This window comes from Novosphingobium sp. (genome assembly GCF_025351285.1).
Taxonomy (GTDB): domain Bacteria; phylum Pseudomonadota; class Alphaproteobacteria; order Sphingomonadales; family Sphingomonadaceae; genus Novosphingobium.
Genome location: NZ_JANXWG010000041.1, coordinates 1 through 49,930, shown reverse-complemented (window position 1 = coordinate 49,930; position 49,930 = coordinate 1). Strand labels below are relative to the sequence as shown.

Here is a 49,930-nt window from a genome sequence, read left to right as displayed (position 1 = left end):
CGTGTCGAGCGAAGTCGAGACACGCTGGCCTGGCGCTGACGTGTCTCGACTTCGCTCGACACGAACGGGGATGGAGGCCATTCGGGTCGCATGGTCGGGGTTTGGGGAAAGTCGTGAAGCCGAAATTGCTGACTACCCTGCCCGGCTACACATTCGGCCAGTTCACGTCTGACGCCTTGGCGGGCCTGACCGTGGCGATGGTGGCTTTGCCGCTGAGCATTGCCATCGCGATCGCTTCGGGGGCCGATCCGGCCAATGGGCTGATCACCGCGATCGTCGGCGGGTTTCTGATTTCGCTGTTGGGCGGCAGCCGAGTGCAGATCGGCGGGCCGACGGGAGCGTTTATCGTCGTGGTTTACGGCGTGATCGCGCGGCATGGATATGACGGGCTGGTGCTGGCGACGCTGATGGCGGGGGTGATCCTGGTGATCGCGGGGTTGCTACGCGCGGGCAACCTGGTGGCTTATGTGCCCGAGGCGGTGGTCAACGGCTTTACCATCGGCATTGCGGTGATCATCGGGTCGAGCCAGCTCAAGGACTTGTTCGGGCTGCATGTGGCGGTGCTGCCGGCGGAATTTCTCGCCAAGATGGGTGCGCTGTGGGCAGCGCGGGCGAGTGCGAGCTTGGTGGTGCTGGGGTGCGGGTTGCTGGCGATGGCGCTGATCGTGGCGTTGCGGCGGGCATTTCCGCGCTTTCCGGGCTTGATCGTCGCGGTCGGTGCGGTTTCGGCGATTGCGCTGCTGGCGCACCTATCGGTTGATACGATCGGATCGCGGTACGGGGCCCTGCCGAGCCATCTTCCTTGGCCTGCCCTTCCCGCAGTCAGCATAGCCCGGGTCACCGAACTGCTGCCCTCCGCCTTTGTCATCGCATTCCTCGCCGCGATCGAATCGCTGCTTTCGGCGATGGTGGCGGATCGGCTGATCGGGGGAAGCCACCGCCCCAATGCCGAAGTCATGGCGCAAGGCTGGGCCAATATCGCCTCCGCGCTGTTCGGCGGCTTGCCCGCGACCGGCGCAATCGCGCGCACCGCCACCAATGTGGGTGCGGGCGGGCGGACGCCGGTTGCGGGGCTGGTCCATGCACTGGTGATCCTGCTGGCGATGCTGCTGGCCGCGCCGTTGGCTGGCTATCTGGCGATGCCAGCGCTGGCGGCGGTCCTGCTGTTGACCGCCTGGAACATGAGCGAGCCGCACAAATGGCGTGTCTATTGGCGCGAACCGTTGGCGGACCGGGTGTTGTTGCTGGTCACGCTCGTGCTGACGGTGCTGGCCGATCTGACCGTGGCGATCGGCACGGGTGTAGCGCTGGGGCTAGCCTTGCGCGCGATCGAGCATCGCTTCGGCCCGCAGCCATGGTCACAGCCCGATCGGTGATTTGGTGCTGGCGCTCGGCCGTCTCTGGCGATAGGTTGCGAATCACAACCTTCCTGGGAGAGATACCATGAACCTGCACGCAATGACGATCATCACGTAAGTCCAGATGCTGGGCGCGCTATCGGGCTGGCTCGACAAAGCTGCGGAAAAGGGCGGAGATGCCATCCTCGAAGCGAAGCTGGCCGACGATATGTTCCCGCTTTCCGCACAAGTGCGCGTTGCTTGCGATCAGGCGACGGGTCTTGCCAAGCGGTTGACCACCAAGTCTCTGGTGCTGTCGGACGACAACGATGCGACGATCGCTGCCGCCAAGGAGCGGATCGCGACGACGATCGCGTTCCTTCAGACCGTGACCGAAGCGGATATCGCCGCGCCCGACAGCGCGGTGGCGCTCGACCTGCCCAACGGCATGACCTTCGATTTCACCGCAATGGAATATGCGCGCGACTGGTCGCTGGCGCAGTTCTATTTCCACGTGGGCATGGCATACGCGATCCTGCGCAAGGAAGCTGTGCCGTTGGGCAAGATCGATTACTTGTCATACGGCCTGCGTTATATGCGCAAGGCGCCCGAACCGGCCTGAGTTAGCCGATCCGCAGCAACTTCTGGCGAGAAGTTGCGCCGCGCAACAAGGTGATCGTCGATGGGGCCGCGTCCAGCGCGCGTGCCACCAGCGCGATCACCGCCGCGTTGGCCTTGCCGTCCTCGGGCTTGGCGCGGACTTTGGCGATGGCCTGGCCGCTGTCGATGGTCAGGGATTCGACCCGAGCACCGGGAGTGACGCGCACCGCCAGCCGCCCTTCGTCATCGATCAGCGCGCGCAATTGCGCGGCGTCGGGCAGGTCAGTCGGTGGTCGCGCCAACGGGGTCCGGCTCGGCGCGCAAGGCAGCGGCATGGGCGCGGCCGTTTTCGACATAGTGTGCCACGCCCAGCCGCATTTCGGCAATCGCCCGCTCGTTGAGATCGCGCGCATAAGCGGCAGGGCGGCCGGTCCATAGCTGGCCGGTGGCGATGCGCTTGCCGGGGGTGAGCAGCGCGCCCGCGCCGAGCATGCCGTCGCTTTCGATCACGCAGCCGTTCATCACCGTGGTGGAAAGACCGACGAAAGCGCGGTCGTGCAGCACGCAGCCGTGGATCATCGCCATGTGGCCGACCAGCACATCCTCGCCGATCATCGTGGGGAAGCCGTCTGGCGCGCCGGGCATGGGGCTGTCGCAGTGGATCACGCTGCCGTCCTGGATGTTGCTGCGCGCGCCGATGCGGATCGCGTTCACATCGCCGCGGATCACGCAATTGTACCAGATCGAGGCGTCGGGCCCGATCTCTACATTGCCGATGATCCGACAGCCCGGCGCGATGAACGCGGACTCGTGGATTTTCGGGGTGTGGCCGCGGATCGAAACGATGGTGACGTCTGCTCGGGTCATCCGTGGACTCCGTTCCATGCGCTGCGCGCGATGGTATAGGCGATGTGCGGGCCCAGCGGATCGCCGGACGGCACGCTGGGATGGTCGAAATCGAGATCGCGGCGGCGCTGCATGCCCAGCCGCTCCATCAGGCCCCACGAGCGGCGGTTGGCGGGCACGGTAATCGCCCACAGCGCGTCTTCGGCGTGGAGCTGGGCAAAGCCCCAGTCGATCGCCGCGCGCGCGGCTTCGAGCGCATAGCCCTTGCCCCAGACATCGTGCGCCAGCCGCCAACCCACGTCTGGTTTTCCGGCGATCGGCGTGCCTGGCGGCTCGGGCTGGATGCCGCAGAAGCCGAGCAGGCGTTCGTCGCTCTTGCGCTCGATTGCCCAATAGCAGTGGCCGTACATGTGCTGGTAGCCGCGCTGGCGGTCGATCGCGCTGGACACTTCGGCGCGGGTTTGCAGCGGGCCCAGGAATTCCATCACGCGCGGGTCGGTACAGATCTGGTGCAGCGCCGCCACATCGTCATTGCGCCATTCGCGCAAGTAGAGACGTTCGGTTTCGATCATCGCCCAGCACTCAACCGTTCAGCAATCTCGCGGCGTGCATCGCGTGGTACGTCAGCACGCCCGAACAGCCCGCGCGGCGGAATGCCAGCAGCGTTTCGAGCACCAAGGCATCGCGATCGCCCGCGCCGGCAGCGGCCGCCGCCTCGATCATCGCGTATTCGCCCGAGACCTGGTACGCGAACACCGGCACCTCGAAGCGTTCCTTCACGCGGCGCACGATGTCGAGGTAGGGCAGGCCGGGCTTGACCATCACGCTGTCGGCGCCCTCGGCCAGGTCCATCGCGACTTCGCGCAGCGCTTCCTCCGAATTGGCCGGGTCCATCTGGTAGGTCTTCTTGTCGCCCTTGAGCAGGCCGCTGCTGCCCACTGCATCGCGGAACGGGCCATAGAAGGCCGAGGCGTACTTGGCGGCGTAGCTCATGATCTGGACGTTGTGGTGCCCTGCACCTTCGAGCGCCCGCCGGATCGCGCCGATGCGGCCGTCCATCATGTCCGACGGTGCGATCACGTCCGCTCCCGCCGCCGCCTGGTTGAGTGCCTGCCCCACCAGCACCTCGGTGGTATCGTCGTTGAGCACGTAGCCGTCGTCGTCGATCAGCCCGTCCTGCCCGTGGCTGGTGTAGGGATCGAGCGCCACGTCGGTGAGAATGCCGATATCGCCGCCGCAGGCGTCTTTGATCGCCCGCACCGCGCGGCACATCAAGTTGTCGGGATTGAGCGCCTCTTCGCCGCCTTCGGAGCGTAAGTGGCTCTGCGTATTGGGGAACAACGCGATGCATGGGATGCCCGCTGCGACTGCATCCTTTGCTCGGGCGGCGATCAGATCGACTGACCAGCGTGACACGCCCGGCAGCGAACCGATCGGGTCCTCGACGCCTTGTCCTTCGGTCACGAACAGCGGCCAGATCAGGTTGGCGGGCGAAAGCGTGGTCTCGCGGTGCATTGCCCGGCTCCACGGCGTGGCACGCACGCGGCGCAGGCGGGTGTTGGGATAAGTTGCGCTCATGGCTGCGTCTTTGGCGCAAAACCACGAGGCGGGCAATGTCGGGTGTTTGGCTCGGGCTGCGTTCAGCGCGTTCCCGAACGCCTTCCGCCAAGCGGCACCAACGCCGCCCCGGGCTCGATCGCCAGCAATTGCGCCAGTTTCGCCCGCACCGCATTGAGTTCGGCCGAAAGCTGCGCCGAGTTCACTTGTGGCGTGCGCATCATGAAGCGCGCGGTGCCGGGGTTGATCGGATGCCCGTTGCGCAAAAGCTCGTAATGGAGGTGCGGGCCGGTCGAGAGCCCGGTCGAACCGACATAGCCGATGACTTGTCCGCGCCCGACGCGAGTGCCCGGCGAAACAGCGATGCGGCTCATGTGGCCGTAGCCGGTTGCAAGCCCGCCGCCGTGATCGAGGCGGACGTAATTGCCATGCCCGCCGTGCCAGCCGGCGTAAGACACTTGTCCGTCGCTGACGGCGTAGATCGGCGAGCCATAGCCGGCGGCGAAGTCGATGCCGGCGTGCATCCGCACATAGCCCAGGATCGGATGGCGCCGCAGACCGAAGCCGGAAGTCACGTGGCCGGCAACGGGGGAGCCCAGCCCGACAACCTCTTCCTGTTGTTCCGCTGGCGCGGTCACGTCGGCGAGCGCGTCGACCAATTGGCCATCCTTGCCCCAGCGGACGAGCTGCGTACGTGCCTTGCTGCCGCGATCGAGCCCGGCATAGAGCAGGTCGCCGGGTTGGGCCTCTCCGCCGGCCGAACGACGGTATGACAGCACGAAGTCGAATTCGTCCGAGGGGTCGATCCCGTCGAGTGCGCTATGTTCGTCGAGCGCGCGCAGATAGTCCTGGATTGCGGCGGGCGGTGCGCCCGCCGCGCGGGCCGAGCGGTAGAGGCTCGATCCGACGATGCCGCGGATGCGCAACGGGGTGGCATCGACCGCAATCGCGCGTTTGCCGACTGTCAGTGCGCCACCATGGCGCTCGATCGCCAGATCGAGATCGAAGCGCGCGCGCAACGACAGCGCTTCGAGCGGGCGCGGCGTGCTGGCATCGGCGCGTTCGCCCAGCGTGATCGCAATATGCGTGCCCGGCGCCAGTTGGCCGAGCGGGATCGCATTGGCGACGAGCGCGGCGGCATGCGCGGCATCATCTGCGGCGACGCCTGCGCGCTGCAACATGCGGGGGAAACTGTCCTGGCTGCCGAGCGTGGCGACAAGGTCCAGCCGGGGCCGTTCGGGCGCTGCGGCGAGCGGCATGACCAGCGTGCCGGCATCGGCCAGGCGCTGCGGCGCCGTGCCGTAAGACAGCGGGCGCAGGGCCGCGCTGCGAAAATGGTCGTCGGCCGAACGGTCGATCGCGACGGGAACCGCAGCCGAAAGTGGCGACGTTCCGGGAAACAGCAGCCACGCAGCCAGCATCAGACCGATCAGCGAAACCACACCGCGCCACCAGCGCGGGCTGCCGATGTCCTCGGCCAGGTCGCAAACAGGGTCGAGATCTCGCAACCGTGTGTGCAACGCACGAAAGCGGGCAGTGAAGCCATGGGGATTAGCGTCGGAGGTGGTATTGGTCGTGGGTACGATTGGGGCTGCGGGCGCGGCGAACGCAAGCGCATCGGCAGCAATCAACGCTGACCCCCGCGGCCTGTACACGTATCGCGCCCTTTCGCTTCGGTGCCGACCATGCGCGATTTGCATGCGCGGCGCGTGTCTGCCGGATCAGCAGCGCTGCACAAGCCTGCACCGTTAAAGTTAATCCCGGGTAAAAATGGCGGCTTGCCGGCTGGCCCATCGCACTCTGGGCATGGCCCGCAAGCCATACTGTGTTCGTCCACAGCCCCAAGGGGGCCTCGCGCTTGAACGCATGCGAACGCAATGCCACATTCCATGCCATGCACCGCCCGACGCACGCTCTCCCGCGCCGGCATACCAGCGACCGCGCCGGCGTCAGCAGCGACGGCGGCGCGGTGAAGGCGGTGCTCGGCCCCACTAACACCGGCAAGACGCACCTCGCGATCGAGCGGCTCTGCGCGCATTCGTCCGGCGCGATAGGCTTTCCGCTGCGGCTGCTGGCGCGCGAAGTCTATGACCGCGTGGTCGCGATCAAGGGGCCGAATCAGGTCGCCTTGATCACCGGCGAGGAGCGCATCGAGCCCAAGGACGCGCGCTGGCTGCTGTGCACCGCCGAGGCCATGCCGACTCACGCCGATCTGGCGTTCGTGGCTTTGGACGAGGCGCAGATTGGCGCCGATCCCGAGCGCGGGCACGTGTTCACCGACCGACTGCTTCACGCGCGCGGGCGCGAGGAAACGATGCTGCTGGGTTCGGCCATGCTCGAACCATTGGTACGCAAGCTGGTGCCCGAAGCGGAGATCATCAGCCGCCCGCGCTTTTCGACTCTCACTCACGTTGGCGCGAAGAAGCTCTCGCGCATCCCGCCGCGCAGCGCGATCGTCGCGTTCTCGGCCGAGCAGGTTTACGCCATCGCCGAGATGCTGCGCCGGTTCCGCGGCGGCGCGGCGGTGGTGATGGGCGCGTTGAGTCCGCAGACGCGCAATGCCCAAGTGGCACTCTACCAGTCGGGCGAGGTCGATTATCTCGTTGCCACCGACGCGATCGGGATGGGGCTCAATCTCGATATCCACCACATCGCCTTTGCCGGGCTCTCGAAGTTCGACGGGCATCGCCAGCGGCGGCTGACCCCGGCGGAAATGGCGCAGATCGCGGGCCGCGCCGGGCGGCACCAGCGCGATGGCACATTCGGCACATTGGCGGGGAATGGTTCGAATGCGGAGTTCACGCCCGAAGAAATCTATGCGATCGAAGAGCATCGCTTCCCGCCGCTGACCCGGCTGTTCTGGCGCGAAGCCGAACCCCGCTTCGATTCGGTGGCAACGCTGATTGCCGATCTCGAAAGTCCGCCGCCCCGGCTGGAACTTGCCCCTGCTCCCGAGGCGATCGACCTGGCAGTGCTGAAACGGCTGTGTGAGGAGCCCGAGATTGCGCCCACCTTGCGCGGATCGGGTACGATCGCGCGGTTCTGGTCGGCGTGCCAGTTGCCCGACTTCCGCCAGCAGGGCGCCGAAACGCATGGCCGGTTCATCGCGCGGTTGTGGCAGGATTTGCGTAACGGGACGCTGGGCGCGGACTATATCGCGCAGGCCATTGCGCAGCTCGATAACCCATCGGGCGATATCGATACGCTGCAGGGCCGCATCGCCGCGATCCGCAGTTGGGCTTACATCGCGCAGCGGCCCGACTGGGTCATGGCGCGCGAGGAAATGGCGGCGCGCGCGCGCGCGGTCGAGGCGCGGCTGTCCGATGCGATCCACGCGCGGCTGACCGAACGCTTCGTCAACCGCCGCACCAGCGTGCTCATGCGCAAGACCGGCGCCGATGCCGCGCTGCTGCCGGTGGAGATCGACGATGCCGGCGCAGTCACGGTCGATGGCGAGCCGTTGGGGCATCTCGAAGGGTTTCGCTTCGAGGTCGATGCATCGGCGCGGGCTTCGGACCGCAAGTTGTTGCTCGCGGCGGCCGATCGGCACTTGCCTTCCCTGATTGCGGCGCGTGCGACTGCGCTTGTGGCGTCAGCCGCTGCCGATGATCCGATACTCCAGTGGCGCGGTGCCGCAATCCTGTGGCGGGGGCATCCGGTTGCGCGGCTTGAACTTGGCCGGACGCTGCTTTCGCCGCGGGTTCGGCTGGAGGCCGCGGTCGGGCGGCTAGACCCACCGCTGCGCATTGCCGTTCAGATCGCGCTTGATGGCTGGTCGGAACGCGGTCGGCGGCGTCCACTGGCCGCGCTGATCCGGCTCGACGAAGCCAGCCGCGATCCCGCGTCGGGGCCGGAACTGCGCGCCTTGCTGCTGCACCTGATCGACGGCGGAGGGACGATCGTGCGCGTGGATGTGGGGTTGGACCGGCTCGAACCCGCGCTGCGCGAACGGTTGCGCCGGCTTGACGTCAGGATCGGAGCGCTCGACGTGTTCGTGCCTGGCGCACTAAGGCCAGCGGCGATGGCGTGGTGGAGCCGGCTGGCTTCAGTGAAAGGCATCAGTCATCGCCCGCCGCCCACCGTGATGCCCTCCACCATCGATGCGCGCGATTCGTGCGCCGGCTATCGCCGCGTGGGTGCGCAAGCGTTGCGGGTCGATCTGGCCGAACGGCTGTTGCACGCCGCGCACCGCACCCGCGCCGCTGGTGGCAAGTTGTTCGTGCTCGAACCCGCGACGGCGCGCTCGATGGGATTGACCGGGGCGAGCTATGCCGCGCTGCTGCGCGCCGGCGGCTTTCGCGTGACGATGCCGCGCCGGCTGAGCGAAACCGAACATGGACCGACTGCACCGCCGTTGTGGCACTGGCGCCGTCCCCGCGCCGAACCTGTTGCGGCGCGAATCGCATCTCCGCCGCCACGCCATGCCGCCTTTGCTGCATTGGCAGACCTGGTGCGCTAAGCAGACGGCGCGCGGGCACATATGCGGATCGACAAGCTCCTGTGGTTCCTGCGGCTCGCTAAATCGCGTAAGCTTGCGCAGCAATTGGCCGAAACCGGCCATATCCGGCGCAACGGCGATAGGGTGGATCGCGCGGCGCAGGCGGTGACGGTCGGTGATGTCCTGACGGTGCCGCTGGGTGCGCGTGTGGTTGTGATCCGGGTCCAAGCGCTGCCTGTACGGCGCGGTCCGGCGCCCGAAGCCCAGGCCTGCTACGTGCGGTTGGACACACCGGCCGTGCTGAAGCCTGAAGAGACGCTTGACGCGCCGGCTTCTTCGCCTCTAGCAGGGCGCGATTACGAACTGCCTGAGGGAAGTGCTGCGCCATGACTTACGTCGTCACCGATGCCTGCATCAAGTGTAAGTACATGGATTGCGTCGAGGTTTGCCCGGTTGATTGCTTCTACGAAGGCGAAAACATGCTGGTGATCAATCCCAGCGAATGCATCGATTGCGGCGTTTGCGAACCCGAATGCCCCGCCGAAGCGATCCTGCCCGACACCGAAAGCGGGTTGGAGCAGTGGCTTGAACTGAACACCAAGTTCTCGGCGGAATGGCCCAATATCACCACCAAGAAGGATTCGCCCGAAGACGCGGACGAGTTCAAGGGCCAGGACGGGAAGTTCGAGAAATTCTTCTCGACCGAACCCGGCGAAGGCGACTGATCGCGCGGCTTTCGACCCTGCGACGGCGCGCTGGAACCTTACAGTTCTGCGCTGACCGATGCCCAAGCCCGCAGGCTTGGGCGAATCCTGCCTGACAACATTGCTCAAAACGCTGCGCTGTTTCGCCATACGGGCTGCGCATGTGGCTGTTTTACGCAAGCTCTGGTAATTTTATTACAGAAGTGCTAAATGGGTTGCATACGGCGGTGGACCTTTCCGCGCCGTGTTTCATCACGAGAAGGCAGGTTAACGGCAAACGGAACGCGAGGGCTTGGCGACCGCGATGACGATCGCTTTCCAAGACCGGGTCCGGGGGAATTTTCCCCATTTGCCGCTCACACCCGCCCGTGTCGAAAGGACAACAAATGGCAGGCAAGGCACTCGCCTTCGATGTTGGGGACTACGTCGTTTATCCTAAGCACGGCGTCGGCCGTGTGGTTGAGCTTCAGAATGAAGAAATTGCCGGAATGAAGTTGCAGCTTTACGTGCTGCGCTTCGAAAAGGAACGCATGACCTTGCGTGTTCCGGTCAACAAGGTCGAATCGATCGGCATGCGCAAGTTGTCCTCGGACAAGACGCTGCGTGAAGCGCTCGATACGCTCAAGGGCAAGCCCAAGGTCAAGCGTACGATGTGGTCACGCCGCGCCCAGGAATACGAAGCCAAGATCAATTCGGGCGATCTGGTGTCGATCGCCGAAGTGACTCGCGACTTGTTCCGTGCCGACGATCAGCCCGAGCAGAGCTATTCGGAACGGCAGATTTTCGAAGCGGCCTCCTCGCGCCTGGCGCGCGAGCTTGCAGCGATGGAAAAGACCGACGAACCGACTGCACTCAAGAAGATCCTTGCGATCCTCAACGAACATGCGCCGAAGTATTACGAAACGGCCTGACGGCACGATCGCGGATAAATACGAAAAGGGCTGCCGGGCAATCGGCGGCCCTTTTTCGTGGTGCATCGTGGCAGTACTTGCAGGCCGTGCCGCAGTGTCCTATATCAGTAACACAGCAAGGGGAGTGTTTGCCGATGTTCAAGGACCTGTTTCGTGCACTGGCGTCGGTCGCCGTGCTCGGCATTGCCACCAGCCTGAGCGGCTGTGATGGCAACATCACCATCGACGGGATGAAGGGCGTGCCGCTGGCAGAGCTCGATCTCGGCGGTGCGGCGCCCGGGGAAGTGACCTTGCTGGGACCGGACAAGGTGCATCTCATTTCCGGCGACAAGCTTGCAATCAGCGTCGATGGCAATGACGCAGCCAAGGCGCGGTTGCGGTTTTCGATCAGCGACGGCAAACTCAGCGTCAGCCGCGATCACTGGAAGATGGGCGAAGGCAGCAGCACCGCCACCATCAACGTGACGATGCCGGCACCCAGCAAGCTGGTGATGGCCGGATCGGGCCAGATCGATGCCGATGTGCTGTCGGGCGACGATGCCCAGATCACGATTGCCGGATCGGGCTCGATTTCGTCTCCGAAAACCAATGTCGGCAAGCTCAAGATCGACATCGCCGGTTCGGGCTCGGCCAAGGCGGCCGGCACCGCGCGCGAGCTTCGGAGCAACATCGCGGGCAGCGGCAGCGCCGATCTGGCCGGACTCAAGGTTGGCCAGGCCGATGTGACCGTAGCCGGTTCGGGCAACGCCATTTTCGCCAGCGACGGCGATGTGAAGGCCACGATCATGGGTTCGGGCGAAGTCCGCGTGACCGGCCGCGCCAAGTGCACGGTCAAGTCGATGGGTTCGGGCCGGCTGGTGTGCGAAACCCCGGTGGCTACGGCCAAGGATGATGAAGAACCGAAGGACGATGCTTCGGACGAAAACTGATCAGGCCGCGGCGCGTGCCATCCGGTCGTTGATGGCGGCGCCGATCCCGGAGTGCGGGATCGGCGCAACCGCGATGCGTGGGTGTTGCGAGGCCGCTGCAAGGTGCAGGCACGCGTAAAGCCGCGCGGCCGCTTCGGCCAGGTCTCCGGTTTCCGACAGCGAAACGTTGCCTTCTACCTTACCGAAGCCGATCATGAATTCGTCGTGTCCGGGTTCCGATGCATCGAGGCGCACCGGTTTGCCTGGGGCGTAGTGGCTGGCCAATTGCCCCGGCGCTTCGATGACCAACGTCGTGACGCCATCGCGCAGGCCGATAATGCCTGAAATCGAAGCTTCCTCGATCGGGCCGGGGCGCAGTAAGGCCCACCCCCCGCCCTCGCGGATTGCAACGATGGTCGATTCGATGCCGCGGTGCGTCTTGCCGCCATCCAGTACCAGACGCACCCGATCACCCAGCGATGCCGCAACATGGGCCGCGCTGGTTGGGCTGACTCCACCGCTGCGATTGGCGCTGGGTGCTGCGAGCGGCAGGCCGGATGCCACCAGCAGTGCTTGCATCACCGGATGGTCGGGACAGCGCAACGCCACCGTCGGTAGCCCGGCGCTGACCGCGCTTGCTAGCTCGGCGTCAACACGGCGCGGCAGGACCATGGTCAGCGGTCCCGGCCAGAAGTGCGCCGCCAGCAAGCGTGCCCGCTCGTCGAAATGCGCATACCGTTCAGCTCCGGCAAGATCGGGTACATGGACGATCAACGGATTGAAATCGGGCCGCCCCTTGGCGCGATAGATCCCCGCAACGGCGTCATCGCTGTCGGCCCGCGCTGCGAGCCCGTAGACCGTCTCGGTAGGAACTGCGACCAGTCCTCCTCCGCAGAGCACCTCCACCGCTTCGGCAATCCCGGCTCCGTCCGCCACGCGAATGTGCCCGGTACCGTTGCCCGGCTGGCCAGCTTGCAGCGGCGGTTCATTGTGCTTTGTCGCATCCATGGCTTGTCGCTATAGCCCGCTCAACCGGCCAAGGAACAGGCCGCCGGACAGGATACCAACCGATGGACTTCATTTCGCCCACCGCCGACCAGGTCCTGGCCATGCGCGTTAATGCCGGCATCGATGAACTGGCGCAAAGCGAACGATTTTCCGCGGCGAGCCCCGATCTGGTCGAGGCGATTGCCGAAGGCATCGCCGCGCTGGCGGCGGGCGAATTCGCCCCGCTCAATCGCATCGGGGATATCCAGGGTGCGCGGCTGGCCAACGGCGTGGTGTCGCTGCCCGACGGCTTCGACGCAGCCTATCACCACTATGTCGAGCAAGGCTGGAATGCGATTTCTGGCCCGGTTGCTCACGGCGGGCAAGGCTTGCCGTTCACGCTGGCGACTTGCGTCCTGGAAACGTTGGGTGCGGCCAACATGGCGTTTACGCTGCTGCCGATCCTGACCGTTGGCGCTATCGAGGCGATCGACCACCATGGCAGCGACGCGCAGAAGGCGCTCTATCTCGAAAAGCTGGTCAGTGGCGAATGGTCGGGCACGATGAACCTGACCGAGCCACAGGCCGGCAGCGACGTTGGAGCGCTGCGCTCAACCGCCACGCCGATCCCGGATGGCGAACATGCTGGCAAGTACCTGATAAAGGGTACAAAGATCTACATCACCTGGGGCGAGCACAACCTGGCGAGCAACATCGTTCATCTCGTGCTGGCGCGGACGCCGGGCGCGCCGGCGGGTTCGCGCGGGATCTCGTTGTTTGTCGTGCCGAAGTTCCACGTGAAACATGACGGCGGCCTGGGTGATCGAAACGACGTGCGCTGCGTGTCGATCGAGCACAAGCTGGGCATCAACGCTTCGCCCACGTGCGTGATGAGCTATGGCGACAATGACGAATGTATCGGCGAGATGGTCGGCCACGAAAATGGCGGCCTGCGCGCTATGTTCACGATGATGAATTCGGCGCGAATCAATGTCGGCAGCCAGGGCGTGCAGATCGCCGAACGCGCGTGGCAAGCCGCCCGCTGGTACGCAGCAACGCGGGTGCAATCGGCGCGCGCCGGGAGTGCGGACAAGAACTCCGTCGCGATCATCGAACATCCCGACGTTCGCCGCACCTTGCTGCGGATGCGCGCGCTGACCGAGGGGGCGCGCGCTCTGCTGTATTACACCGCCGGGCAGGTCGATCGCGGCAGCCTGGGCGATGAGGCCGCGCAGATGCGCGCCGAAGTGCTGGTGCCGATGCTCAAGGCCTGGGGCACCGACATCGGCTGTGAGGTGGCAAGCCTGGGCGTGCAGATCCACGGCGGCATGGGCTTTGTCGAGGAGACCGGCGCCGCACAGCACTACCGCGACGCGCGCATTGCGCCGATCTACGAAGGCACCAACGGCATCCAGGCCGCCGATCTGGTCACGCGCAAGCTCGGGTTCGAGAACGGCGGCGTGGTGCAGGCATTGCTCGCCGAAGCTGCTGCTGACTGTGCCGAGGCGCCGCAGCTTGGCTTGTTGGCGCAGGATACGATGGCGGTGGCGCGTTGGATGACCGAGAGCGCCTCGCTCGACGACAAGCTGTCGGGCAGCGTGCCCTTCACCACGATGTGCGCGGTGACGGTGGCGGGCTGGCAGTTGCTGCGGCAGGCGCGCGCGACCGATAACCCCGCCAAGCGCGTGGTTGCGCGGTTCTTTGCCGATCACATCGCGCCCGAAGCGCGTGGGTTGGCGGCATCGGCGATGGGCGGTTCGGCGCTGCTCTACGAACTCGATGCGGTCGAGCTGGCCGGTTGATCAGGCGCGATGACCGATCGTAACGATCTGCTCGCGCGGATTGCCGACGCGCTCGAACGGCTAGCGCCGCCAGTCGACGCCAAGACGGACTGGCTGTCGCACCCGGCCTATGTCTGGGACGGCGAGATAGCGCGTGCGGTGCCAACGCTGGTCGCACCCGCGCTCGACCTGATGCGGGGGATCGATGCGCAGAAGGCTGCTGTGGTGGGCAACGTGCTGCGACTGGCGGCTGGCGCAACGGCGCATGACATGTTGCTGTGGGGTGCGCGCGGCATGGGCAAGTCTGCGCTGTTGCGGGCGGGCGTAGCGGCGGCACAGGCCGATGGGCCGCGCCGCATCGCGCTGGTCCAGGCAGTGCCCGATTCCGGCCTTGCCGCGTTGTTTACCGCGCTCGGCCGCGAGCCGCGCAGCTACCTGGTGTTCATCGACGATCTCGGGTTCGAAGCGGGCGATGCAGGTGGCGCGCGGCGCTTGCGCAGTTGGCTGGAAGGCGGGGTCGAGGCACGGCCCGGCAACGTGCGGCTGGCAGTGACCTCGAACCGCCGCGCGATCGTCGAGCGCCATGCCAGTGAGCAGGGTTGGTCGGTGGAAGATGGGCCGATCAACCCGCGCGATGCGGTCGATGACAAGCTGGCGCTGGCCGATCGCTTCGGGCTGAGCCTGGGCTTTCACAACTGTTCGCAAGATGATTATCTCGCGATCATAGCCGGTTATGCTAACAGGTATGGCTTAGCCTGGACCGAGGCTGAAGCGCTCGAATGGTCGAAACGGCGCGGCGCACGGTCGGGCCGGGTTGCCTGGCAATTCGTCAACGAACTGGCGGGCCGCGCGGGCAAGCTGCTTTAGGGTTTCGGCTGGGTCAGGCTTGAATCCTGGTCAGGCGTTGCAACGAGATTGCTCACGGTGCTGGGGGCCTTCAGTACCCGCCCCGATGAAACGGGCGCGATGGCGGCCGAGGGCGCTGCGCCGGGCGCGATGACCCGCCAGATTACCCCGCCGGTGTCGTCGCTGACCAGCAGCGCGCCGTCGTGCGCGAAGGCAACCCATACCGGGCGCCCGCGGGTGGTTTTCTGATCCTGGTTGAGGAACCCGGTCAGCACCTTGATCGGCTGTGCCGGCAGCACATTGCCGCGCGCATCGAAGCCGACGAACACGACATCGTAGCCCGACATCGGCTTGCGGTTCCACGATCCGTGATTGGCGATAAACGCGCCATTGGCGAACCGAGCGCCCAGCCGGTGTCCGCCGCGCGCGAAGGCCAGGCCGAGCGGCGCAACGTGTGCGCCCAGCGCATATTCGGGCTTGCGCACGTAATCGTTGATGTAGATCGGCAGCGGCGCGTTGACGCGCGCGTCGACGTTGTTTTTCCAGTAGATCCACGGCCAGCCATAATGCGCGCCGATCGGCACGTTGGTCAGGTAATCGGGCACAAGGTCCGATCCGAGCATGTCGCGTTCGTTGACCACGGTCCACAATTCGCCGCTCGCCGGGTTCCAGTCGAGCCCGTTGGCGTTGCGCAAGCCCGATGCGTAGATCCGCGAGGACTTGGTGGTGAAGTCGTATTCGTGGATCGCGGCGCGGCCCTCTTCGGCGGCAATGCCGTTGTCGGCGATGTTGGTCGACGAACCCACCGTGACGTAAAGCTTGGTGCCATCGGGGCTGAGGATCGCATTGCGTGCCCAGTGCGCGCCGCCCGCGGGCAGGTCCATGAGCTTTTCCGGCTTGCCCACGAGTTGCGTGTCGCCCAGCTTGTAGGGGAACGACAGCACCGCGTCGTTGTTGGCCACGATCAGGTGATCGTCGCGGAACACCATGCCATAGGGGGAATTGAGCGCGGGATTGCGCATTTCGAAGCGCTGTTCGGCCACACCATCGCCATTGGCATCGCGCAACAGCACGATCGCGTTGGGCGAGACACCCCCGGCGCCGGCCTTGTTCATCAGCCAGCGTTCGACGATGCCGCTGATGCCGCTTTCGCCATGTCCGCCCGGTGAATTGGTCTCGGCCGCGAGCACGTCGCCATTGGCCAGCACCGTCAGCGTGCGGGGGTGATTGAGGCCTTCGGCAAAGCGCGTGACCGTCAACCCTTGCGCGGCCACGGGTGCTTCGCCCGCTTTCCAGCCGACCGGATCGGCCACGCGGATCGTGGGGATCGTCTGCACATCCGGGTAAGCCAGCTTGGGCTTGAGGCCGGTGACTTGCGCTTCGGTGTATTGCGCGCTCTGTCCGTTCAAGATCCAGGTGCCGAGGCCCAGGAAAACCACGAGGAAGATGCCGATGCCGAACAGGCTTTTTTGAATACGGGTCATGCCGCTTACCTAAGGCGCTGCAACGACAACGGCAATGGGCGCAGACATCCCCCCGTCTTGCGCCTTGTGGGCGACCGAGTATGACGGCAGCCATGTACAGTTTCACTGCCCCCACCGATGCCGGCAAGGCCGAAATCTGGCGCGAATTGCGCGGCGCAGCGGTCGCGCTGACCGAAGGTGAGCCCGACACGGTCGCCAATATGGCCAACCTGGCTGCGCTGATCTGGCAATTCGTGCCCCGGTTGAACTGGGCTGGGTTCTATCGTGTGATCGATGGCGAACTGGTGCTGGGTCCATTCGTGGGCAAGCCCGCCTGCATCCGCATCGCCATCGGTGCCGGTGTCTGCGGCACTGCCGCGCAGAGCGGCGCCACGCAATTGGTGGCCGATGTTCACGCTTTCCCCGGCCACATAGCTTGCGACGCCGAAAGCGCGTCCGAACTGGTGGTGCCGGTGCTGCGCGATGGCGTGGTGATCGCGGTGATCGATCTCGATAGCCCCGAAGTTGCGCGGTTCGACGCCGAGGACGCCGCCGGTCTTGAAGCGCTGGCCAGAGTTATCTCACCCCGCATTTGATTGCACGGTTGCTGCACCGATTCGGGACAGCCCTTACGAAGTTGGCGCGAAGGCATGGTTTGCCGCGGCTTGCGATGCTAAATTTCCCGTTAACGTGATGCCATGCGCCGATTCCGGTGCGGGCAGCGCCTTTCCGGGGACCGAGCATGACCCTTTTTCGTACCACCGCGCTTTTTGCTATGGCACTCGTCGGAGCCACGGCGGCTCCCGCAGTCGCTCAGGATGGACCTCCTCCTCCCCCGACAGGTGCGCATGGCGGCGGCTGGCAGGGGAACTGGCAGGGCCAGTGGCAAGCGCCCGAAAACCGCGTCTACAACGGCACCTGGAGCGGGACATACGAACGCGGCGGTTATCCCGGTGGCTCGATGTCGCAGATGGATGGCCCCCCTCCTGAAGGGCCTGCGGGCGGATGGGCGCCGCCGCGCGACGAGCATTGGCAGCGGATGGTGGAACGGTGCAGCAGCGATCACCGCGGCGGCAAGATCGGCGGCGCGGTCATCGGCGGTGTTGTCGGCGGGGTGATCGGAAACCGGCTGGCCGATGGCAATCGCACGCTCGGCACGGTGATCGGCGCGGGCGCGGGAGCGCTGGGCGGTGCCGCCGTTGGCGGAGCGATCGATCGCCGGCATGATCGCGAGTGCGACGAATTCTTCCATTCGGCCGGGCCTGGCGGAGCGCCCTACCCTGGCGGACCTGGCGGATGGGGTCCACCGGCCGGTCCGGGCGGATATGGCCCTGGCGGTTATGGTTATGGGTACATGTGGGTGCCGGTCATGATCCAGGGCGGCGGCCGCGGCTACACCGAGACCGTGACGACGACCGAAGAGTTCGTCGATGATGGCGGATCGCGCCGCGTGATTTATCGGAAGCCTGCCCGGATCATTCACCGCGCTCCGCCGCGCCGTGTCCACGACAAGCGCGTTTACATCGGCGGTAGCTGAGCACTGCAGTCCAAACCGGCCGGGCGGATCGCAATCCGCCCGGCCGTTCGCGCCATCAGAGCTTGCGCCCGATCAGTTCCTTCATGATCTCGTTGGTCCCGCCGAAGATACGGGTCACGCGTGCGCCACGCCACATCCGCGCGATCGGGTATTCGTTCATGTAGCCCGCGCCGCCGTGCAATTGCAGGCACTTGTCCATAACTTCCCACTGCAGTTCGGTATGCCACAGCTTGGCTGCTGCGCCTTCCTCTGCCGTCAGTTCGTGCCGGAGCAGACGTGCCAGTGCCCAATCGAGGTGCGCCCAACCGACTTGCAGCTTCGACTTGAGATCGGCCAAGGTAAACCGGGTGTTCTGAAAATCGAGCACGGCCTTGCCGAATGCTTTGCGGTCGCGCGCGAATCCGACCGTCATGTCGAAGGCCCGCTGCGCGCTGGCTTGCGCCGAGACCGCGATGCTCAGCCGTTCCTGCGGCAATTCGCTCATCAGATAGACGAAGCCCTTGCCCTCTTCACCCAGGCAGTTGGTGATCGGCACGCGCACGTCTTCGAAAAACAGTTCCGACGTATCGGCTTCATCTTGCCCGATCTTGTCGAGGTTGCGGCCCCGCTTGAAGCCTTCGCGGTTTGCCTCGACCAGCACAATCGACACGCCCTTCCACTTCGGCTCGATTTCGGTGTCGGTCTTGACGCAAACCAGGATCAGATCGGCATTCTGGCCATTGGTGATGTAGGTCTTCGACCCGTTGATAACGTAGTGATTGCCGTCTTTTTTGGCTGTGGTCCGCATGGCTTGAAGATCCGATCCGGTGCCCGGTTCGGTCATCGCAATCGCGGTAATGACCTCGCCCGCGACCATCTTGGGCAGCCAGTGTTTCTTTTGTTCTTCCGAGCCATAGGAAACGATATAATTGGTGACGATGTCCGATTGCAGCGAAAATCCGGTCGTAGCGCCGCCGTAATAGGCGCTTTCTTCGTCCACGATCGCATTGTAGCCGAAATCGAGGCCGAGCCCGCCGTATTCTTCGGGCACTGTCGGGCACAGCAAACCGAGTTCGCCGGCCTTAGGCCAGATCGATTTAGGCACGATTTTGGCTTCGCCCCACTCGGCTGCGTGCGGCGCAATTTCTTCGAGCATGAACCGCCGTACTGTCTGGCGAAACGCCTCGTGATCATCGTTGTAAGCGGTGCGAGCGAGCGAATCGAGCGACATGATTGGTCCCTTCCCGGATGCGGTTCTGGCTATTGCCTGCGAACCTAGTGGTGTCCGGTGTTTCGGGTCAATCGTGAATTTAATCGCTCGATTAAATTAAACGGAATTCAACGTGCTCAGATGCCCCCACCGGTCAGTCGCTGGCAGATCAAGTCGAGTTGATCCAATGTGCGATAGCGGATCGTGACCGAGCCGGTGCGCGGATCGGCGTCGGTCTGGATCGCAACCTTGAGGCCGAGAAATTCTTCGAGATGCGCCTGGACTGCGGCGATATCGGCCGAGTTCGACGGATCACGCCCCGCCCGCGCACGTCGCGGCGCACTGGCCTCGTCACCCTTGGCGGCGCGCTTGGCGAGCCGTTCCGCATCGCGTACCGAAAGCCCCTTGGCCACAATCTGGCGGGCGATAGGCGCAGGATCGGGCAGCGCGGCGAGCGCGCGGGCGTGGCCCATGGTGAGCGCACCTGTTTCGAGCTGGGTCAGCACCTCATCGGGCAACCCAAGCAAACGCATCAGATTGGCGACGTGGCTGCGCGATTTGTCGACGAATTCGGCGATTTCCTGTTGGGTAAGGCCATCGCGTTCCGACAGCCGATGGTAGGCGCGCGCTTCTTCGACCGGGTTGAGGTCCTCACGCTGAAGGTTTTCGATCAGTGCCAGCGCGGTCACTTCGCGCTCATCGAGCTGGCGCACGATGGCTGGGATTTCGTGGACCTTGGCGCGCTGGGCAGCGCGCCAGCGGCGTTCGCCCGCGACGAGCTGGAAGCGGTTGTTCCCCAAAGGTCGGACAACTACTGGCTGGATCACGCCGCGCGCCGCGATCGATCGGGCCAGGTCATCGAGCGCGGCTTCGTCGAAATGGCGGCGCGGCTGATCGGGATGCGATTCGATGTCTGCCACCGCCAGCATGGCCAGGCCGGTTTCGGCCGGGGCAGACGGGTCTCCGGCCGATCGCGCGAGGGGTTCTTCGCGCCGGGTCTCGCCCATCAGCGCGCCCAGGCCCCGCCCCAGTGCACTGCGGCGCGCGGGTCCCGTTGCCGGCGCCGGCGTTGGTGTCTGGCCGGTGATCCGGATGACCTGGTCGTCGCCGCCGCTCATGCCGCCTTCCTCTGCTTGGGCAATCGCGCGATCAGTTCACGCGCCAATTGCATATAGGCCTGTGATCCGGCGCAGGCGTGATCGTAGACCAGCGCGGGTAGCCCATGGCTCGGTGCTTCGGAAAGCCGCACGTTGCGCGGAATTACCGCTTCGAACACCAGTTCGCGCAAGCATGAACGGACGTCGTCGGCGACCTGGTCAGTCAGGCGGTTACGCCGATCGAACATGGTGAGCACAATGCCGATAATGCCGAGATTGGCGTTGAAGCGCTGCTGCACGCGCTCCACCGTCTGCAAAAGCTGGCTCAGGCCTTCGAGTGCGAAGAATTCGCATTGCAACGGCACTAGCAAGGTGTCCGCCGCCGATAATGCGTTGAGCGTGAGCAGGCCCAGCGAGGGCGGGCAATCGATCATGCAGATATCATGGCCCGTATGCTGTGAGAGTATCGACCGCAGCCGGCCGGTGCGATCCTCGACGCTGACCAGTTCGACTTCGGCGCCCGACAAATCGACCGTGGCCGGCACGATATCGAGCCCGGGGATGCGCGTGGGCATGAGGCAGTCGGCAATCGGCGCCTCGTCGATGATAACGTCGTAACTCGAACGGAGCCGTTCGCCGGTCGAAATGCCGATGCCGGTCGATGCGTTGCCTTGCGGGTCGAGATCGAGCAGCAGCACGCGCCAGCCCGTAGCAGCCAGTGCGGTTGCGATGTTGATCGCGGTGGTGGTCTTGCCGACGCCGCCCTTCTGGTTCGCAACTGCGATGGTGATCATTCTGGTCGTCCTTTAGGAGCCGTGTGATCGGGTTTGACTGGCATCGAAACCCAGCAATCGGCCCGTCACGATACCGGCTGCCGGATCAGTGATCGATTGTTCCACGTGGAACATGTGATTCCAGCGCCCTGACAGCATTTCCAGTTCTTGCGCTGCCTTTGCCCCCTTGGGCAACAACCAATGCGTGTGCGGTGTGGAAAAGCGTGCGGAAACTTCGATGAGCGTCTCCAGCGGCGCAAAGGCGCGTGCTGAAATCGTGCCATATGTGCCTGGCGGCAATTGTTCGACGCGCGACAGGACGGTTTGCGCGTTATCCAGTTGCAAAGCTCCCGCCGCACTCTGCAGCCAATCGGCTCGCAACCGTCGAGAATCCACCATCTGGACTTGAATGTCGGGTCGACAGATTGCGATCACGAGGCCAGGGAAGCCCGCTCCTGTTCCAAGATCGAGCCACGGCCCGGATGACAATGTTCCACGTGGAACAGTCAGCAGTTGCGCGCTGTCGGCAAAATGCCTGACCCAGAGACTGTCCAGCGAAGCCTTCGAGACAAGGTTCTGCCGGGCATTCTCGGCCGTCAAAAGCTCTGCCAGCACTCCGAGCCGGGACATAGCGAGTGAATCGACATCGAGCACATCCTGAAACCAGGATCGAGCCTCGGCTTCGGTTGTGATCATGCCGCCAATCGCTTGGCATGGACAAGCAATGTAGCGAGGGCCGCAGGCGTAATGCCCCCCACACGCCCCGCCGCGGCGAGCGTTTGGGGTTGGGCCAGGGTCAGCCGCTCGGCCATCTCGGCTGAGAGGCCGGGTATCGTGCGGTACGGAAAATCATCACCCAAGGGCACAGCCTCACCGGCCCGCAAGTCGCGCAATTCCGCATCCTGCCTCGCGAGGTAAGGTGCATATGCCGCATCCTCCGAGACTTCTTCGGCCAATTGCGGATCGATCGCGGCGAATTCACCAAGCCATGGTCCGAGCAATTCCAGCGTAACACCGGGGAAGCGTAACCATTCGCCCAATGGCATCCGGGAGCCGTCAGGCTTGATGGGCAGGCCGGCTCGAGCCAATTCGGATGCACTGGCTTCCCGAGCAAGCTTGGTCTCGATCGCAGAGCGGTCCGCTGCCCATTTGCCGAACCACGCTTGCCGCTCGGCCCCGATGCAACCCATTTCGATTCCGTGCGGGGTAAGACGCGTGGCCGCATTGTTGGCCCGCAGGCGCAGGCGATATTCTGCGCGCGATGTCAGCATCCGGTAGGGTTCGCTCACACCATGCAGTGTCAGATCGTCGATCATGACTGCGATGTAGCTGTTGGCCCGATCCAGCGCTGGAGGAATCTGGTTCAACGCACGCGACGCCGCGAACATCCCGGCGGCCAAACCTTGCGCCGCCGCTTCTTCGTACCCTGTTGTTCCGTTGATCTGGCCTGCGCAATACAGGCCAGGAATGGCCTTGACCGCCAGGCCCGAATCGAGCGCGCGCGGATCGATGTGATCATATTCCACCGCATAACCGGGCGTGGTGATCAGTACGTGCTCAAGCCCTTCGATGCTGCGCATCATTGCAAGTTGCACATCGCTTGGCAGCGATGTGCTCACCCCGTTGGGATAGATCGCCGAATCATCGAGTCCCTCTGGTTCGAGGAAAATCTGGTGACCGTCGCGGTCGCCGAAACGGTGGATCTTGTCCTCGATCGAGGGGCAATAGCGTGGGCCGGCGGCGCCGATCGCCCCGGTGAATAGCGGAGACCGGTCCAGCGCGGCGCGGATGATATCGTGCGTCGCCACGTTGGTCCGTGCGATGGCGCAGTGAAGTTGCGGCAGCACGCGACCTACACTCATTGGCGACATTGTCCATGGATCGGCATCGCTGGGTTGTTCAGGAAGCCGCGCCCAGTCGATCGTCCGCCCATCGAGCCTGGGCGGTGTTCCGGTCTTGAGTCGCGCCATCGGCAGTGCCTCGCGCAACTGCTCGGCGAGGCGCAATGCCGAAGCTTCGCCGATACGGCCGCCGTTCATGCGCTCTTCACCGCGAAACAGCCGGCCGCCGAGAAAGGTGCCGGTGCAGAGGATCACGGCGGACGCCGCGATGTGCTGGCCATCGGCAAGATCGAGCCCGCACACTTTTCCCGATGCCATCTGCAAATCAGCCGCCTCGCCAGCTATGATGGTCAATCCGCTTTGGGCCGACAGCATCGACTGGATGGCAGCACGAAAGCGTTTTCGGTCTGCCTGGACACGCGGGCCGCGCACAGCGCTGCCCTTCGATCGGTTGAGCATACGGTAGTGGATGGCGGCGGCGTCGGCCGCGCGGGCAATCAGTCCATCGAAGGCATCGACTTCACGGACGAGGTGGCCTTTGCCCAATCCACCGATCGCCGGGTTGCAGCTCATCGCGCCGATTGTCGCCGGATCGAAGCTGACGAGCGCCACCCGCGCACCCATCCGCGCGGCAACCGCGGCGGCTTCGCACCCGGCATGGCCACCACCCACCACGATCACGTCGAATTCCTGCATCGCCAGTCCGATACAGGAGGTCGCGATTCCCGTCAAAGACTGGTGGCGTTAGCGGTCATTGTTCCACGTGGAACACTACTTGCCGATGCAGAAGCGACCAAACAGGGCGTCGAGCATGTCCTCGACTCCGGTTCGCCCGACCAGCCGATCGAGTGCGCTTCGGGCATCGCGGAGGCCTTCCGCACAAAGGATTGGATCGCTCACACCGAACAGTGACGACAGCGACTCGTGGACTTGCCCCAGCAATCTATGCTGCCGTGCATTGAGCGCGGAATTGCCTGGCCGAGGAAGCGCGCTGCGTGCGAATGCAACCAGGTCGCCGCGCAATGCCGTCATTCCCGCACCGGACATGGCCGAGACACGGTGGCGCGGATCGATCTTTGCCGGCAGGTCGGCTCGATCGGCTTGTGCGCTGATTTCCCACAAGCATGCGACATCGGGCCCCTGCCCTTCGCCGCCCAGCCAAAACACCAGGTCTGCACGATCGGCTTCGGCTTTGGCACGTCCGATGCCGATCGCTTCAACGTGGCCCACCTCGTCGTCGCGCAAGCCAGCGGTGTCGATGAACACGAAGGGCAGCCCGTCTAGCGATACCGATGACGTCAGAACGTCGCGCGTAGTTCCGGCCTCGGGCGCTGTTATGGCTGCTTCGTGTTCGACCAAAGCATTGAACAATGTGGATTTTCCGGCGTTGGGCGGTCCGGCCAGAACCACGCGCAGGCCTTCGCGCAGGGGTTCTGCACGAGGCCGCGCAAGCCATGCGCCGATTTGCGCGCTGACTGCGTCGCAACGTTCAACGAAGCCCGGTGGAAGGTCTTCGCCGACTTCGCCCTCGTCTGAAAAATCGAGCGTGGCTTCTATCGCTGCGGACAAGCCCAGCACTTGTTCGCGCCATTCGTCGACTTGCCGCGAGAGCGCGCCGCCCGCCATCGCCATCGCTGCCTGCCGTTGGAGTTCGGTTTCGGCCGTGAGCAAGTCCGCCAGCCCCTCGGCCTCGGCAAGGTCGATCAGCCCGTTGGCGAAAGCGCGTCGGGTGAACTCGCCTGACTCGGCGCGGCGCAAACCAGGCCGATGGCCCAGCACGGCTTCGACGGCGGCGACTACAGCACGGCCTCCGTGCAAATGCAGTTCAGCGCAGTCCTCACCGGTTGCGCTCGATGGTCCGGGCATCCACAGGATCAACGCGCGATCAAGCTCGCTGCCATCGGCAGGGTTACGCAGCTTGCGCAAAGTTGCGCGGCGCGACTTGGGCAGAACGCCGGCGATACGCTGGAGTGCTTCGCCGGCATCAGGGCCGCTGATCCGGATCACGGCAACCCCGGCTGGTGGCGCACCCGATGAAAGCGCAAAGATCGTGTCGGCCATCAGCGGCCTTTAACTGCGCACGCCATCGAACGGAAGCGCTGCGGCTTTAAACTGTCCAGTGAGTCAGCCTTCGCTGCCTTCGGGCTTTTTCGGCGTTGGCGCATTGGCGAACCCGCCCATCGCCGCGGTCGCGCCCTTTTCCATGAATTGCTGGAACAGCTTGAGCCCGATTTCACCCATCGGAGCGATCTGCTTGGCGTAGCCTTGCAACTGGTCGACGCTGGAAACGCCCTTCATCGCCTTGGCCACCGCATCGACATAGACGTCGTTGGCCTTGGACACGTCGGGCAACCCCATGAAGCGCCGGGCTTCATCGGCGGAGCATTCGATCTCGATATTGACCTTCATCGGACACCTTCCCGCAAATATGCCCACTTGGCCGTGGTTCGGGCCCGTGGTTCTAACCACAGACTGTCATGCAGGCTTGGCAAAGTCCACAGCACCGGCCAAGCTGCCGCTGAACAGTTCATATCGACCAACGGCTTACGAACAGAGGACGAACGCAATGGGCGAGACCTGCAGCTTCCCCGCCATGGACGGCGAAGGCCCGATCCCCGGTTACCTGGCGACTCCGGCCGGGGCGCCCAAGGCGGCAATTCTGGTGATCCCGGAAATCTTCGGGGTCAACGCGGGTATCCGTTCGAAGTGCGAAAGCTGGGCCGCGCTGGGCTATGCCGCGATGGCGCCCGACATTTTCTGGCGGTTCGCGCCCGGCGTGGAACTCGATCCCGATGTACCCGAACAGATGCAGGAGGCGTTCGGCTATTTCGGCCAGTATGACCCGCAACTCGGCGTGAAGGACATCGAGGCCGCCATCCACTGGCTGAAGCGCGATCGCGGTTTCGCGAAAGTGGGCCTGGTCGGCTACTGCCTGGGCGGGCGGATGGCTTACATGGCGGCAGCGCGCACCGATATCGACGCTTCGGTCGGCTACTATGGCGTCATGATCGACCAGATGCTCAACGAGGCACACGCCATCGCCCATCCGCTGATGCTGCACATCCCGACCGCCGATCACTTCGTCGGCCCCGAGGCGCAACAGGCGATCCACAATGATCTCGAGTTGCACCCCAAGGTTACGCTTCACGATTATGCGGGACTCGATCATGGGTTCGCTGCGGAATTCGGTTCGCGCCGTGACGAGGAGGGCGCGCAACTGGCTGACCAGCGCACGCGCGACTTCTTTGCGCAGCATCTGGTACCGTGATCAGCTCCACTCCCTTGCGCGACGGAGCAGGCATCGCGGCGCGTTTCCTGCTGCCACTGACGCTGCTCGTGCTCATGGCAGTTTGCCTGGTTCATCCGCCGATGCGCTGGGGACTGGTCATCGCCGTGCCACTGCTGCTGGTGGCGGTTTGGGACTTCTTCCAGACGCGCCATTCGTTGCGGCGCAATTACCCGCTGCTGGCGCGCGTGCGCTGGGTGATGGAAGACCTGCGCCCATTTGCGCGCGCCTACATCGTTGAGGGTGATCTCGATGGCCGGCCCTTCAACATTGACCAGCGCGCGCTGGTCTATGCCCGGGCGAAAAACGAGCTTGATTCGCATCCCTTCGGCACCGAACTCGATGTCTATTCAGACGAATACGACTGGTTGGGTCATTCGATTTCGCCCAACGCCAAGGCGCCCGACGAATGGCGGCTGAAGGTTGGTGGCGAGCAATGCGCCAAGCCATATTCCTCGGCGCTGTTGAATGTCTCGGCGATGAGCTTCGGCGCGCTTTCGGCCAATGCCATCCGCGCGCTAAACCTTGGGGCCAAGCAGGGCAATTTCGCGCACGATACCGGTGAAGGCGGTCTATCGCCGCATCATCGCGCGAACGGTGGCGATTTGATCTGGGAAGTGGGCAGCGGCTATTTCAGTTGCCGCGATGCGGAGGGGCAGTTCGATCCCGCGCGCTTTGCCGATCTCGCGCAGCACGATCAGGTGAAGATGGTCGAGATCAAGCTCAGCCAGGGAGCCAAACCGGGTCATGGCGGCGTGCTGCCCGGACCCAAGGTCACCCGCGAAATCGCCGAGACGCGCGGCGTGCCGGAGGGGCAGGATTGCATCTCTCCAGCCGCGCATACCGCGTTTTCGACCCCGCGCGAACTGGTTGAATTCGCAGCAAAGATGCGCGAATTGTCGGGCGGGAAGCCAGCCGGGATCAAGCTGTGCATCGGCCAGCCGCACGAATTCCTGGCGATCTGCAAAGCGATGCTCGAAACCGGCATCCACCTCGATTTCGTGGTGATCGACGGGGCCGAGGGCGGGACGGGCGCGGCGCCGGTCGAATTGTCGAATAGCGTCGGCATGCCGCTGCGCGAAGGGCTGATCATGGCGCGTAATGCGCTGGTTGGCTGTGGGCTGAAGGACAAGGTGCGGCTCGGCGCGTCGGGCAAGGTCCATTCGGGCGCGGGCCTGGCGATGAACATGGCGCTGGGCGCCGACTGGTGCAATGCCGCGCGCGGGTTCATGTTCGCGCTGGGCTGCGTGCAATCGATGAAGTGCCATACCGATCGCTGCCCGACGGGCGTCGCCACACAGGACCCGTCGCGCCAACGCGCGCTGGTGGTCGAGGACAAGGCCACTCGCGTCGCCAACTTCCAGCGGCATACACTGCACGCACTGCGCGAAATGGTGGTGGCGATGGGGCTCAACAGCCCGTGGCAGATCCAGCCTCACGATCTGATGCAGCGGCTCAATTCAGCGCGCGCCGATCCGGTCGACCGCATCTACAGCTTCCTCGAACCCGGAGTGTTGCTGAGCGATCCCGGAACAACCAGCCTGGGGCGGTTCTGGGAGATGGCGCGGACCGACAGTTTTCGGCGGGCTTAGCGGTCAGGCGTCCAGCCCGTAATCGCCGATGGCTTCGAGCATTCGGGCGATTGCGGCGCGATCGGCGTCAGGAATTTCGGGTCGCCACACTTCGAACAGCAGCACCACGCGCTCCTGATCGCCAGCATTGCGCGCTTCGTGTTCGATGCTGTCATCGAACACCAGCGGAACGCCGGGGTCCCACGTGCGGACCTCGCTTCCCACCCGCAGCGTACAATCGGGCGCGGTCAGGATCGGAATGTGGCAGATCAGCCGGCAATTGAGCATGCCGAAATGTGGCGCGATATGCGCGCCCGGCTTCAATCGCGACCAATGCGCATTGGGAGAGCGGCCCATGATGCGCGGCATTGGCGCCAGCGCCAGCGCGGCCATGGTTGCAGGACAGCGATCGGCGTTGGCGGCTACGATCGCGCCGTCCTTCCAGAAGTGGAAGGCACCCCAGGCTTCATTGTCGAGCAGCGGATTGTTGGGCGCGGGCCGGTGCGGTTGGCGTCGGACATAAGGATCGAAACCGGCAGTGCCATCGGCCAAAACGGCGGCCAGTTCTGCTTGCATCGCGGGCAAGAAAGTCATCATATCGGCCAGCCACGGAAATTGCTGGAAATCGAAAAAGCGGCGTTGGGCCAGGCCCGGATAGTAGAACACCGATGGCTGCTGGAAATAGAGTTGGCGCTGTCCGGTCAGCAATTCGAGCGCTTCGGCCATGACCGGGCTCAGGTCCCCGCCGATTTTGTCGGACAGGAATGCGCCGAATTCGCCATCGGCCCGGGCCAGGAATTCCTGCGCGTGAGTGAGCAATTGTTGAAGCGATGGCGGGACTTTCGCGTCCGCACCGGCTTGCGCGATGGCCGAACGATAGAAGCTGACCGCGGCCCGCGCATCGTCGGCACGCTCGCGCAGCAGCCCCTTCAGCAACAAGGCGCCCACGTCGCGCATGGCGCGTTCGAGCTGGCGGTCGATCGCCTGTTCGGCAGCATCGGATTGACCCAGCGCGAGTTCGGCATTGGCCAGCGCAACCCAGGGCATGTCTGCGGCGGGCACGGTCTGCGCCGCCACACGCAGCAGTTCGGCGGCGCGGGGCATGTCGCGTGCCTGCAACGCGGTCAGCCCCGAGGCAACCGGATCGGAGTGCGTTTGCGTCAAGTGTTCCGGTGCCCCTGCCGTCTAAAGGATAGCTCCGATTTGCGCCGTGTCATGGCGTTGTGCAAGGTAGCGCGGTGATCTGCCGCGACTCGGTGCGCGTGTTGCCGAGGCTCGATTGGCAAAAGGAGAACGCAATGAACCTTGGTCTGGCCGCATGGCACCGCGCAATGGCTGCAGGAACTCCCGATGAACTGCTGCGCGAACTGATCGCCGAGGACGCGGTGTTCCATTCGCCGGTGGTGCACACGCCGCAGGTCGGGCGTGCTAAAGTGATGCTTTATCTGGGCGCTGCGGGGCAGGTGTTTGCCGATACCGGGTTCACTTACGTTCGCGAACTGGTCGATGGCCCCGAGGCTTGCCTTGAATTCACCGCGACGATCGACGGCATCGAGGTCAACGGCATCGATCTTATCCGCTTCGATCTCGAAGGGCGGATAGTCGATTTCAAGGTGATGGTGCGGCCACTGAAGGCTATCAACATGCTGTGGCAGAAGATGGCCGAATCGCTGCAAAATAGCTGAGGTCAACGTCACCTCAATCGCTCTTGCCAAAAGCCGGGCCTTCCGGCAGCGCGCAAGAGGCGGTATCACCCCGGTATGCAACAGGCACTTGCGATGGTTTATCTCTGGCTCAAGGCCGGTCATGTCATTTTCGTGATCTTCTGGATGGCGGGGCTGTTCATGCTCCCGCGGTTCTTCGTCTATCACCAGGAGGCGCCGCCCGCCTCGCCCGAACATGCGGTGTGGGTCGATCGCGAGGCCAAGCTGCTCAAGATCATCCTGTGGCCATCGCTCGTGGTGGTGTGGGTGCTGGGGCTGGCGCTTGCGATGACCACCGGTGCGTTCTCGCAGGGCTGGTTCCACGCCAAGTTGCTGCTGGTGCTGGTGCTGAGCGCTTATCACGTGTGGATGGCAGGCTATGCCGCCAGCCTGGCACGGGGAGAGCGCAAGCTGTCCGGCAAGCGACTGCGATTGCTTAATGAAGTGCCGGGTATTGCCGCCGCGCTGATCGTGGTGCTGGTGATCGTCAAGCCGTTTTGAAAATGCACGCTGCGCCCGTGTCGGGCGATTCGCGAAAGGTTGCCCGATGATCCTGCTGTCCATGCTTGCTGCTGCGGCCGTGCCGGTGGAAGCATCCAAGGTGGTCATTTCGGACGATATGCGCTGCGTAACGATGTTCCTGGTCGCTGCGGGATCATCGAAGGCCGAGGAGCAGGCTGGCATGGTGGCCGATGCGCTGTATTTCATGGGCAAATCGGATGGCCGTTCACCCGATGCCGAACTGGCGCCACAAACCAGTGCGCTGATCACAAGTCCCGATTATTTCTCGAAGCAGCTTCCCGCCGATGCGGAACGGTGCACCAAGGAGGTCGAGACGATGAGCCAGCGGCTCGATTCGGTCGGCAAGGCGCTCGATGCATTGAGCAAGGCTGCTGCCCCAGCCGCGAAGCCCGAACCAAGCAAGTAACCGCACATTGATTGACGCAGCGGCCCGCTGCGACTAAGCAATTCAAGCCTTTTCGGCACCCATTCCGGCATCGACTGGCTGCCTTTTGCGGCCGCCAGCAAGGTCTGCTTTCCCCAAGCCCGATAGACCGCCGGTGAGCAAAACCCCAATTGCGGACACAAAACCCATGCATTTCAAGGAACTCAAGAAGAAGAAGCCCGCCGAGCTGGTCGAAATGGCCGAAGAGCTGGGTGTGGAGGGCGCGTCGACGCTGCGCCGCCAGGACCTGATGTTCGCCATCCTCAAGGAAGTGGCGGATGACGGTGAGGAGATCATGGGCGTCGGCACGATCGAAGTGCTGTCCGATGGTTTCGGTTTCCTGCGCAGTCCCGAGGCCAATTACCTCGCCGGCCCGGACGATATTTACGTCTCGCCGAACCAGGTCCGCAAATGGGGCCTGCGCACCGGCGATACCGTCGAAGGCGAAATCCGCGCGCCGCGTGATGGCGAGCGTTATTTCGCGATCGTCAAGCTGATCAGCGTCAACTTCGACGATCCCGAAGCGGTCCGCCACCGCGTCAACTTCGACAACCTCACCCCGCTTTATCCTGATGAACGGCTGCGGCTCGACACGCTCGACCCCACGGTCAAGGACAAGTCGGCGCGGGTGATCGATCTGATCAGCCCGCAAGGCAAGGGCCAGCGCGCGCTGATCGTCGCGCCGCCGCGCACGGGTAAAACGGTGCTGCTGCAGAACATGGCCAAGGCCATCACCGACAACCACCCTGAAGTGATCCTGCTGGTGCTGCTGGTCGACGAACGGCCCGAGGAAGTCACCGACATGCAGCGGTCGGTGAAGGGCGAGGTGATCTCTTCGACCTTCGACGAGCCCGCCACGCGTCACGTCCAGGTGGCCGAAATGGTGATCGAAAAGGCCAAGCGACTGGTCGAGCACAAGCGCGACGTGGTCATCCTGCTCGATTCGATCACGCGTTTGGGCCGTGCCTACAACACCGTGGTCCCGTCATCGGGCAAGGTGCTGACCGGCGGCGTGGATGCCAACGCATTGCAGCGGCCCAAGCGCTTCTTCGGCGCCGCTCGCAACATCGAGGAGGGCGGTTCGCTCTCGATCATCGCGACCGCGCTGATCGACACCGGCAGCCGCATGGACGAAGTGATTTTCGAAGAGTTCAAGGGCACCGGCAACTCGGAAATCATCCTCGACCGCAAGGTGGCGGACAAGCGCATCTTCCCCGCGCTCGACGTGGGCAAGTCGGGCACCCGCAAGGAAGAACTGCTGGTCGATAAGGCGCACCTGGCCAAGATGTGGGTGCTGCGCCGCATCCTCATGCAGATGGGCACGGTCGACGCGATGGAATTCCTGCTCGACAAGATCAAGGATTCCAAGTCGAACGAGGACTTCTTCGCTTCGATGAATCAGTAAGGAAATGGGCGCGGGGGCTTCAACCTCCGCGCCATTTCTTGAAGCTTCAGCTCGCCAGGATCAGCCGGGCCGAGCCATCTTCGGCCTTTGCAGCCGTGCTTGCACCGTTGGTGCGGTGTGTGAACCTGCCGTCCACCTGGGCACCCTGCTCGATCGTAAGAGCATCATAAGCCACGTCGCCGTGAATGCGCGCGGACTTGAGGATCACCAGGTCGCTCGCCTCGATAGAACCGTGCACGGCACCAGAAAGCCGCGCGCTCTTGGCCCGGATCGCGCCATGGATCGCGCTGGTTTCGCCCTGGACGAGCGAGGCGCAATCCACATCGCCCTCGATCTTGCCATCGATGTGCAGGTCGGCGTTGGCGGTCAGGTTGCCCTTGATCGAGAGGTCGGCGCCCAGCACAGAAAAGCTCGATGCGCCGCCGCGAGTGTTATTGGCCATGGCGTTACCCGCGCCCGTCGTGCGAGCCGGTGCCGGCTTCTTGGAAAACATGCGTATTCGCCTCCAGGAACGGCCGGGGATTGACCGGTTGGTCGTTGATTCGGACTTCGAAATGAAGATGTGGTCCGGTCGAGCGGCCGGTGTTGCCGATCCGGCCGATCACTTCGCCCGGCTTGACCGCCTGGCCGACTTGCGATTCGATCCGCGACATATGCGCGTAGCGGGTCAGCAGGCCATTTCCGTGACTGATCTCGACGCAATTGCCATAGCCCGAACGGACCCCGGCGTAGCTGACCGTGCCCGCCGCCGCTGCATAGATCGGTGCGCCGATCGGTCCGCGAAAATCGAGCCCAGCGTGGAATGCACCGGCGCCGGTGAATGGATCGCTGCGATAGCCGAACCCGCTCGAAATGAATTCGAGGCTGGCGGGTAGCGTGTTGGGAATGCCGGCCAGCGCGTGTTCAAGCCCGCTCATCCGTTCGAGGCTGGCACCCAGCCGAGCAAAGCGCGGGTCGATCGAATTACCGGCGCTTGTGGTCAACAACTGGAGCGGACCACCCTCGGCATCGCCGCGGTTGTACGATGCCATCAACAGGTTGGGGTTGAGCCCGACCCGGCGGATCTGCGTTTCCGCGCGAGTGGCTCGGGCATCGGCAAAGCGGGTCATGCGTTCGGTGAAGGCGAGCTGGCGCGCTTCGAGCCGCGCCAGGCCAGCGGCCTCTGGCAATTCCATGCTGATTTTCTTGACCGTTTTGCCGGCTTCGGTGCTGCTGTCTGAAACCGTGCCCTTGGGCAGGTCTGCGGGGAGATCACCGACATGGCTCTTGACCATGTTTTCGATGAAGTCCTGTCGCTTGGCCAGATCGGCGGCCACGCCGCCCAGATCGCCCTTGTAGCGGTTCACACGAGCTGCGGCGCTGGTAACTTCGGCTTCGCGGCGGAGTAGCGATTCGCGGTCACGCGAGGCGGAAATCTGCGTGGCGAGCGCGATGGCCATCGCCAGCAGCCAAACAAACAGGGCAGCCGCAGCAGCGCCGGCGGCAATCAACTGCACGCGGGTGGTGATCTTGATGAAACGAACCTGGCCGCCCGAACGCATGATGAATTCGCGTTCCGGGAACCAGCTTCTGACGCGGGCTATCAGCCCGTCTTGTGATCCCGAAACCAAATTGGCGACCCTGATTTTTGCGTTGACCCCTGCCCGGCCAAGTAAGCCCGGTCGGACGTCGCCGCTTACCCGGCGCTAACGGTGCAGGCGAATCCGGGCGGGTGGAGTCAAGGCGAACTGTGCCGGGGACCGGATGAATCGATTGCAGGTGTGCCGTTAAGCAAATCTTTCGGGAACGAGATGTGCCCGTCTTGGTGCTCGATGGCTTCGATTCGCGGCTGCGTTCCCGTCCGATTTCCCGCGAAGTCGGCGCTGACTTCGGTGCGCGATCTTGCTAAAGCGCCGCCATGTCGAACACATCTGACCTTGCCCCGCTCCCCGTTGTCGCCTTATCGATCGAACAGCAGATTGTCGTGCTGGCCCAAGCCGGGCGGGCTGCGCAACGCGTGCTTGCGCGTGTCGACGGCGCCGCGAAAGCGACTGCGCTGCTGTCGGCGGCGAGTGTACTGCGCAATGCATCGGCCGAAATCCTCGGAGCCAACGCCCGCGATATGACCGCCGCCGCCGCCAATGGCTTGTCGGGCGCGATGCTCGATCGGCTGCGGCTCGATCCGGCGCGGTTGGAGGCGATTGCTGCGGCGATTGAACAGGTGGCGGTGCTGCCCGAACCGGTCGGGCAGGTGATCGATCGCAGCCTGCAGCCCAACGGTCTCGATCTCGCGCGGGTGCGCGTGCCGATCGGGCTGATCGGAATCATTTACGAAAGCCGCCCCAACGTCACCGCCGATGCCGCCGCGCTATGCGTGCGCGCTGGCAATGCAGTGCTGTTGCGCGGGGGAAGCGAGGCGGTTCACTCAAACCGCGCGATCCATGCAGCCATGGTCACCGGGCTCGAACAGGCGGGCGTGCCACGCGATGCTGTGCAACTAGTCCCCACGCAGGATCGCGCGGCCGTGGGTGCGATGCTGACAGCAGCAGGGCTGATCGACATGATTATCCCGCGCGGCGGCAAGAGCCTGGTTGCGCGGGTCCAGGCCGATGCGCGCGTGCCGGTGCTGGCGCATCTCGACGGGATCAACCACACGTTCGTTCATCGCGCGGCCGATCCCGCCAAGGCGGCGGCGATCGCGCTCAACGCCAAGATGCGCCGGACGGGCGTGTGCGGATCGATGGAAACGTTGTTGATCGATTCGGCTTTCCCTGCGCCGCACGCGCTGCTCGAACCCCTGCTCGCCGCCGGGTGCGAATTGCGCGGTGACGGGCGCGCCTGCGCGATCGATTCGCGCATCCTGCCCGCCGTGTCCGCTGACTGGGATTGCGAATATCTTGATGCGATCCTGTCGGTGGCGGTGGTCGACGGGCTCGATGCCGCAATGGACCACATCGCGCGCCACGGATCGCATCACACCGACGCGATCGTGACCGAAAACGGCGAAGCGGCCGAGCGCTTCCTTGCCGAAGTCGACAGTGCGATCGTGATGCACAACGCATCCAGCCAGTTCGCCGATGGCGGCGAATTCGGATTGGGCGCCGAGATCGGCATTGCCACCGGCCGGCTCCACGCGCGCGGGCCGGTGGCGCTTGAAGGGCTGACCACGTACAAGTGGTTGGTGCGAGGCCAAGGAACGATCCGGCCCTGAGCGGTTATAACCCTGCGGCGCCCACGCGCTGAACATCCTTTCCTTCCCAGGAGTATCCCGATGCGCACAAACCGTCTTGGCTCGACCGGCCTGATCGTTTCCGAATTGTGCCTGGGCTCGATGACCTTCGGCGATAATGGCGGCCGCTTCAGCGCGGTGGCCGGGCTCGATCAGGCTGCCTCGACCGCGCTGGTCAAGCAGGCCGTCGATGCCGGGATCAACTTCATCGACACCGCCAATATCTATTCGGAGGGCCGGTCCGAGCAGTTCGTCGGGCAGGCGCTGAAGGATCTCGGCCTGGCCCGGCACGAGATCGTGATCGCGACCAAGGCACTGGGGCCCATGGGCAAGGGGCCGAACGATGCCGGCATGTCGCGCCAGCATCTGCTGGCGCAGATCGACGCGAGCCTGTCGCGGTTGGGGCTCGATCACGTCGATCTTTACCAGATCCACGGCTGGGACCCGCTGACGCCGATCGAGGAAGCCCTGCGTACGCTCGACGATATCGTGCGCAGCGGACGCGCGCGCTACATCGGCGTTTCGAACTGGGCTGCGTGGCAGATCGTCAAGGCGCTGGGCATTTCGGAGCGGCTGGGACTGGAGAAATTTGCGTCCTTGCAGGCCTATTATACGCTGGTAGGACGCGATCTCGAGCGCGAGATCGTGCCGATGCTGGTCAGCGAAGGCGTGGGGTTGATGGTATGGAGCCCGCTGGCGGGCGGTCTGCTCTCGGGCAAGTACCGGCGGAGCGACGAGGGCAAGAACGAGGGAGAAGGGCGCCGCGCGGTGTTCGATTTCCCGCCGGTCGATGCGAATCGCGCTTACAACCTGATCGATGCGATGGATGTAATGGCCAAGGCGAAAGGCTGCACCGTCGCGCAAGTCGCGCTGGCGTGGCTGCTGTACCAGCCGACGGTGTCGACGGTGATCGTCGGGGCCAAGCGCGCGGACCAGTTGGCCGACAACATCGGCGCCTGCGACGTAACTCTGTCGGCCGACGACATGGCGCAGCTTGAAGGGCTAAGCGCCTTGCCACGCGAATATCCCGGCTGGATGCTGGGCATGCAGAGCGGATATCGCGGCAGCGCCGCCGCGCCGCGTCGCGTTGCTGAATGAACCGAGCGGGTCGCACGGTCGGCCTGCTGGGTGGCAGCTTCAACCCGGCGCATGGCGGGCATCGGCGGATCAGCCTGTTCGCGCGCGATGCGCTCGGGCTGGACGAGGTGTGGTGGCTGGTGTCGCCGGGCAACGTGCTCAAGCCGGCCGCAGGGATGGCGCCGCTGCCCGCGCGGCTCGCCTCGGCGCGCCGTCAAGCCCGCCGCGCGCCGATTCGCCCCACCACGATCGAAACGCAACTGGGCACGCGCTACACCGTCGATACCTTGCGAGCGCTGGTGCGCCGCTACCCCAAATTGCGCTTCGTGTGGCTGATGGGGACGGACAATCTGGCGCAATTCCATCGCTGGAAATCGTGGCGAACGATCGCGCACACCATGCCGATTGCAGTTATCGCGCGTCCGGGCTATGATGATGGTGCCTTGGCGAGCCCCGCCATGGCCTGGCTACGCCGCTTTCGCCAGCGACCTGGCCGGTTTATCACCCGTATGGGCGGTCATTCGGCGAGCTGGAGCGCACCTGCGCTGGTTATCCTGCGTTTCGATCCCGATCCGCGTTCGGCCACCACGCTCCGCGCCGCCGATCCGCAGTGGTACACGCAATTTGCCGCAGCCACGCAGCGTGATCCCCTAACTCATCATCTTATCTCACACCGCCCTCTCCAATCGCCCACCGGGGAATCAGGTCGCTGAGCGTTTTCGCTCTCCGGCGCCTCGAAGGCGATCAGCTTGCCGATTGGGCGTCGAACCCCCATTTCCCTCGGCACAAGGAACAGAAACAACCCACATGACCCCCATGCAACCGCTGTCCGGCCCGTCCGGCCCAGTCTCTTCAGGCACAGTTGCCCCCGGCCTTGAGCCTACCCGCCATGCAGCGCAGCGCGAATTCGTGGCCGATGCAAAAGGGCGCGAGCCGCTTTACGACATCGTGATGCGTTCGCTCGACGAGGACCAGGCGCAAGAGGTCATCGCTATTCCGCTCGAAGGCAAGAGCGCGGTAGCCGATTACATGGTGATCGCCTCGGGCCGGTCGACCCGGCAAGTGGCTGCGATCGCGCAGAAACTGGCCGAACGCATCAAGCACGGCGGCTTCGGCAACAGCCGGATCGAAGGCTTGCCCGCGGCCGACTGGGTGCTGATCGACGCGGGCGACATTGTCGTCCACGTGTTCCGTCCCGAAGTGCGCAGCTTCTACAACCTGGAACGGATGTGGGCGTTCGGCGATGGCGGAAGCAGCGTCGCAAGCTGATTTTCGCGCGGCTCCCATCATGGCGCTGCTGCTGCATATCGTTGCTCACGGCCGGATCGGGCGGTCGCCCGAGGCTGAACTGGTTGATCGCTACACCAAGCGGATCAGCGGCGGAGCATGGCCGTTTCGGCTAACCGAATTGCCCGATCGCGGGGGTACGGCGCCGGCCGCCTTGTCGCCCGCGCGTACCGTGCTGCTCGATGAACGCGGCAAGCAGCTCGATTCGGAGCAATTCGCCGCCCTGCTCGGCCGCTGGCGCGATGAGGGCGTGCGCGAGGCGCGGTTCGTGATCGGCGCAGCCGACGGACACGGAGAGGCCGCGCGCGCAGAGGCCGATCTGCTGTTTGCGTTCGGTACTGCGACCTGGCCGCACATGCTGGCGCGCGCGATGCTGGCCGAGCAATTGTGGCGCGCAACCAGCATTCTCGCTGGCCATCCCTATCACCGCGCGGGATAAGCCGGCGCGTGACACGTTATAAAATTATCCTGACCTTTGCGCTTGGCGTCGCAATGGCGGCCAGCCTTGCTGGTTGGCGCGCATCGGCTGAAAACGCCGTGCCATTCGCGTCGAGCCAGGAAGCGGCTGCGGCGCTCGACGAGGCACAGGCGCAACTCGACACCGCCCGCAACCGGGGCGAAGCTCTCGAAGCCCAGGCCAATGCTGCCACCGCAGCGGCTGAACGCACCGAACGGCAGGCAGCGGCAGTGGCTGCGCGAATCCAGGAATCGCAGGCGCAAGCCGCGATTTATCGCGCGAAACTGGCGCTGCTCGATCAGCGGCAGACGAACTTGCGGCTTACAATGGCAACGCGCCAGGCACCGCTTGTGCGGCTGACCGCCGCTTTGGAACTGATCGCGCGGCGGCCGCCGATCTTCGGCCTGCTGCGGCCGGGCTCGTTGCGCGACACGGTCTATTTGCGCGCGGTGCTGACCACGATGGCACCCGAAGTCCAGCGCCGCACCGAAGGCTTGCGCGGGGAGATCGACAAGGCGCGTGCACTGCGGCAGCAGCAATCGGCCACGATCGAAAGCTTGCGGGCCAGTACCGGCGTGCTGGCCGAACGGCAACGAACCCTGGCCGAACTCCAGGGCCGGCAGCGACTGGCGTCGCAGCAAGCGCAAAGCAACGCGGTGCGCGAAACCGACCGGGCGCTGGCGCTGGCCGAACAGACGCGTGATCTGGGCGGGCTGATGGCCCAACTCGACAGTGAAAATGCGCTTCGTGACGAACTGTCGGCGTTGCCTGGTCCGATCATGCGCCCCGCCAATCCGCAGGCGCGTGCAGGCATGGCCGCGGCGCAAGTGGAGCCTGCTCCGATCATGGACGCGAATAAGGGGCTCGACTGGATACTCCCTGTGGCCGGACGGCTGGGTTCGGGTTTCGGTTCGCACGGCGACAGCGGCTCTTCGCGCGGAATCATGCTGCTGCCCCAACCCGGCGCGTTGGTGATTGCGCCGGCGGGCGGGCGCGTGGCCTTTGCCGGCCCCTATCGCGGCTATGGCCGGATCATGATCATCGAGCATCCAGGTGGATGGGCCACGCTGATCACCGGGCTGGCGCGGATCGACAGTTCGGTCGGCGATGAGCTGCGGCAAGGTGCTCCGATCGGGCTGGCAGCTTCGGGCCGCTCTGCGATCAGCGTGGAATTGCGCAAGGATGGCGTACCGGTGAACCCGCTGGGGCTGCTGCGCTGATTCAAAGCGTTTGCCTGGCCCGTTCATGCATCTGGCGTTAAGGCGCGCGGCGCACTAGATTGTGCTGGCCGGTCCGCGCGATGCGACCGGCAAAGAAGGTCAAGCCCGTGAGCCAGTCAAACTTCAAGACATCCTTCGCTACGCTGTTTCGCGCGGCTGCGCTCGTCAGCGCGGTTGCGCTGATCCCGGCCGCCACCGCCGGCCTGGCCGCAGTCGACGCGCGTTCGGGCCCGCAATTTGGCAAGCTGCTCGCGGTCTATCAGCGGATCAAGTCCGACTATGTCGAACCGATCGATGACGACAAGCTGGTCAAGGGCGCGATCGACGGGATGCTGGCCTCGCTCGATCCGCATTCATCGTACCTCGATGTGCGCGAATTCAACAACCTCAAGACCCAGACCGAAGGCTCGTACGGCGGGCTGGGCCTGTCGGTCACGCTCGATGATGGCGCGGTCAAGGTTATCGCGCCGATCAAGGGCGGACCGGCGGAGAAGGCGGGGCTCAAGGCGGGCGATTTCATCACGCATCTCGACGGCAAGCTAATTTTCGGCGGCTCGCTTGACGAAGCGGTCGATTCGATGCGCGGCGCACCAGGATCGCAGATCCGCATCACCATTTTCCGCCAGGGCCGCGAAGAACCGTTCGATGTGACGCTGACCCGGCAAATTATCGATCTCAAGCCGGTCGAATGGCAGATCAAGGACAACAATGTCGGCGTGATCTCGGTCTCGAGCTTCAGCGAGAACATCGCCGCCGATGTCGCCAAGGCCTGGGGCGAAATCCGCACCAAGACCGGCGGCCACCCTACCGGGCTGATCCTCGACTTGCGCGAGAACCCCGGCGGGTTGCTCGATGAGGCGGTGGCGCTGTCCGACCTGTTCCTCGACAAGGGCGTGATCGTCTCGCAGCGCGGCCGTTCGGCGCGCGATACCGAAACCTACAACGCCACACCGGGCGACATGGCCAAGGGCCTGCCGGTGATCGTGTTGATCGATGAAGGCTCGGCCTCGGCCTCCGAAATTGTCGCGGGCGCGCTGCAGGACCAGCACCGCGCGCTGATCATGGGCCAGCGCAGCTTCGGCAAGGGCAGCGTGCAGACGCTGATCCCGCTGTCCAAGGACACCGCGCTCAAGCTCACGACGGCGCGCTATTTCACGCCATCGGGCCGTTCGGTGCAGGAAGGCGGCATCGATCCCGACGTGGCGGTGCCGCAGATTTCCGACGCCGATCGCCGCGCACGTCAGTTGCGTTCGTTCCGCGAGAGCGATTTGCGCGGGCACCTGATCAACGAGGCCAAGCTCGAGGACAAGGACTTGGAAAAGGACAAGACCGATGATCCGCGCTTCAAGCTGACCCCCGAACAGCTCAAGGCCAAAGGCATCACCGACTTCCAGCTATACTACGCGGTGCAGACGATCGAGCATACCGGAGCCCGCTTTGCCGCTAACAGTCGCTGACAACCGGGCGCCCGGCATGACCGCCGCACATTCCCGGCACGCCGCTTTCGTGATCGCGCTGGCGCTGCCGCTGGTGCTGATCGCCTGCGTCTATATCGCGCAGTACGGTTTCGGATTGCCCCCGTGCGAAATGTGCTGGTGGCAGCGTTATGGCCATTTTGCCGCGATCGGCTTCGCGCTTGCCGGCTGGTCGTTGCGCAAGTCGTCCGCCGGTACGACGCTGATTGCGTTGGCGGGATTAGCGATCGGCGTGAGCGCGGGCATAGGCTTGCTCCATGCCGGGGTCGAATATCATTGGTGGACCGGGCCGACCGCGTGCTCGACCACGCGGATCGAAGGCGATGCGTTGTCGGCGATCATGAATGCGCCGCTGGTGCGGTGCGATACTGCCGCCTGGACTTTGGTCGGGGTGAGCCTTGCCGGGTACAACTTCCTGGTCTCGTCCCTGGGAGCGCTGGCGGTGTACGGCTTGCTGGTGCGCGGATCGCGGAGTTCGGCAGCATGACGTCATCGAGCAAAGTGATGATCCGGGTCGACCAGGCCGGTGAATTCGGCGCCACGCGGATTTATGCGGGTCAACTCGCGGTCATGGGCGATCGCGCTCCGCACGCGGCCGAGATCGCGGCGATGGCGGCGCAAGAGGCCGATCACCACAAGCGCTTCGTGGCGCTGATGGCCGCGCGCGGTGTGCGGCCGACTGCGCTGCATCCGGTGTGGTCTGCGGCAGGCTTCGCGCTCGGCGCCGCCACCGCGCTGCTCGGGCCCGAAGCGGCGATGGCCTGCACCGCCGCGGTCGAAACCGAGATCGACCGGCATTACAGCCAGCAACTCGAAGACTTGGGTGATAGCGACCCCGAATTGTCCGCCATCATCGCCGAATTCCGCGACGACGAACGTGAGCATCACGCATCGGCCATCGCCGCCGGTGCCGAAAACGCACCGGCCTACGGACTCCTGTCGGGTGCAATCCGCTTGGGGTGCCGCGTGGCGATCCGGCTGTCTGAAAAAATTTAGGGCTGGCTGCAAAGATCTGATGGCCAGCTAGCCCGCGATTGCGCCGCATCCATCGGGAACCGGGTGGCTTCATCTATCATTCAACCGGTGCGATGCTTATACCCGGGCTGTGCCGTGTCGCCCGAAAGGCCCAAAATCATGTTCCGCAAGCCCGTGCTTCTCGCATTCGCCAGCGCCTTTGCCGCCTTCAGTTCACAACCAGCGATGGCGCAGGAAGAAGCCGGCGAAAAGGTCAACATGATCATCGTCTATGGCGAGGAAGCCTGCCCCGCCACCAAGGGCGACGAGATCGTCGTCTGCGCGCGCAAGCCCGAGGCCGAGCGCTATCGCATCCCGGCGCCTTTTCGTGGCGGTGATCCCAATTCGGCTGTGAACACATCGTGGGCCGAAAAGGCGCGGTCGTTCGAAACCGTGGGCCAGAGCGGGATCAACAGTTGCTCGCCGGTAGGCATCAACGGCGCTTCGGGGTGTATGGCCAAGCTGATTCACGACGCTTATGCCGAACGCAAGCAGCCCAGCGACGTCCACTTCGGCAAGGCGATCGAGGCCGAACGCGCCAAGCGCGCCGCCACGATCGATGCGACGACAGCCGCCGAGCAGGCGCGGGTCGAGCAGATTGAAAAGCAATATGACGAACGCAAGGCCGCCGAAGAAGCCATCAAGGCCGCCAAAGTGCCTGCTGCGCCCAGCGACCTGCCTACACCGCCGCCGGGCAACTGATAGCCAGGCGCCGCAATTTCGCTAGCCCAGCGCGATATCGGGCGCGTCTTCTTGTTTCATGCCCACGGTGTGATAGCCGGCGTCGACATGGTGGATTTCGCCGGTCACGCCCGATGACAAGTCCGACAGCAAGTATAGCGCGGCGCCGCCGACATCTTCGATCGTCACGTTGCGCCGCAGCGGCGCGTTGAGTTCATTCCACTTGAGGATGTAGCGGAAATCACCGATTCCGCTGGCGGCCAACGTGCGGATCGGGCCGGCCGAGATGGCGTTGACGCGCACGTTCTGCGGTCCGCAATCGTTGGCGAGGTACTTCACGCTGGCTTCGAGCGCGGCCTTGGCTACGCCCATCACGTTGTAATGCGGCACGACCTTTTCGGCGCCGTAGTAGCTTAGCGTCAGGATCGATCCGCCGCCTTTGCCGTCCTCGAAGGCCGGCATCATCGGCATCGCGCGCTGCGTCACCGCAACCAGGCTGTAGGCCGAAATGTTCATCGTCATCAGGAAGTTGTCGAGCGTGGTATCGTAGAAATGTCCGCGCAGTTGGTTCTTGTCGGAAAAGCCGATGGCGTGGACGATAAAGTCGATCGTCGGCCAGCGCGCTGCCAGCGTCTCGAACGCGGTATCGAGCGCGGCCATGTCGGACACGTCGCATTCGATCAGGAAATTGCTGCCCAGGCTGGCAGCGAGCGGCCGCACGCGCTTCTCCAGCGCCTCGCCCTGGTACGAGAACGCCATTTCGGCGCCGTGCTCGGCCAGCGCCTTGGCGATTCCCCATGCCAGCGATTTGTCATTGGCCAGTCCCATGATCAGGCCCCGCTTGCCCTTCATCAATCCGCTCATGCGTTTCCTTCTATCGCTCGCTGGCGATCATCGGTCTGGCCCAACATGTCGCGCTCCTCCGGACTGACGGCGAGCGCGGCGTTGAGTTCGGCCCCGACCACCACCCCTAGTCCGACCAGCCAGAAAAAGAAAAGCGCGATCATCACCCCTGCAAGGCTGCCGTAAGTCAGATCGTACTTGAAGAATGTCCTGAGAATGGCGGGAAGCGCCCCCATCACCGCCAACCACCATGTCGCCACGAACAGCGCGCCGGGCCATTTGGGGTAAGCTCGCGAGCGGTAGGCCTTGGGCGTGAGCGAGAGGAACAGCAAGTAAAGCGAGCCATAGAGCCCGACAGCCGGGACAAACCGCGAAAGCGCCAGGCGGCCGATCCAGCCGGTCAGCCGCGGCGCAAACGCCTCGATTGCCTGCTGCGCCGCCTCGATCGCCACTTGCGCGCCCAGGCTTGCGATCAACAGCACCATCGACGCCAGGATCAGCGCGGTCGAGGCAAGCCGGTAACGCCAGTAGCCGTGTTCCCACGGTGTACCATACGCGCGACGCAGCACATCGCGCACTGTCTCGATCAAGCTGCCGACAGTCCACAGGCCCACGAATCCGCCTAGCCAAAGCAGCCAGCCTTGCCGTGCAACGATCACCGAGCGCGCCACCGGCTCGATCGAATGCGCGACGATCGGCGGCAATTCGAGCAGGATCGCGTTGACCACCGCGGCGCGCTGGCTCGGTTCGCCGAGCAGCGAAAACGTCGCGGCGCCAACGATGCAGAACGGGAACAGCGCGATCAGCGTCATGTAGGCAAAGTTGCCAGCATGAATGAAGCCGTCGTTGATGACGCCGGTCCAGACGCGGGTGATGATCTGGTGGAAGTGGCTGCCGGGGCCAAGCCGGGCCTGTGCCTCGGCCAGACTCGTTCCAAATCCGGCGCGCCAGCGTAAGGCCTCGCTGCGCCGCGCTTCGGGCGACAAGTCGGGAACCACGGCCGCGCGTGTTCCGGCGCCGGATCGCGCCGGATCGTCGCTCAAACGCCGATCCGGCCGCGCAAGTCGCGGGTATCATGCCAGCCTTCGAGCCGCGCGGCCAAATCCGCATCGTCGACGGGCAATTCGATTTGAAGGGTGACCAATTGATCCCCGCGCGTGCCATCCTTGCGCGGGAAGCCCTTGCCCTTGAGCCGCAACGTGCGGCCCGAACTGCTGCCCGGCGCGATCGTGAGCATCACCGCGCCGTCCACCGTCGGAACCTTGACCTTGGCGCCGCGTACCGCCTCGTCGAGCGCAATCGGCAGGCTCAGCAGGATGTTGTCGTCCTGTCGGGTGTAAAACGTATGAGTGCCCACTTCGATGGTCACGATCGCATCGCCCGCCCCGCCTGGCCCCGGCTGGCCCTTGCCCGAAAGCCGCATCTGCGTGCCGTTTTCAACCCCGGCCGGCAGCTTCAGGTCGATCGTTTTGCCATCACCCAGCGTGATCCGCTGCGGCGCGCACGTCGCGGCGTCGATAAACGGTACCTGCAACTTGTATTGCAAGCTCGCACCCTTGGGCGGTGGCGCACTTCGCCCGCCGCCGAAGCCGCCGCCCGGAGCGCCGCCCATGCCGCTGCGGCCGCCGAATAGACCTTCGAAAATGTCGCCGATATCGATGCCCTCCGTTCCCGCACCGGGACCGGCGGCACCTTCGAACCCGTCGTGTCGATAGCCGCGCTGGGCTCCACCGAAGCCGCCCCCCGCACCGCCACCACCAAAGCCGAATGGCGCGGCCGGATTGCCATCTGCATCGATCTCGCCGCGATCGAACTGCGCGCGCTTGTCCTTGTCGGACAGGAGGTCATAGGCCTGGGTGACCACGCCGAAGCGTTCAGTGGCCTTGGGGTTATCCTTGTTGCGATCGGGGTGCAGTTCCTTTGCAAGCGTGCGATATGCGGATTTGATGTCCTTTTCGGTCGCGTTGCGCGCTACGCCAAGCGTTGTGTAAGGGTCTGCCATGCCTGCCAAGCTAGGTATTCGGCTCTCGTTCAGCAAGCCGCTTGGGCACTAACCCCGCGAACGCATGGGCATAAGGTGCAGGTCGGGCCAATGTGGGTTTGCAGTGCAGCATGGCTGGTCTAGGACCGAAACATGGACAGCAACGATGAATCCGGCATTCCCGACAGCGATCCCTTCGCGCTGTTCAACGCATGGTTTGATGCGGCCCGCGTTACAGAGTCCAATGATCCCAATGCCATGGCGCTTGCCACCGCCACCCCGGGCGCAGCGCCGTCGGTGCGGATGGTGTTGTTGAAGGGCCACGGACCGGAGTTGGGCACCCGCGGCGGCTTCGTGTTCTATACAAATTTCGACAGCCGCAAGGGCGGGGAACTGGCGGCCAACGATCACGTTGCGCTACTGTTCCACTGGAAGTCGCAGCGGCGGCAGATTCGCGTCGAAGGGCGCGTCAACGAAGTCACCGCCGCAGAAGCCGATGCCTACTTTGCCAGCCGCCATCCCGAATCGCGGCTGGGTTCGGCCGCATCGGACCAGTCGCGCCCGCTGCCTTCGCGGCAGGTCTATCTCGATCGCGTGGACAAGCTGCGCGAGCGCTACCCCGATGGCGATGTGCCGCGGCCTGCGCACTGGTCCGGCTATCGCGTCACGCCGGATGCGATTGAATTCTGGCAGGACCGCGCCCACCGCCTCCATGATCGCCGCCGTTTCGTGTGGACCGGGAACGACTGGTCCAGCACGCTGCTTTATCCCTGACGATGCCCGATCACACCCACAACCATGGCCTCAACCGCCGCGCCGCGATGGCCAGCATTTCGGTGGCCGGCGTGCTTGTCGGCCTGAAAGCTTGGGCCGCGCTGTCCACGGGCTCCACCGCGATGCTGGGCAGCCTGGCCGATACCGCGCTAGATCTTGTCGCCAGCATGGCCACGCTGACCGGGGTTTGGGTGGCCGCGCAACCCGCCGATCACAACCACCGCTTCGGCCACGGCAAGGCCGAGGCGCTGGCGGCTATGTTCCAGGTCGTGCTGATCTCGGTCTCGGCGATCGGGCTGGGCTGGCACGCGATCGATCAGTTGCTCACCGGCGGACGCACCCAAGCTGCGACGGACGGTGTAGCGGTCTCGATCGTCGCGATCGGCCTCACGCTGGTGCTGATCGCCTACCAGCGCCACGTGATCCGCCAGACGGCATCGCTCGCCATTGCCACCGACCACGTCCACTACAAAGCCGATCTCGCGCTCAACCTCGCGGTGATCGCCGCGCTGCTGCTCGACCAGCGGCTGGGTGTCGGATGGGCCGATCCAGCGTTCGCGCTCGGCATCGCGCTGTGGCTGGCCTGGGGCGCGTGGAGCGCCTCGCAAGCCGCGATCGAACAGCTGATGGACCAGGAATGGCCAATCGAAAAACGCGAACGCTTCATCGAGGTCCTGCGCAAGCATCCCGAGTTGCGCGGTGTCCACGATCTGCGCACCCGCACCAGTGGCCACCGCGATTTTGTCCAGTTCCATGTCTGGGTCGATGGCCGCATGACCGTGACCGAAGCCCACCGCGTGATGGACGAAGTCGAAGCCCGCCTGATGAACGAATTCCCCGGCGTCGAAGTGCTGATCCACCCCGACCCCGAAGGCATGATCGACGATCACGACCACACGCCCGAGGACTTGCTGGCGGATGACGTCGATCTGGCGACGGCACTGGCGCCAAAGGCTGACGCTGCGTGACGATATTCTGGACTTAAGACATTGAATTAAAACAGGTAAATTCGCAGCTTCGCTAAGTTCACACGTGTGGAACTTGGCAGAGAAGCCCGAACGACTCACGCCCCGCCCATCCGGACGAGGAAAAACAAGGACGTGCCGACGATTTCAAGGATCGGCCGCGATCATGGCAAGTTTGCGCCTTGTAGGACAGCGGTTCGGTGTGGTTTGGTTGGTTGGGCAAGATTTATGATTTAATATCAACGATTTGAATGTGGGGGCCATCGAACCCACACCCCAGCGACTGTCCACGCCCTCTGTTCCTTGTCTGTCGTTTGGTTGGGATGGGTGAGAAGTTTGAGGAGCGCACCCGCGCGGACGACTGCAAATTCGACTTGCTCAGGCTTTCTTGTTACAAGTGACCGACTTGCAAGGAAAGATTTGCGTTGAATAAGTTCTTTGGCTTGGCAACGAGATTCATAAGCATTTTGTGGATCGCAACAGCGGGCGCAAATGCCGCCGATAGACCCCGACGCGAACCACTTCCAGTTGAAATAGCGGCATCGGTCAAAGGCCACGGTTCTAACTCTGCGATCACTTACTCGCCAGACGGCCAATGGATAGCCTACACCGTCAGCACCCCCGACTTCCTGCCCAAAGCCTCGTTATTCTTCTCGGCTAGCGGGGTCCCGTTTGCCGAGGGGTTAGACCGTAAAGAGGCGCACATCACCAATACGCACACTGGCGAAGAGGTCAGGCTGGGCGGTTCGGAGAGTTCAAGCTGGGCGCCCGCTTGGTCGCCGGATGGGAAGCGGGTGGCTTTCTATTCTGATGACGGCGGACAAGCAGGGCTGTGGGTGTGGAATCTGGCGACGCGCAAAGCAGAGCGCATTCCCGGTGTAGTCGTTCGTCCATTCTGGGGTTGGGAAGTTCCACGATGGAGTGCCGACGGCCACAGCCTGCTGGTCAAGGTTCTACCGATAGGAGAGACGATCCAGCATGCCAATGCAATGAATCCGCTAACGAGCACCAAACGTCAATTCCCGCTCCACGAGGCTAACGCGCCCGGAGTTGTGGTTCTCCGAACCACCGATCAAACAATGTCGACCACCCCCGGCTTGCCAGCGATTAGCAACCGGGCGCTGGCAGACCTCGCTCTTGTCGACTTGAAAACCCAAAGCGTCCGGCGGCTGGTTCAGAATGCGAGATTGTGCTGGTACGCCTTTTCTCCGGATGAACGATCCGTGGCCTACACCGAGATCGACGCATTTCCCCTGAGCGGTCCCCTTTACAGCATCAAGGTTCAAGAGGTTACGTCAGGCCAAGTTCGCACACTTGGGAAAAATGTAGCGGCATACTGGGGGACGGAATTTAGCTGGGCACCCGACAGCCAATCGCTGGCGCAGGTCGATCGCGATGAGAAAGATGCACCTCGTGTGGCCATCCTTCCGGTTGACGGATCGCCCCTCCGTCCGCTTCCGCCTGTCGTATCAGTGACCTTCTTGGACACCGCCCCGCGATGGAGCGAAGATGGGCAACACCTTTATGCAAGCGCCGAGGCTGGCGAACTTTGGCGGCTTGATCCGCGCTCGGGAGCCAGCCAGCGTGTCGCCAAAGTTCCGGGAATTGAAATCAAGACTCTGGTGTCGAAGTTTGATTCGTCAGTCGTTTGGACAACGGATCGAGGCAGAGCCCTTTGGGCCATTGGTAGGCGCGCGACAGATCGTCAACCCTACATCCTGCGGATTGATTCGGGAACTGGCTCCGCCTCGGCCGAGCCGTTGCCGAGCCGCGAAATCGAGGCCATGAGTAGCATCGATGCCAGCGATGCCAGCGGCGAGATTGCGTTTGTCGCCAAAGATCAGCAGCATCCTGCCGACGTTTGGGTTTACCAAACCAAAGCCAAGCGGGCGCGGCAGATCAGCCATCTCAACAGCGACCTTGAGAGATATGCGCTGGGTCAGGCGCGCGTAATCGATTTCCGCACCGCCGACGGCAAGGCACTGCAGGCTGCATTGCTGTTACCCCCTGGCTTCCGGCTTGGGCGGCCATTGCCGACCGTGGTGTGGGTCTATGGCGGCCAGTATGGATCGCATGCGGTCCGCACGTTCGGCTTTGATGACGATACCGGCATGTTCAACATGCACGTGCTCGCCACTCGCGGCTATGCGGTATTGTTTCCCGATGCGCCGATCACCCAAGGCGCGCCGGTGAAGAGTTTGCTTGATACGGTATTGCCTGCGGTGGACGCGGCAATAGCCCAGGGTTTCGCCGATCCGGACCGCCTTGCCATAATGGGGCAGAGCTATGGCGCGTATTCGACGCTTGCGCTGATCAGTCATACGGATCGTTTCAAGGCGGCAGTCACGACCGGCAACGTGATTAACCCAGACCTGCTCGCATCCTATCTCGAAATTGACCAAACCAATACGCTCGCAAAGGTTGACTACTTCGAGCATGGTCAAGGCGCAATGGGAGGGTCGCCGTGGCAGTATCGCGACCGCTACCTCGAAAATTCGCCAATCTTCAGCTTCGATAAAATAAGCACGCCCTTGCTGATGGGGCAGGGGGCCGAGGATTTTACTTCCTCTGGTGCGGATGCGACCTATATTGCGCTTAGGCGGTTGGGCAAAAGCGTCGAATACAGGATTTACGAGGGTGAAGGGCACGTCCTCCAGCGTAGGGCGGACGTAATCGATTTTTGGAACCGCAGGCTGACCTTCCTAGCTGAGCACTTGGGCAAGAGTGCCGTTGACCAATAGCAATCGAAGTCCCGGGGGTGTGGGGGCCGCTGGCCTCCGCTTCTCACCCTTCTACCTGAATCCAAAGCCGCGCAGCACCCCACCTCACCCCTTGGGAAACAGCGCCACCAAATCGCCCAGCCGTTCCGCCACCAGATGCAGCCGGTCTTCCTGCGTCTTGCCCAACCGCACCACGGTCAGCCCCTGTTCGGGTGAGACGATCACGTATTGGCCGAGGTGGCCGATCGCCGAGAACGCGCTTGCTGCGCCTTTGCCGGGGAACAGTGATCCTTCGCCGCCGCTGGTGGGCTTGCGGTTGAGCCAGATCTGCGCGCCGTATTCGGCTTCGCGGGGGCTGGGGGTGGTCATGAAGTCGATCCACTGGCGGGGGACCAATTGCACGCCGCGCACCGCGCCCTTGTTGCGCAGCATTTCGCCGAAGCGGGCCCAGTCGCGCGCGGTGGCGTGGATGGTGCTGCCGCCGATCAGCGTGCCCGATGCG

At 64.1% G+C, this 49,930-nt stretch carries 51 protein-coding genes; 30 read left to right on the top strand and 21 right to left on the bottom strand.

Annotated elements, in window-relative coordinates; all coding sequences use genetic code 11:
- Positions 1-113: 113 nt before the first annotated feature.
- Entirely contained in the window at positions 114-1,376 is a 1,263-nt protein-coding gene (locus Q0R16_RS05005) for a SulP family inorganic anion transporter (protein WP_295632910.1), read from the top strand.
- A 106-nt stretch (positions 1,377-1,482) separates the two neighbouring features.
- Positions 1,483-1,959: a DUF1993 family protein gene (locus Q0R16_RS05000; protein WP_295632907.1), complete on the top strand. Its 477-nt coding sequence runs from the start codon at positions 1,483-1,485 to the stop codon at positions 1,957-1,959.
- Between the two features lies 1 nt (position 1,960).
- Here the strand turns inward: Q0R16_RS05000 and Q0R16_RS04995 are convergent, their stop codons facing one another.
- The 5 genes from Q0R16_RS04995 to Q0R16_RS04975 form a co-directional block, all read right to left on the bottom strand.
- Positions 1,961-2,239 carry a DUF167 domain-containing protein gene (locus Q0R16_RS04995; protein ID WP_295632904.1) on the bottom strand — a complete coding sequence of 93 codons (279 nt, stop codon included), beginning with the start codon at positions 2,237-2,239 and terminating at the stop codon, positions 1,961-1,963.
- Entirely contained in the window at positions 2,220-2,804 is a 585-nt protein-coding gene (locus tag Q0R16_RS04990; protein WP_295632901.1) for a gamma carbonic anhydrase family protein, read from the bottom strand. The genes Q0R16_RS04995 and Q0R16_RS04990 overlap by 20 nt, the downstream gene beginning before the upstream one ends.
- The gene (locus tag Q0R16_RS04985) at positions 2,801-3,355 is read right to left on the bottom strand and encodes a GNAT family N-acetyltransferase (RefSeq protein WP_295632897.1); all 555 of its coding nucleotides are present in this window, start codon (positions 3,353-3,355) and stop codon (positions 2,801-2,803) included. Before Q0R16_RS04985 ends, Q0R16_RS04990 begins: the two co-directional genes overlap by 4 nt.
- A 10-nt stretch (positions 3,356-3,365) precedes the next feature.
- Positions 3,366-4,361 (bottom strand): porphobilinogen synthase, encoded by a 996-nt coding sequence (gene hemB / locus Q0R16_RS04980; RefSeq protein ID WP_295632894.1) that lies wholly within the window; start codon positions 4,359-4,361, stop codon positions 3,366-3,368.
- 62 nt (positions 4,362-4,423) lie between these two features.
- Complete coding sequence (locus Q0R16_RS04975) at positions 4,424-5,848, bottom strand: M23 family metallopeptidase (protein ID WP_295632892.1); 1,425 nt, start codon at positions 5,846-5,848, stop codon at positions 4,424-4,426.
- A gap of 386 nt (positions 5,849-6,234) precedes the next feature.
- Between Q0R16_RS04975 and Q0R16_RS04970 the strand changes: the two genes are divergently transcribed.
- The 5 genes from Q0R16_RS04970 (at position 6,235) to Q0R16_RS04950 (ending at position 11,322) form a co-directional block, all read left to right on the top strand.
- A complete protein-coding gene (locus Q0R16_RS04970) occupies positions 6,235-8,799 on the top strand; it encodes a helicase-related protein (protein ID WP_295632889.1) in 2,565 nt (854 codons plus the stop codon).
- Positions 8,800-8,820: 21 nt separating this feature from the next.
- The gene (locus Q0R16_RS04965) at positions 8,821-9,168 is read left to right on the top strand and encodes an RNA-binding S4 domain-containing protein (protein WP_295632886.1); all 348 of its coding nucleotides are present in this window, start codon (positions 8,821-8,823) and stop codon (positions 9,166-9,168) included.
- Complete coding sequence (gene fdxA, locus Q0R16_RS04960; RefSeq protein ID WP_295632882.1) at positions 9,165-9,503, top strand: ferredoxin FdxA; 339 nt, start codon at positions 9,165-9,167, stop codon at positions 9,501-9,503. The genes Q0R16_RS04965 and fdxA overlap by 4 nt, the downstream gene beginning before the upstream one ends.
- A gap of 365 nt (positions 9,504-9,868) precedes the next feature.
- Positions 9,869-10,393: a CarD family transcriptional regulator gene (locus Q0R16_RS04955; protein ID WP_295632879.1), complete on the top strand. Its 525-nt coding sequence runs from the start codon at positions 9,869-9,871 to the stop codon at positions 10,391-10,393.
- Between the two features lie 134 nt (positions 10,394-10,527).
- Positions 10,528-11,322, top strand: a complete 795-nt coding sequence (locus Q0R16_RS04950; RefSeq protein ID WP_295632875.1) for a head GIN domain-containing protein — start codon at positions 10,528-10,530, stop codon at positions 11,320-11,322.
- Here the strand turns inward: Q0R16_RS04950 and Q0R16_RS04945 are convergent, their stop codons facing one another.
- Positions 11,323-12,309, bottom strand: a complete 987-nt coding sequence (locus Q0R16_RS04945) for an L-threonylcarbamoyladenylate synthase (RefSeq protein ID WP_295632871.1) — start codon at positions 12,307-12,309, stop codon at positions 11,323-11,325.
- 62 nt (positions 12,310-12,371) lie between these two features.
- Here Q0R16_RS04945 and Q0R16_RS04940 point away from each other — a divergent pair, with 62 nt between their 5' ends.
- Both Q0R16_RS04940 and Q0R16_RS04935 read left to right on the top strand, forming a co-directional pair.
- The gene (locus Q0R16_RS04940) at positions 12,372-14,090 is read left to right on the top strand and encodes an acyl-CoA dehydrogenase (RefSeq protein ID WP_295632868.1); all 1,719 of its coding nucleotides are present in this window, start codon (positions 12,372-12,374) and stop codon (positions 14,088-14,090) included.
- A gap of 9 nt (positions 14,091-14,099) precedes the next feature.
- Complete coding sequence (locus tag Q0R16_RS04935) at positions 14,100-14,936, top strand: ATP-binding protein (RefSeq protein WP_295632865.1); 837 nt, start codon at positions 14,100-14,102, stop codon at positions 14,934-14,936.
- Here Q0R16_RS04935 and Q0R16_RS04930 read toward each other — a convergent pair.
- Positions 14,933-16,399, bottom strand: coding sequence for a sorbosone dehydrogenase family protein (locus Q0R16_RS04930; protein ID WP_295632862.1), 1,467 nt, complete (start codon positions 16,397-16,399; stop codon positions 14,933-14,935). The genes Q0R16_RS04935 and Q0R16_RS04930 overlap by 4 nt on opposite strands.
- 92 nt (positions 16,400-16,491) lie before the next feature.
- On the opposite strand from Q0R16_RS04930, the gene Q0R16_RS04925 reads away from it, so the two are divergent.
- Together Q0R16_RS04925 and Q0R16_RS04920 are read left to right on the top strand one after the other, a co-directional pair.
- Positions 16,492-16,974, top strand: coding sequence for a GAF domain-containing protein (locus Q0R16_RS04925; protein WP_295632857.1), 483 nt, complete (start codon positions 16,492-16,494; stop codon positions 16,972-16,974).
- Positions 16,975-17,120: 146 nt separating this feature from the next.
- Positions 17,121-17,915: a glycine zipper 2TM domain-containing protein gene (locus Q0R16_RS04920; protein WP_295632854.1), complete on the top strand. Its 795-nt coding sequence runs from the start codon at positions 17,121-17,123 to the stop codon at positions 17,913-17,915.
- A 55-nt stretch (positions 17,916-17,970) separates the two neighbouring features.
- Here Q0R16_RS04920 and Q0R16_RS04915 read toward each other — a convergent pair whose 3' ends face one another.
- The 7 genes from Q0R16_RS04915 to Q0R16_RS04885 all read right to left on the bottom strand — a co-directional run bounded on the left by Q0R16_RS04915 (position 17,971) and on the right by Q0R16_RS04885 (position 25,224).
- Positions 17,971-19,125 (bottom strand): acyl-CoA dehydrogenase family protein, encoded by a 1,155-nt coding sequence (locus tag Q0R16_RS04915; protein ID WP_295632851.1) that lies wholly within the window; start codon positions 19,123-19,125, stop codon positions 17,971-17,973.
- 116 nt (positions 19,126-19,241) lie between these two features.
- The gene (locus Q0R16_RS04910) at positions 19,242-20,111 is read right to left on the bottom strand and encodes a ParB/RepB/Spo0J family partition protein (protein WP_295632921.1); all 870 of its coding nucleotides are present in this window, start codon (positions 20,109-20,111) and stop codon (positions 19,242-19,244) included.
- A gap of 107 nt (positions 20,112-20,218) precedes the next feature.
- Positions 20,219-20,995, bottom strand: a complete 777-nt coding sequence (locus Q0R16_RS04905) for a ParA family protein (RefSeq protein ID WP_295632848.1) — start codon at positions 20,993-20,995, stop codon at positions 20,219-20,221.
- A 12-nt stretch (positions 20,996-21,007) separates the two neighbouring features.
- A complete protein-coding gene (gene rsmG, locus Q0R16_RS04900) occupies positions 21,008-21,670 on the bottom strand; it encodes a 16S rRNA (guanine(527)-N(7))-methyltransferase RsmG (protein WP_295632844.1) in 663 nt (220 codons plus the stop codon).
- Positions 21,667-23,511, bottom strand: a complete 1,845-nt coding sequence (gene mnmG, locus Q0R16_RS04895; RefSeq protein WP_295632839.1) for a tRNA uridine-5-carboxymethylaminomethyl(34) synthesis enzyme MnmG — start codon at positions 23,509-23,511, stop codon at positions 21,667-21,669. Before mnmG ends, rsmG begins: the two co-directional genes overlap by 4 nt.
- Before the next feature lie 75 nt (positions 23,512-23,586).
- Entirely contained in the window at positions 23,587-24,876 is a 1,290-nt protein-coding gene (mnmE, locus tag Q0R16_RS04890) for a tRNA uridine-5-carboxymethylaminomethyl(34) synthesis GTPase MnmE (RefSeq protein ID WP_295632836.1), read from the bottom strand.
- Between the two features lie 63 nt (positions 24,877-24,939).
- Complete coding sequence (locus Q0R16_RS04885) at positions 24,940-25,224, bottom strand: DUF6489 family protein (protein ID WP_295632833.1); 285 nt, start codon at positions 25,222-25,224, stop codon at positions 24,940-24,942.
- Positions 25,225-25,381: 157 nt separating this feature from the next.
- Here Q0R16_RS04885 and Q0R16_RS04880 point away from each other — a divergent pair, with 157 nt between their 5' ends.
- Together Q0R16_RS04880 and Q0R16_RS04875 are read left to right on the top strand one after the other, a co-directional pair.
- Positions 25,382-26,083 carry a dienelactone hydrolase family protein gene (locus Q0R16_RS04880; RefSeq protein WP_295632831.1) on the top strand — a complete coding sequence of 234 codons (702 nt, stop codon included), beginning with the start codon at positions 25,382-25,384 and terminating at the stop codon, positions 26,081-26,083.
- 74 nt (positions 26,084-26,157) lie between these two features.
- Entirely contained in the window at positions 26,158-27,693 is a 1,536-nt protein-coding gene (locus Q0R16_RS04875) for an FMN-binding glutamate synthase family protein (RefSeq protein ID WP_295632918.1), read from the top strand.
- A gap of 3 nt (positions 27,694-27,696) precedes the next feature.
- Here the strand turns inward: Q0R16_RS04875 and Q0R16_RS04870 are convergent, their stop codons facing one another.
- Positions 27,697-28,836: an aspartyl/asparaginyl beta-hydroxylase domain-containing protein gene (locus Q0R16_RS04870; RefSeq protein ID WP_295632828.1), complete on the bottom strand. Its 1,140-nt coding sequence runs from the start codon at positions 28,834-28,836 to the stop codon at positions 27,697-27,699.
- Positions 28,837-28,970: 134 nt separating this feature from the next.
- Here Q0R16_RS04870 and Q0R16_RS04865 point away from each other — a divergent pair, with 134 nt between their 5' ends.
- The 4 genes from Q0R16_RS04865 (at position 28,971) to rho (ending at position 31,726) form a co-directional block, all read left to right on the top strand.
- Positions 28,971-29,357, top strand: coding sequence for a nuclear transport factor 2 family protein (locus tag Q0R16_RS04865; RefSeq protein ID WP_295632824.1), 387 nt, complete (start codon positions 28,971-28,973; stop codon positions 29,355-29,357).
- 75 nt (positions 29,358-29,432) lie between these two features.
- Positions 29,433-29,876: a CopD family protein gene (locus Q0R16_RS04860; protein ID WP_295632822.1), complete on the top strand. Its 444-nt coding sequence runs from the start codon at positions 29,433-29,435 to the stop codon at positions 29,874-29,876.
- Positions 29,877-29,922: 46 nt separating this feature from the next.
- Entirely contained in the window at positions 29,923-30,303 is a 381-nt protein-coding gene (locus Q0R16_RS04855) for a hypothetical protein (RefSeq protein WP_295632818.1), read from the top strand.
- Positions 30,304-30,469: 166 nt separating this feature from the next.
- The gene (gene rho / locus Q0R16_RS04850; RefSeq protein WP_295632815.1) at positions 30,470-31,726 is read left to right on the top strand and encodes a transcription termination factor Rho; all 1,257 of its coding nucleotides are present in this window, start codon (positions 30,470-30,472) and stop codon (positions 31,724-31,726) included.
- 46 nt (positions 31,727-31,772) lie between these two features.
- On the opposite strand, the gene Q0R16_RS04845 is transcribed toward rho, so the two are convergent.
- Together Q0R16_RS04845 and Q0R16_RS04840 are read right to left on the bottom strand one after the other, a co-directional pair.
- On the bottom strand, positions 31,773-32,168 hold the full coding sequence (locus Q0R16_RS04845; RefSeq protein WP_295632812.1) for a polymer-forming cytoskeletal protein: 396 nt from the start codon (positions 32,166-32,168) through the stop codon (positions 31,773-31,775).
- 4 nt (positions 32,169-32,172) lie between these two features.
- A complete protein-coding gene (locus Q0R16_RS04840) occupies positions 32,173-33,336 on the bottom strand; it encodes a M23 family metallopeptidase (protein WP_295632809.1) in 1,164 nt (387 codons plus the stop codon).
- A gap of 287 nt (positions 33,337-33,623) precedes the next feature.
- Between Q0R16_RS04840 and Q0R16_RS04835 the strand changes: the two genes are divergently transcribed.
- The 10 genes from Q0R16_RS04835 to Q0R16_RS04790 all read left to right on the top strand — a co-directional run bounded on the left by Q0R16_RS04835 (position 33,624) and on the right by Q0R16_RS04790 (position 42,166).
- Positions 33,624-34,916, top strand: a complete 1,293-nt coding sequence (locus Q0R16_RS04835) for a glutamate-5-semialdehyde dehydrogenase (protein WP_295632805.1) — start codon at positions 33,624-33,626, stop codon at positions 34,914-34,916.
- Positions 34,917-34,976: 60 nt separating this feature from the next.
- Complete coding sequence (locus Q0R16_RS04830; RefSeq protein WP_295632802.1) at positions 34,977-36,032, top strand: aldo/keto reductase; 1,056 nt, start codon at positions 34,977-34,979, stop codon at positions 36,030-36,032.
- Positions 36,029-36,724, top strand: a complete 696-nt coding sequence (locus tag Q0R16_RS04825; RefSeq protein WP_295632798.1) for a nicotinate-nucleotide adenylyltransferase — start codon at positions 36,029-36,031, stop codon at positions 36,722-36,724. The genes Q0R16_RS04830 and Q0R16_RS04825 overlap by 4 nt, the downstream gene beginning before the upstream one ends.
- Positions 36,725-36,962: 238 nt before the next feature.
- A complete protein-coding gene (gene rsfS, locus Q0R16_RS04820) occupies positions 36,963-37,280 on the top strand; it encodes a ribosome silencing factor (RefSeq protein ID WP_295632915.1) in 318 nt (105 codons plus the stop codon).
- 25 nt (positions 37,281-37,305) lie between these two features.
- Positions 37,306-37,737: a 23S rRNA (pseudouridine(1915)-N(3))-methyltransferase RlmH gene (locus tag Q0R16_RS04815; protein ID WP_295632913.1), complete on the top strand. Its 432-nt coding sequence runs from the start codon at positions 37,306-37,308 to the stop codon at positions 37,735-37,737.
- Between the two features lie 8 nt (positions 37,738-37,745).
- On the top strand, positions 37,746-38,975 hold the full coding sequence (locus Q0R16_RS04810) for a peptidoglycan DD-metalloendopeptidase family protein (protein WP_295632795.1): 1,230 nt from the start codon (positions 37,746-37,748) through the stop codon (positions 38,973-38,975).
- 107 nt (positions 38,976-39,082) lie between these two features.
- Complete coding sequence (locus Q0R16_RS04805) at positions 39,083-40,432, top strand: S41 family peptidase (protein ID WP_295632791.1); 1,350 nt, start codon at positions 39,083-39,085, stop codon at positions 40,430-40,432.
- A 16-nt stretch (positions 40,433-40,448) separates the two neighbouring features.
- Positions 40,449-40,937, top strand: coding sequence for a disulfide bond formation protein B (locus Q0R16_RS04800; RefSeq protein ID WP_295632788.1), 489 nt, complete (start codon positions 40,449-40,451; stop codon positions 40,935-40,937).
- Positions 40,934-41,446, top strand: coding sequence for a demethoxyubiquinone hydroxylase family protein (locus tag Q0R16_RS04795; protein WP_295632785.1), 513 nt, complete (start codon positions 40,934-40,936; stop codon positions 41,444-41,446). The genes Q0R16_RS04800 and Q0R16_RS04795 overlap by 4 nt, the downstream gene beginning before the upstream one ends.
- Before the next feature lie 138 nt (positions 41,447-41,584).
- Positions 41,585-42,166: a hypothetical protein gene (locus Q0R16_RS04790; protein ID WP_295632781.1), complete on the top strand. Its 582-nt coding sequence runs from the start codon at positions 41,585-41,587 to the stop codon at positions 42,164-42,166.
- Positions 42,167-42,187: 21 nt separating this feature from the next.
- On the opposite strand, the gene fabI is transcribed toward Q0R16_RS04790, so the two are convergent.
- Genes fabI through Q0R16_RS04775 form a run of 3 tightly spaced genes read right to left on the bottom strand, consistent with a single transcriptional unit; the run spans position 42,188 to position 44,990 of the window.
- Positions 42,188-43,009 carry an enoyl-ACP reductase FabI gene (gene fabI / locus Q0R16_RS04785; protein WP_295632776.1) on the bottom strand — a complete coding sequence of 274 codons (822 nt, stop codon included), beginning with the start codon at positions 43,007-43,009 and terminating at the stop codon, positions 42,188-42,190.
- Complete coding sequence (locus Q0R16_RS04780) at positions 43,006-44,031, bottom strand: YihY/virulence factor BrkB family protein (RefSeq protein ID WP_295632773.1); 1,026 nt, start codon at positions 44,029-44,031, stop codon at positions 43,006-43,008. Before Q0R16_RS04780 ends, fabI begins: the two co-directional genes overlap by 4 nt.
- The gene (locus Q0R16_RS04775) at positions 44,028-44,990 is read right to left on the bottom strand and encodes a DnaJ C-terminal domain-containing protein (RefSeq protein ID WP_295632770.1); all 963 of its coding nucleotides are present in this window, start codon (positions 44,988-44,990) and stop codon (positions 44,028-44,030) included. Before Q0R16_RS04775 ends, Q0R16_RS04780 begins: the two co-directional genes overlap by 4 nt.
- 132 nt (positions 44,991-45,122) lie before the next feature.
- Here Q0R16_RS04775 and pdxH point away from each other — a divergent pair, with 132 nt between their 5' ends.
- The 3 genes from pdxH (at position 45,123) to Q0R16_RS04760 (ending at position 49,449) form a co-directional block, all read left to right on the top strand.
- Positions 45,123-45,743 (top strand): pyridoxamine 5'-phosphate oxidase, encoded by a 621-nt coding sequence (gene pdxH / locus Q0R16_RS04770; protein WP_295632767.1) that lies wholly within the window; start codon positions 45,123-45,125, stop codon positions 45,741-45,743.
- Between the two features lie 2 nt (positions 45,744-45,745).
- A complete protein-coding gene (locus Q0R16_RS04765) occupies positions 45,746-46,711 on the top strand; it encodes a cation diffusion facilitator family transporter (protein WP_295632763.1) in 966 nt (321 codons plus the stop codon).
- Positions 46,712-47,133: 422 nt separating this feature from the next.
- Positions 47,134-49,449, top strand: coding sequence for a prolyl oligopeptidase family serine peptidase (locus Q0R16_RS04760; RefSeq protein WP_295632760.1), 2,316 nt, complete (start codon positions 47,134-47,136; stop codon positions 49,447-49,449).
- A gap of 84 nt (positions 49,450-49,533) precedes the next feature.
- Here the strand turns inward: Q0R16_RS04760 and Q0R16_RS04755 are convergent.
- The coding region (locus tag Q0R16_RS04755) for a serine hydrolase (protein ID WP_295632757.1) at positions 49,534-49,930 on the bottom strand (397 nt) is incomplete at its 5' end.

Excerpts from the sequence above, each read along its gene's own strand:
- Q0R16_RS05000 (WP_295632907.1), top strand. The coding sequence starts at position 1,483 with ATGCTGGGCGCGCTATCGGGCTGGCTCGACAAAGCTGCGGAAAAGGGC.
- Q0R16_RS04990 (WP_295632901.1), bottom strand. The coding sequence starts at position 2,804 with ATGACCCGAGCAGACGTCACCATCGTTTCGATCCGCGGCCACACCCCG.
- Q0R16_RS04985 (WP_295632897.1), bottom strand. The coding sequence starts at position 3,355 with ATGATCGAAACCGAACGTCTCTACTTGCGCGAATGGCGCAATGACGAT.
- hemB (WP_295632894.1), bottom strand. The coding sequence starts at position 4,361 with ATGAGCGCAACTTATCCCAACACCCGCCTGCGCCGCGTGCGTGCCACG.
- Q0R16_RS04970 (WP_295632889.1), top strand. The coding sequence starts at position 6,235 with ATGCACCGCCCGACGCACGCTCTCCCGCGCCGGCATACCAGCGACCGC.
- Q0R16_RS04965 (WP_295632886.1), top strand. The coding sequence starts at position 8,821 with ATGCGGATCGACAAGCTCCTGTGGTTCCTGCGGCTCGCTAAATCGCGT.
- fdxA (WP_295632882.1), top strand. The coding sequence starts at position 9,165 with ATGACTTACGTCGTCACCGATGCCTGCATCAAGTGTAAGTACATGGAT.
- Q0R16_RS04955 (WP_295632879.1), top strand. The coding sequence starts at position 9,869 with ATGGCAGGCAAGGCACTCGCCTTCGATGTTGGGGACTACGTCGTTTAT.
- Q0R16_RS04950 (WP_295632875.1), top strand. The coding sequence starts at position 10,528 with ATGTTCAAGGACCTGTTTCGTGCACTGGCGTCGGTCGCCGTGCTCGGC.
- Q0R16_RS04945 (WP_295632871.1), bottom strand. The coding sequence starts at position 12,309 with ATGGATGCGACAAAGCACAATGAACCGCCGCTGCAAGCTGGCCAGCCG.
- Q0R16_RS04940 (WP_295632868.1), top strand. The coding sequence starts at position 12,372 with ATGGACTTCATTTCGCCCACCGCCGACCAGGTCCTGGCCATGCGCGTT.
- Q0R16_RS04935 (WP_295632865.1), top strand. The coding sequence starts at position 14,100 with ATGACCGATCGTAACGATCTGCTCGCGCGGATTGCCGACGCGCTCGAA.
- Q0R16_RS04930 (WP_295632862.1), bottom strand. The coding sequence starts at position 16,399 with ATGACCCGTATTCAAAAAAGCCTGTTCGGCATCGGCATCTTCCTCGTG.
- Q0R16_RS04925 (WP_295632857.1), top strand. The coding sequence starts at position 16,492 with ATGTACAGTTTCACTGCCCCCACCGATGCCGGCAAGGCCGAAATCTGG.
- Q0R16_RS04920 (WP_295632854.1), top strand. The coding sequence starts at position 17,121 with ATGACCCTTTTTCGTACCACCGCGCTTTTTGCTATGGCACTCGTCGGA.
- Q0R16_RS04915 (WP_295632851.1), bottom strand. The coding sequence starts at position 19,125 with ATGTCGCTCGATTCGCTCGCTCGCACCGCTTACAACGATGATCACGAG.
- Q0R16_RS04910 (WP_295632921.1), bottom strand. The coding sequence starts at position 20,111 with ATGGGCGAGACCCGGCGCGAAGAACCCCTCGCGCGATCGGCCGGAGAC.
- Q0R16_RS04905 (WP_295632848.1), bottom strand. The coding sequence starts at position 20,995 with ATGATCACCATCGCAGTTGCGAACCAGAAGGGCGGCGTCGGCAAGACC.
- rsmG (WP_295632844.1), bottom strand. The coding sequence starts at position 21,670 with ATGATCACAACCGAAGCCGAGGCTCGATCCTGGTTTCAGGATGTGCTC.
- mnmG (WP_295632839.1), bottom strand. The coding sequence starts at position 23,511 with ATGCAGGAATTCGACGTGATCGTGGTGGGTGGTGGCCATGCCGGGTGC.
- mnmE (WP_295632836.1), bottom strand. The coding sequence starts at position 24,876 with ATGGCCGACACGATCTTTGCGCTTTCATCGGGTGCGCCACCAGCCGGG.
- Q0R16_RS04885 (WP_295632833.1), bottom strand. The coding sequence starts at position 25,224 with ATGAAGGTCAATATCGAGATCGAATGCTCCGCCGATGAAGCCCGGCGC.
- Q0R16_RS04880 (WP_295632831.1), top strand. The coding sequence starts at position 25,382 with ATGGGCGAGACCTGCAGCTTCCCCGCCATGGACGGCGAAGGCCCGATC.
- Q0R16_RS04875 (WP_295632918.1), top strand. The coding sequence starts at position 26,158 with ATGGCAGTTTGCCTGGTTCATCCGCCGATGCGCTGGGGACTGGTCATC.
- Q0R16_RS04865 (WP_295632824.1), top strand. The coding sequence starts at position 28,971 with ATGAACCTTGGTCTGGCCGCATGGCACCGCGCAATGGCTGCAGGAACT.
- Q0R16_RS04860 (WP_295632822.1), top strand. The coding sequence starts at position 29,433 with ATGCAACAGGCACTTGCGATGGTTTATCTCTGGCTCAAGGCCGGTCAT.
- Q0R16_RS04855 (WP_295632818.1), top strand. The coding sequence starts at position 29,923 with ATGATCCTGCTGTCCATGCTTGCTGCTGCGGCCGTGCCGGTGGAAGCA.
- rho (WP_295632815.1), top strand. The coding sequence starts at position 30,470 with ATGCATTTCAAGGAACTCAAGAAGAAGAAGCCCGCCGAGCTGGTCGAA.
- Q0R16_RS04845 (WP_295632812.1), bottom strand. The coding sequence starts at position 32,168 with ATGGCCAATAACACTCGCGGCGGCGCATCGAGCTTTTCTGTGCTGGGC.
- Q0R16_RS04835 (WP_295632805.1), top strand. The coding sequence starts at position 33,624 with ATGTCGAACACATCTGACCTTGCCCCGCTCCCCGTTGTCGCCTTATCG.
- Q0R16_RS04830 (WP_295632802.1), top strand. The coding sequence starts at position 34,977 with ATGCGCACAAACCGTCTTGGCTCGACCGGCCTGATCGTTTCCGAATTG.
- Q0R16_RS04825 (WP_295632798.1), top strand. The coding sequence starts at position 36,029 with ATGAACCGAGCGGGTCGCACGGTCGGCCTGCTGGGTGGCAGCTTCAAC.
- rsfS (WP_295632915.1), top strand. The coding sequence starts at position 36,963 with ATGCGTTCGCTCGACGAGGACCAGGCGCAAGAGGTCATCGCTATTCCG.
- Q0R16_RS04800 (WP_295632788.1), top strand. The coding sequence starts at position 40,449 with ATGACCGCCGCACATTCCCGGCACGCCGCTTTCGTGATCGCGCTGGCG.
- Q0R16_RS04795 (WP_295632785.1), top strand. The coding sequence starts at position 40,934 with ATGACGTCATCGAGCAAAGTGATGATCCGGGTCGACCAGGCCGGTGAA.
- Q0R16_RS04790 (WP_295632781.1), top strand. The coding sequence starts at position 41,585 with ATGTTCCGCAAGCCCGTGCTTCTCGCATTCGCCAGCGCCTTTGCCGCC.
- fabI (WP_295632776.1), bottom strand. The coding sequence starts at position 43,009 with ATGAGCGGATTGATGAAGGGCAAGCGGGGCCTGATCATGGGACTGGCC.
- Q0R16_RS04775 (WP_295632770.1), bottom strand. The coding sequence starts at position 44,990 with ATGGCAGACCCTTACACAACGCTTGGCGTAGCGCGCAACGCGACCGAA.
- pdxH (WP_295632767.1), top strand. The coding sequence starts at position 45,123 with ATGGACAGCAACGATGAATCCGGCATTCCCGACAGCGATCCCTTCGCG.
- Q0R16_RS04765 (WP_295632763.1), top strand. The coding sequence starts at position 45,746 with ATGCCCGATCACACCCACAACCATGGCCTCAACCGCCGCGCCGCGATG.